Below are 57,671 nucleotides of genomic sequence, written 5' to 3' on the forward strand. Positions count from 1 at the left end.
ATCCGGGTGTATCCGGGGGCCGACGGTAGCTTCACGCTGTATGAGGACGAAAACGACAACTACAACTACGAGAAAGGGGCTTACGCCACCACTGAGCTGCGCTGGAACGACAAAGCCCGTCAGCTAACCTTGACCGACCGCCGCGGTACTTTCTCCGGAATGCCTGCCACGCGCACCTTCCGCGTCATCGTGGTGGATGAGCAGCACGGCACGGGTCTCGGTGACGAGCAAGCGCCGGCCAAGGAAGTGCAGTATACCGGCAAGAAGCTGACGGTGAAGCTGTAACGAGCAGCTGCTGCTTCCTACTGACCTTAGGTCGCGGCCGCACCGCAGATCAGGAATGCAGAATACAGACTCAACCAAGCAATTAATTAACTGAAGTAGTCAAGATGATAGGGATGAAAACAGGCTGGGCACTGCTGTTGAGCTGCCAGCTACTATCCGTCGCCGCGTGGGCCCAGGAAGCTAGGGTACCGGTGGTGCGCCAAAACATACCGCTAGATTCCATCCGCTTGAGTGACCCGTTCATCCTGGCCGACGCCAAGACCAAGCAGTACTACATGACCGGCACGGGCGGCCTGCTCTGGAAAAGCCCCGATATGAAGCGTTGGTCGGGGCCTTACGTGGTGGCTCAGCCTGACCCGGCCTCCTGGATGGGCCCAAAGCCGATGATCTGGGCCGCAGAGATTCACCCTTACCACGGCAAGTACTACTACTTCGCCACGTTCACCAACCGGGCTGTCAAGATTGATACGGTGCAGGGCAACGCCATTGAGCGCCGGGCCTGCCACCTGCTGGTCAGCAATCAACCCGATGGCCCCTTCGTACCCGTTCCGAACGGCGATGCGACCTACCTGCCCGCCAACAAACCAACCCTCGACGGCACGCTGTGGGTGGATAAGGACGGCAAACCCTACCTCGTGTACTGCTACGAGTGGCTACAGAACCTGAACGGGACCATCGAGAAGATTGCACTGAAGCCGGACCTAAGCGGTACGGTGGGAGAAAGCAAATTGATGTTTCGCGCCAGCGACTCGCCCTGGAGCCGGGAAAAAGACAAGAATGGCCAGGACAAGCCCAACAAAGTAACCGATGGCCCCTACCTGTTCCGCACCAAGACCGGCCGGCTCGGCATGATCTGGACTAGCTGGATCTACGACGTGTACACCCAGGGCGTAGCCTACTCCACCAGCGGTACCCTCGATGGGCCGTGGGTGCAAGAGAAAGACCCCATCACCCCGCCCAACTACGGCCACGGCATGCTGTTCCGCGCCCTGAGCGGCAAGCTGCTGATGGCCGCCCACAGCCACCAAGATATACAGGGCCGCTACCACCGCGTGCCGCACCTGTTTGAGGTTGATATGTCAGGCAATAAGCTGGTCATAGGCAAGCCGTATCAGCCCTAGCTTCATGCTCATAAACTGTCCTCGGACGGACGGCCATGCTGAGCCTGTCGAAGCATCTCTACCGCTTCGTTAGATAGTATGCAACGAAGCGGTAGAGATGCTTCGACAGGCTCAGCATGACAGATGATACCCTTAACTCATTCTATGAAAAGCATCCAACCTCTCCTGCATGCCGCTCTGGCTCTCGTCTTCCTGGCTGCGGGCTGCACCACTTCAAAAACCAACCTAGGTTCCGCTCAACCAAAACCCCAGGAGGTACTGGCTATTATTACCAAAGTAAACGACCATTGGCAAGCCACCAACGCGCCCCAGCAGCGGGCATTCTGGGATGTAGCTGCCTACCATACCGGCAACATGGCGGCCTATGCCGTCACCAAAAACGAGAAGTACCGCCAGTATTCCGAAACCTGGGCCGAGCACAACCAGTGGAAAGGCGCCAAATCGGACGACAAGGCCGAGTGGAAATATAAGTACGGCGAGAAGGACGATTACGTGCTGTTCGGCGACTGGCAGATCTGCTTTCAAACCTACGCTGACCTCTACAACCTAAAGCCAGAGCCACAGCGCATTGCGCGGGCCAAAGAGGTGATGGAGTACGAGATGAGCACCAACCAAAACGACTATTGGTGGTGGGCCGACGGCCTCTACATGGTGATGCCCGTAATGACCAAGCTCCATAAGATAACCGGCAACCCGCAGTACCTCACGAAGCTGCACGAGTACTTCAGCTACGCCAACAGCATCATGTACGACCCCGAAACCGGCCTCTACTATCGCGACGCCAAGTACGTGTACCCGCAGCATAAGTCGACGAACGGGCAGAAAGACTTCTGGGCCCGCGGCGATGGATGGGTGTTTGCCGGCCTAGCCAAAGTGCTCCAAGACCTCCCCCAAAGCGACTCGCACCGCGCCGAGTACCTAGCCAAGTACCGCGGCCTGGCCGCCGCCCTCAAAAAAGCCCAACAAACCGAGGGCTATTGGACGCGCAGCCTGCTCGACCCGCAGCACGCCCCCGGCCCCGAAACTAGCGGCACGGCCTTCAACACCTTCGCCTACCTGTGGGGCATCAATAACGGCGTGCTGGATAAGGCCGAGTACCTACCCACGGCTCTGAAAGGCTGGCAGTACCTCACCACTACGGCCCTCCAACCCGACGGTGCTATCGGCTACGTGCAGCCCATCGGCGAGAAAGCCATTCCCGGTCAAGTAGTCGACAAAAGCTCTACCTCCAATTTTGGGGTGGGCGCTTTCCTGCTGGCTTCCAGCGAGATGTACCGGTACGCTGGTAAGCGCTAGGCACTACTAATTGATAAAAAAGCTAGGGCTAGCTGTGGAAAGCAGGGAAGCTAGGCATCTACTGCAATGGCGGTAGTACCCTAGCTTTTTTGTAGCTTGGGGTATAGGTACCGCGTTAGTTTTCACCTTCTAAACAGGAGTAGCTTATGCGCGTTACCTACCAAATCGGGCTCGTTGTGCTGGTGTTGATGGCTTCAGCGCTCAGCAGCCTAGCCCAGCGCCGACAAGCCTTTGTCATCAATCGGAGCGCCCCTACGGAAGAGCCAATCCTGTTCTACTACACGGATATTCTGGCCCACCACAAAGAGAAATCTGTGAGGCCCGGCGACACGCTCCGTCTCGTTTTCGACGAACACTCCTTCAACCAAATAACCGTCCAGATTGCGCATCGTAGCGACCGAGTGACCGAGCCCAAGCCGTCTTTGCTCATTTGGCCCGGCGACGCGGTAGCTATTCAGTACGAAAAAGCCACAAACACCTGCTCCTTTTCCGGCAAGTACGCGGCCGAGTTGAAGTTTTACGAGCAACTCTGGCGCAACCCCATCAGCCTCGATCCGTGGTATGAATCGCACCTAGGAAACCTACCGCCAACCCTGCCCGAGCTGATGTGCTGGTGGCAGGATGAGCGGCAACGCACCGACGGCTTATTGGCCGAATTGCGTGCCACGCCCGGCGTGCGCCCGATGGTGGTGCAGGCGCTTACCCGCGAGCTACGCCTGCAAACCTTGGGTTTCTTGCTGCGGGGCAACAGCTACCAGGAACTGTATTACCCCACCTCACCCGGCGTACCTAGCTCGCTGCGAAAGTACAAGGTGCCGGGCGCGGTCAAGACGTTCCCAGCCGCATACCAAGATTCTGTATTGGCCCAATTCCGGCGGCTGCGCTACGTGCAGTCGTTGCCGCTGGCGGTGTCTCAAAGCAGAGCGGGCATCGCCTTAGCGTTTGTGCACTACCTAGCTTTAACCCAAGGCAAACCCGCCACGTTCGGTGCGCAGTACGCTTTGATCAAACGCCAATATACAGGCAATCAGAAAGAATGGGCGGCTTTCTGGTTATTAACTTACGCCAAGAGCATCAACCGGCCTCAGCCCCACCTGCTCAAAGACTACCGCACCTGGATGATGCCGGAGAGCCGCTTTGTGCGCCGCCTCACCAATCAGGACAAGCAAACCCTGATCATGCCCGACCAGCAATTTGCCCGCACCGACACGCTCATCAGTACCAACGGCCAGAAGATTACCCTGGCTCAGCTGCTAACCGAGCACCGCGGCAAGGTTATCTACCTCGACTTCTGGGCGAGTTGGTGCGCGCCCTGCATCATGGAAATGCCTGCTTCGGCGGCGCTCCGCCAATACTACCACGACAAGGAAGTGGTCTTCCTCTACCTGTCTATTGACGATGACCACCAGGATTGGCAGCGCGCAACGGCGCAGTACCTGCCTAAAACGGCGCCGCACTACCGCTTCACCAGCCAAAAGTCCGCGCAGTTTCTGAAGCGCTTTGCCGTGAGTAGCATTCCGCGCTATATCCTGCTGGATAAGTATGGCATCATGCGCTACGCCGAGGCGCCGCGCCCCGACGACCCCGACCTCAAAACGTACGTGACGACCTACCTAGGTCGGTAGCAGAATACGACCTAGCATACCACGTAAAATAATAGTAAATAGGCGCTTCTATCCTTCATAGTACGTGTCTCTGTTTTACCTCAGCTAGCCAGGGCGGTGCGTTGGTTGGCAAAAAGCCATCTGTATGCTTGCTACTATGTACCGCTGCGTAGCCGTTGGGCTAGGGTTGTTTCTATTCAGTCACTTCAGCCAGGCTCAAACGCCTATCGGCATACCCCTGAAAAAGCAGGTGGATCGAAGCTCAAGAGGATATAATGACACCTTCACTGGCCTAATTGACTCTGTGCTGCCCCGTGACCGTGCGCCGCGCGCTATTAAGCGAGGCATTGTGAAGAGTTTTGCCTACCTAAACTTCGCTGGTAAACGAGAAGAGCTACAATTTGTCGTCGGCCAAAACCGGCGCGGCGACCAAATTGGCATCGTGGCCGATGTGAACCGCAACGCCGACTTTCGCGACGACCCGCTGCTGTGGTTCAAGAATGACAGCAGTAAAGCCGTGAAGCCCCGCCAGTATTGTCGGGTGATGGTGCCGTCGCCTCGGGGCCCCATACCGTTTTTTATTACCCCTAGCCCTTACCCTGGTGCTGGCCGTTATAACATCCGTCTCGAACAAAAGTACTATCTGATGATAGGGCTAGGTGAGTTGATGGCTGGCCGATTGCCCATGGGAGGGCCGACCGACTCCATTCGCGTCATCAATGCTGGGGTTGCGCTAGTTTACACAAACAGAGATAACAGGCTCTCTTTTATGCTGCCCGGCTCGACCGAACCCGACCGGCGCTATAACCTAGGGGACGTCTTTACGCTCCACGATAGTAGCTACGTAGCAACCCGCATCACGCCGCTGGGCGACAGTCTGTACGTGCTGCCCCTGACGGCCAAAACGCGCCAGTACTACGGCGTAGCGGAAGGCTCGCGGCTGCCAATCAACGTACTACGTGACCTGAACGACAAGCCCGTGGAGCTAGCCGCCTCGCCCCGGCGGGTGCTACTCGACTTCTGGGGTACGTGGTGTGCCCCTTGTCGTGAGTTGACGCCCGACTTACAAGCCTTGCACCAAGCCAACCAGAAATCATTGCGCTTGGTGAGCATCGCCTTAGACGATAAAGAGCCGGTGGCAAAATATCTGCAAGAGCATGCAATGCCTTGGGAGCAGGTTGCCATCTCGCGAGCCCAAACCAGCAATACCCTCATTGATCAGCTTCGGGTGGAGGCTTACCCGACGTTTATTCTAGTAGAGAATGGCTTGATCGTGTATCGCGGCACCGGCAAGCCTGGCTTGCAGGCCATTCAGCAATACCTCACGGATCACCCGGCCCGATAACCTGTTATTAGCCAAACCATGATGTTCTTGCTGCCGGTTCATCTGCTCTTCGTCGCTGTATTTCCCTCTCTAACAGCAACTCTGGCCCCAAAACCTAGCTTCGTGCTGGTGCGCGGCCACTTGGACCACGCGCCCGCTGGCGACACTGTGTGGCTAGAGTATCGCCCGCACCTAAGCCGGCAAGCGCCGCACGTTCGCCTTGACCCCGCCGGCAACTTCGAGTTTGTCGCTCGCGACATCGCGGCGCCCACACACGCCTCCGTGTACTACGCCGGCAAGCGTGCTAGCCTCTACCTGACGCCCGGCGACCAGCTTATGTTCACGACGGACTACTCGCGCTTTCGGGAAGCGGCACGCTATGACGGGCAAGGCGCCAACCCCAACAACTACCTGGCGCAGGCCTACGCCAAGTTCGAGTATGTGGCACCGGGCACTTCACGCGAGGATATCAATTCGTTTGACTTCGTCTGCGAATCACCGGCACAGGAACGACAGAAAGCCAATGCGTTGCGGCAGGAACGACAAGCGTTTCTGGCGGCGTACCATCGTCAGCACCCTTTGTCAAACGATTTTCGCGCCATTGCCGCCGCTCACATTGACCTGATGTGGACGCGCCGCATCCTAACCTTCGCCAGCGACCACCCGCGCCTGGCTCGTACGCCTCAGCAAGCAGCAGTTTTAGGACATAGCGACACAAGCATTCAGCTCCCAACTACCTACTTCAACTTTCTGCGCGACTTGCCACTAGGTACCTTGGCAGTACCATCCGAAACCGTTAACCGGGGCTATGATGACTCGAACCTGGTACTTGAATGCCTAGGCTTGTACGCCGATAACCTACTCCCTGGCAGCGCCCGCAGCCCCGAGCAGGCCACACTGGAAAATATGTACGCGCAAGCCTCCAAGGACCTAGGTTTGACACCAGCTCGCGACTACGCCGTTGCTACCATGTTGTTTGACAAGCAAGTGCGAATAGACCCCGCATGGGTGGTGGCGGCTTACCCTGTGTTCCGAGCCCATAATCGAGACTCGGTGGCGAGTCGCTATATGCGGCAGCTCGTCAGAAAGCAGGTGCTGCCGTAATGCAGTCGGTCTGCTATTTACCGCGTGAGCAAGGATTGGTCGGCGGTAAGTTGGCTAGCCTGTTTTCCTTTTCGGCTGCTTACTTGTGCGTTATATGCAACGTAGCTAACAATTTGAGGTCACTACCTAGGTTTTCGCCAGACGAATACCTACCGCCCATTGTCTGAAAATGCCCCCCATCTGGGCACACTGAGTTAAGTAGTATTGCATACTTCACGGCGGGGCCATTTCGCTCCAGCCGCTTTGCTGTTTTCTTACCCACCCCATGGCACATTCCCGTTTTCTGGCTGCGGCGCTTCTGTTCGTCGGCGGCTTGGCTAGCGCCCAAACTGCTCCCAACGAATGGGAGAACCCGCAGGCCGTTGATGAGCACAAGGAGAAGGCCCGCGCCAGCTTCATGCTGTTTGAGCGCCCCACCGACGTAGCAGCCGACGACTACGCCCGCTCGCCCTACTACCAGTCGCTCAACGGCACCTGGAAGTTCAACTACGTGCCGCGCCCCGCCGAGCGACCGATGGATTTCTTCCAACCTAGCTTTTCGGATGCGGCTTGGAAGAGCATCGCCGTGCCGTCGAACTGGGAGATTCAGGGCTTCGGCACGCCGATTTACACCAACGTCACCTACCCATTTCCGAAAAACGCCCCATTCATCGACGGGCGCGACAACCCAGTGGGCACGTATCGGCGCTCGTTTACGGTGCCAGCCGGCTGGAACGGTCGCGAGGTGCTGCTGCACTTCGGCTCTATTTCGGGCTACGCGGTGGTGTATGTGAATGGGCAGCGCGTGGGCATGACCAAAGCGGCCAAGTCGCCGGCCGAATTCGACATCACGCAACACCTCAAATCCGGCGACAACCAACTGGCCGTGCAGGTATTTCGCTGGCACGACGGCAGTTACCTCGAAGATCAGGATTTCTGGCGCCTCTCCGGCATCGACCGCGACGTGTACCTAGCTTCGGTGCCTAAGCACACCATCTGGGACTTCTTCACCCACGCCGACCTCGACCCTAGCTACAAGAACGGCCAGTTCTCGGCTGACGTGACTATGCGCAGCTTTGCCGCAGCTCCTGCTGCGCAGCTGCTGGTAGAAGTGCTGGATCCCAGTGGTAAAACGGTATTGCGCCAGCAGCAAGCCGTGGCCGCGCCTACCACTGCCGGCAATCAGACGGTGAAGGTGAGCGGCAGCATCAAGAGCGTGCGCCCGTGGTCGGCCGAAATTCCGACGCTTTATCAGTGCCGCCTCACACTACAAGATGCTAAAGGGCAGCCGCTGGCCGTGACGGGTACCAAGATTGGTTTCCGCAAAGTAGAAATCAAGAATGCGCAGCTGATGGTGAACGGTCGCCCGGTGGAGGTACACGGCGTGAACCGCCACGAACTGGAGCCCACTACCGGCCGCGTGGTAACCGACGCCGGCATGCGCCGCGACTTGGAGCAGATGAAGCGCTTCAATATCAACGCCGTACGTACCAGCCACTACCCCAACGATGAGCGTTGGTATAAGCTCTGCGACGAGCTAGGTTTCTACCTCGTGGACGAAGCCAACATTGAGACCCACGGCTACGGAGCCGAGTGGCAGGGCGGGTTCGACAAAACCAAGCACCCCGCTTACCGCCCCGAGTGGGCCGCCGCCCACCTCGACCGCATCGAGCGGCTGCTGGAGCGCGACAAGAACCACGCATCAGTTATTATCTGGAGCATGGGCAACGAGTGCGGCAACGGCCCCGTGTTTCACGACGCTTACAAGTGGCTGAAGCAGCGCGACCCAAGCCGCCCCGTGCAGTTTGAGCAAGCTGGCGAAGACGTGGACACCGACATCGTATGCCCCATGTATCCGGGCATGGAATCGATGAAGCGCTACGCCAACGCCACCGACAAAACCCGCCCCTACATTATGTGCGAGTATTCGCACGCCATGGGCAACAGTAACGGCAACTTTCAGGAATACTGGGACTTGATTCGCAGCAAACCGCACATGCAAGGCGGCTTCATCTGGGACTGGGTCGATCAGGGCATTCAAACGCAGACTGCTGATGGCCGCCCCTTCTTCGCCTACGGCGGCGACCTAGGAGGTTACTACCTGCAAAACGACGAGAACTTCTGCGCCAACGGTCTGGTAGCCGCCGACCGCACGCCGCACCCCGGCTTGTACGAGGTGAAGAAGGTGTACCAAGACATTCGCTTCAGCGCTGCTAAGCCTGCTGAGGGCCGCGTAACAGTTGTCAACGGCTTCTCCTTCAAAGACCTGGATGGCTACAACTTCCACTGGGAGCTGCTGCGCAACGGCACCGTGGCCAAAGCAGGCACCTTTGCCGTGGGTAAGCTAGCTGCTGGTCAGCAGAAAGAGGTGAAGCTAGCCTTACCGGCCATGAAGTCGGAGCCCGGCGCGGAGTACGTGCTGAACGTGTTTGCCTTAACTAAAGCCGCGGCGCCACTGCTGCCCGCTGGCCACGAAGTAGCCCGTGAACAGTTTGTGCTCACGCCAGCGGCCTCGTATTTTGCCGCTGCCCCAGCTAGCGCCAACTCCTTACAAGTGAAGCGCGAAGGCGACAAACTCACGTTCACCGCCGGCGATGTGCGCGGCGAGTTCAACACCAAACAAGGCCGCCTCACCGATTACCGTCTGCGCGACCAGTGGGTGGTGGGCAGCTACCCCGAGCCGTACTTCTGGCGCGCCCCCACCGACAACGACTTCGGCAGCGGCATGCCCCAGAGCCTAGGTGCTTGGCGCACGGCCCACGCCGCCCGCAAAGTGCAGCGCGTGACGGTTGGTGAGCAATCGACCGCGGGCCTGCCCATCAAGGTGGAATACACGCTGACCGACATCGACACGCCTTACACCGTGGACTACCTCATTGGCCCCGACGGCGCAGTGCGCGTGACGGCCACCATCGACCTGACAGGCAAGAGCTTGCCCGAATTGCCTCGCTTCGGCATGCGCATGGAGTTGCCGCGCCGCTTCAACCGCATTCAGTACTACGGTCGCGGCCCGTGGGAAAACTACCAGGACCGCAACTCGGCCGCCTTCCTAGGCACCTACCAAGATTCGGTAAACGGACAGTTTACGCGCAACTACATCCGGCCCCAGGAAAACGGCTACCGCACCGACGTGCGCTGGATGACCCTGACCAACGACGCAGGCCTAGGTCTGCGGGTGGAGGGCCAGCAGCCGCTGAGCTTCAGCGCCTTGCCCTTCCACTCCGAAGACCTTGACCCCGGCCTAACCAAGAAGCAGCAGCACCCCACCGATATCAAGATGCGCGGCGGCGTGACCCTGCACGTCGACCTGAAGCAGCGCGGCGTGGGTGGCGACAACAGCTGGGGAGCCCTCCCCCACGAGCAGTATCGCCTGCTCGATAAGAAGTATAGCTACAGCTACACCTTGCGTCTAATCGGCGATAAGCAGGCGCCAACCGTAGGCTCAACAACGGGACAGTAAGGATTAAAGCCTTTCTTTGGGGTACATCCGAAGAAAGGCTTTTCACCATAGCTGACTGATGAACTACTCCCTGATTTCGAAGGCATTATTGGGTCTGGTGGTAGGCTGCTGCGTTAGCCAACTCAGTAGGGCCCAGCGCATGCCCGTTGAGCCGCTTACGCCGGTGCAGCCGCACTTGCAGCTCCCTCAACCTCGCCCTAGCCTGGAGCATTCCGACTGGCAATCGGGTGTGCAGCTTCCTGCTAGTGCTACGATGCAGGCGGCTTTTCCTTCCTCTGGCGTAACGCAGGCAGCTACTTCACGGCCTCAGCCGCTTTATCTCTTAGAGGGTGAGCTAATCATTGCGCCAGATTTCTCAGGCATTCAGCCCAATGACATTGAAAAGCTGATGGTGTACAGGGATAAGAATGCCCCGCGACAGTGGCGTGACTTGGCCACAAATGGCATTATCGATATCACGCTCAAGCAAAAAAGGAAACTAAAGAGTCGCTCACTTGCGGACCTAGGTAAAGGGTTAGGGTTAGCAGGCCCAATCACTTACAATCTGAACGACATGCCGGTAGCAGACCCTAGCTTGCGCATCGCCGTGGATGCTATCGGAGAAATTAAGGTAACGCGAGCCGATGCGGTCGGCGGCACCATCGTGCTGGCTATCAGCGTCAGGCCGCCCAAACCTAACCCACCGCACCCACCCGGTACCATCATGCTGCGGGGAATGGCTCTCAACTAGCCTTTCAACTTCCTACCGGCTCGCGGCTGCGCCGAAGAACCTAGGTCATTCTTGCGTTATCATAAACTCATCCCACCCTTTCTGAGCTAGCGAATGGAGACACAAGTAGTGGCCGAACCCCAAACAACGGCGCTAGGTACCAAACCACATTACGCCATTCTTGATGGCCTCCGGGGCGTTGCGGCCCTCACGGTAGTGATCTTTCACCTCTGCGAGGCGCACGCCACCAGCCACCTCGACCAGATTATCAACCACGGCTACCTAGCCGTCGACTTCTTCTTTCTGCTGTCCGGCTTTGTCATTGGCTATGCCTACGACGACCGCTGGCACAAGCTGACGGTGAAGGACTTCTTCAAAGCGCGGCTCGTCCGGTTGCAGCCGATGGTGGTGCTTGGCATGATCGTCGGGGCGGTGTGCTTCTACTTTCAGGATTCGGCGTTGTGGCCCACCATCCACGAGGTGCCCCTTTGGAAGATGCTGCTGGTCATGGTCATTGGGTTTACCCTGATTCCAGTTCCTATCTCGATGGACATTCGGGGCTGGCAGGAAATGCACCCGCTCGATGGGCCCGGCTGGTCGTTGTTCTTCGAGTACATCGCCAACATCCTGTATGCGCTCGGCGTCCGGAAGTTCTCCAACACGGCGCTTTCGGTGCTGGTCGTGCTAGCTGGCGCGGCCCTCATCCACTACGCCGTAACCAGCGCCACGGGAGACGTTATCGGGGGGTGGTCACTGGATGCTACCCAGCTGCGCATTGGCTTTACCCGCATGATGTTCCCGTTTTTTGCCGGGCTGCTGCTTTCGCGGGTAGTTACCCTAGGCTACGTGAAGAACGCTTTTCTGTGGTGTAGCTTGTTGCTACTCTTGGTGTTGGCTTTCCCCCGCGTAGGTGGCGCTCAGAACTTGTGGCTGAATGGCTTGTACGATTCGCTGAGTATCATCCTAGCTTTCCCCCTGATTGTCTGGATAGGAGCTAGCGGAAAGATAGCCGGTGCGGGCGCCGCCCGACTCTGCAAGTTCTTCGGCGACATTTCGTACCCCATCTACATCACGCACTACCCGCTTATCTACATCTACACGGGCTGGGTGAGCAACCATAAAACGCCGCTTCAGCAGGCATGGCCCGTGGCCTTGCTCACGTTCGTGGCCGCCGTGGTGCTCGCCTACGTCTGCCTGAAGTTCTACGATGAACCCGTGAGGCGCTGGTTGAAACGGAAGGTACTCGCCAGGCCATAATCCTACGTCAGCCTCTGCGCCGCTCTGCGAAATCCTCTGCGTACCTCTGCGGGAACCCGCTATCAAACCACCATGCTAAAGTATTCCTCCTGTCTACTGGGCCTGTTACTCGGCGGCCTTCTTCTCACCGAACCCGCTCACGCCCAAACGCCGGTGGGCCTAGGTTGGGCGAAGAATAACGTCAACGGGGCTGTGTTCCGCAAGAACTCGGTAGTGACGCACCAGAAGGAGCAGTACACGGCGTACTACGACTCTACGGGCTACGTGGTATTGGCTAAGCGCCACTTGCCGGCCGGGGCGTGGCAGGCGCAACGCACGCAGTATCAGGGCCATGTAAAGGACGCCCACAACGTCATCAGCCTGATGGTGGACGGGACTGGCTACCTTCATCTGTCGTTTGACCACCACGGCAACCCACTGCACTACTGCCGCAGCAAAGCCCCTGGCTCTCTGGAGCTAGGTCCGTTGCAGCCGATGGTAGGCGAGCGGGAGCAGAACGTGACGTACCCCGAATTCCATCGTTTCCCGAGCGGCGACCTGCTGTTTCTCTACCGCGATGGCAGCTCGGGCAGCGGCAACCTAGTCTTGAACCGCTACAGCCCCAAAACTCAGAAATGGAGCCGTTTACACGATGTACTCATCGATGGCGAAGGGCAGCGCAATGCCTACTGGCAGGCGTGCATCGACCCAAAGGGCGCCATTCATGTGTCGTGGGTGTGGCGCGAGTCGCCGAACGTAGCTTCCAACCACGACATGGCCTACGCCCGTTCGGTTGACGGTGGTAAGACTTGGCAGAAAAGCACCGGCGAAACCTACCAGCTACCCATCACGGAGAAGACCGCCGAGTACGCCGCCCGCATTCCGCAGAACAGCGAGCTGATCAACCAAACCTCTATCACCACCGACGCGGCGGGCACCCCGTACATTGCCACGTACTGGCGGCCGCAAGGCACGCAAGTGCCGCAATATCAGCTTATTTACCTCGACGGCAAGCAGTGGCGCACAACGCAGGTGTCGCAGCGCACCACACCCTTTAGCCTGAGCGGCGCCGGCACCAAGAAGATTCCGATTTCGCGCCCGCAGCTGCTAGTCGCCACGCAAAAAGGCAAGACCGGTGCCTACCTCCTATTCCGGGACGCCGAGCGCCAAGACCGTGCTTCGGTAGCGCAGTGCTCAGATCTGAAGCAGAACCGGTGGACGATGACAAACCTGACCACCACCAGCGTCGGCAACTGGGAACCTAGCTACGACACCGAGCGCTGGAAGAACGAGGGCGTGCTGAGCCTGTTTGTGCAGCGCACCGGCCAAGGTGACGGTGAAACGCTGGAGAACCTAGCACCGCAGCCCGTGTACATTCTGGAGTGGAAACCAACGGGCAAACCACAGCCGGCTACTGGTTTTGTGGCCCCGCCGGCCCCGGCCACTACCCTCAGTCGCCCGCCAGCCAATGCACTGGCTTCCACGGCTCCTGCGCCAGCCGCAGAGTGGAAGCTGGTGTGGGCCGACGAGTTCAACACTGACGGCCGCCCCGACCCGAAGAACTGGCAATTTGAAAACGGCTTCGTGCGCAACCGCGAGCTGCAATGGTACCAGCCCGACAATGCACGCTGCGAAAACGGGATGCTCGTCATTGAAGCGCGCAAAGAGCAACGGCCTAACCCAAACTACCGGGCGGGAAGCACCGATTGGAAAACCAGCCGCCCCACCATCGACTACACCGCCGCCAGCCTGAACACCCGCGACCGGCACTCGTGGCAGTACGGCCGCTTCGAGATGCGCGGGCGCATTGATACGAGCCCCGGTTTGTGGCCGGCTTTCTGGACCCTAGGCGTAGCGAAGCCGTGGCCTTCGAATGGCGAAATCGACATTATGGAGTTCTACAAAGGCAAGGTGCTAGCCAACGTAGCCTCGGGCACCGCTAAACCTTACACGGCCAAGTGGCACAGCGAAACTAAAGCGCTAACCACCTTCGCGGACCCGGAGTGGAGCAAGAAATTTCACGTGTGGCGCATGGATTGGGACGCCGAAGCCATCCGCCTCTACCTCGACGATCAGTTGCTGAACGAAACTCCGCTGAGCCAGACTGTGAACCAGGACGGCACAGGCTTCAACCCCATGATGCAGCCCCACTACGTTTTGCTGAACCTAGCTTTGGGCGGCGACAACGGCGGGCCTTTGGGCGATACGAGCTTCCCCAACCGCTATGAGGTCGACTATGTGCGGGTGTACCAGCGCTAGCTAGTAGCTAGCTTCTCTCAAAAGGCCAACTCCAAGCAGGTGGTTGCAACGCGCTTGGCAAGTTGTTTAGCGAGCGGTGCGAGTGCCAGTAGTCAGACTGTCAATGGGCACTAAGCGCTTTCCGCGCAGTACTCCCCGTTCATATTGCTCAACTCCAATATACTGACCATTAGGGCTAAATACCTTCCAGGTACCAAACCAGTAGAAGTGTATTTTATCCCCCTCATCGACAATGCGCGCTTGGCCACTACGCCATTTGTGACCATTGGGGTGGTACTCAGTAACCGAGATGAGTCCATACGGTCGACGGGCAAACCGTTCCATTCGCTCAACGACTCCTGTGGGGCCGTAATAGCGCCAGCGACCCGCGTAGAGTCCGTGCTGATAGCGGCCACGGGCTAGGTACCGGCTATTCTTTGCGTCGTAATAGGCGGGCCATGGCCCATGCTGACGCAGCTGTTTATCATAGCGCTGCTCCGACCAAAAGCCAATCGGTCCGTGCCGCTTCACAGCAGCACAAGCCCCAAGCGTCATTAGCAAAGCAAGACAGAATACATAGCGGCTCATCGCAGGTGAATATAGCTTTTTTCGCAGCACCGAAGGCAGCTATGTACGGGTGAGCGCAGGTAGCTTTTCAGCTTACCCTAAAACAGCACAACGCTTCCGCACTACTTATTTGGTTAGGTAGTACAGAGGCGTTGTTGTTGAGAACGCTGCGTAAAAAAGAAGCTACGGCTTCGCGGGCGTGGTAACCATCAAGGCCGTGTTGTCGGCTACATCAGAAGCGGGAGCAACCGGATTGACCAAGTGCGTCGCAATGATACCTAGGCTCACGAACAAGCCTAAAACTAGTAGGCCTAGTAGGCCAAACGTTAGCTTATTGCTAGCGGAGGAAGGATCCTGCGCGACCGAGCGACGCTTCCGACGGGAAACGTAGGGGCGGGTTGAGGTAGGCGTGTGAGCAGACATAGGGTGGGTAGTAGGCAAATAGGACGCCAAATACACAAAATAAATCTCCTATGAGTTCCCGGCATTATCCAATACGGTTTATAATTACCCTATTTGTAACTGCACACAATAATTTGCTATTTTTTGAGTTTTATCCCGAATGATCAGGCTGTAACGTCCAATTATCGAATTTCAAAAGCTGAGCCTTTACCTGTTAAGACCTCGTCCGAAAGTACCACTCAGATAATACGCAGGAGCTCATCTAGCAGCTCACGCGAATTGCTGAGGCGTGGCACCTTGTGCTGACCACCTAGCTTGCCTTTGGCCGCCATCCAGCGTTCGAAGGTGCCGGCGGGCGCTATGGTGAGCAAAGGGGGCGCCAGGGCAATGTCGCGGTGGCGTTTGGCGTCGTAGTCGGAGTTGAGGTGGCGCAGGGTTTGGTCGAGCACGTCGGCGAAGGCGTCGGCATCGTGGGGAGGTTGGGTGAACTCCACCACCCATTGGTGGCCGCCACGCGAATGGTCGGAGGCTTCGAAGTAGATGGGCGCCGCGGTAAAGTCGCGCACTGTGGTTTGGGTGGCCTGACACGCCGCCGCTACGGCCGCTTCCGCATTCTCAATGACGACCTCTTCGCCAAAGGCGTTCAGGAAGTGCTTCGTGCGACCCGCAATCCGGATGCGGTACGGAGCTAGGCTCGTGAAGCGAATGGTGTCGCCAATTTTGTAACGCCACAGTCCGGCATTGGTACTGATAACCAGAGCATACTTCTTATGTAACTCTACCTGCTCCAAGGTCAACGTTTGCGGGTGCTCAGCGTCGAACTGATCGGCGGGGATGAACTCGTAGTACACGCCGTGGTCGACCAGCAACAGCAGGTCCTCCGACTCGGGTTGGTCTTGCAGGGCAAAGTAGCCTTCCGAGGCGTTGTAGATTTCGAGGTAGCGCATCCGCTCATCGGGAATGAGCTGCCGAAATAGCTCTCGGTAAGGGCCGAAGGCCACCGCCCCGTGCAGAAACAAGCGCAGATTAGGCCACACTTCCGTGATATCCTGGGCACCAGCTAGCTCCGTCACGCGGCGCAGCAGCACGATCATCCAGGTGGGTACTCCCGCTAGGATGGTTACGTCCACGTGCTGCACGTGGCGGGCAATGCGCTCAATCTTCTCCTCCCATTCGTCGAGCAAAGCTAGCTCCAGGGGGGGCGTGCGGATGAACTCAGCCCACGTGGGCAGGTTCTGCATGATGATGGCCGACACATCTCCCACATGAGAATCGGCGTCGTGCAGGCGAAACGGGTTCGGGCCGTGTGTGCCCCCCAGCGAAAGAGTTTTACCGCTCAGAATGCGCTCTTCCGGGTACAGGTGCGTGGCCAGGGCCGTCATGTCGCGCCCGGCCCGGTAGTGACACTCTTGCAGCGACTCCCGCGTAACGGGGATGTACTTGCTGCGGGCATTGGTGGTTCCCGACGATTTGGAGAACCACTGCACCTTACCGGGCCAAAGCACGTCGGCTTCGCCCTGCAGCACCCGCTCGATGTGCGGGTAAAGCTGTTCGTAGGTAGCGCAAGGCACACGCTGGGCAAACTCGCGCGCGCTCAGCCCGTCGGCGTAGCCATAGCGGCTTCCCCACTCCGTGGTCTGGGCCGTGTGCAACAACGAACGCAACACAGCTGCCTGCGCCTCGTGCGGATTGTCGCGAAACTGATCGATGTCGCTCAACCGCCGCTGCACAGCCCAGCTCAGTACTTCATGTATCATTGATCATGTATCATTGATCAGCCAGCCGTTATACTTGATCAACTACGAGTTGTAGCAGTCTGCGCTACCAGATCAACTCTGATAACTGATCAAGGACAAGGGTTAACTGATAGCCGGTTTAGCTCGCTTCAGCTCGAAGTTCTTACCTAGGTACACGCGGCGCACTACTTCGTCGGCAGCTAGCTCTTCGGCCGTGCCGGCTTTCAGGAGCTTTCCTTCAAAGAGTAGGTACGCCCGGTCGACGATGCTCAGCGTGGAGTTTACGTCGTGGTCGGTGATGAGGATACCGATGTTTTTGTGCTTGAGCTTAGCTACAATGCCCTGAATCTCTTCCGTAGCAATGGGGTCGACGCCGGCGAAAGGCTCATCCAGAAGCACGAATTTCGGGTCAACGGCTAGGGCGCGCGCAATTTCGGTGCGGCGTCGCTCGCCCCCGCTCAGCACCCGCCCTAGGTTTTTGCGCACGTGCGTGAGGCTGAATTCATTGAGCAGCTCTTCGGTTTTGTCAAGCTGCTCCTTTTTCGAGAGCTTGGTCATTTGCAGCACCGCCAAGATGTTTTCCTCCACCGTCAGGTCGCGAAAGACGGAGGCTTCCTGGGCTAGGTAGCCCACCCCACGCTGTGCCCGTTGGTAGATGGGCAGGCGGGTAATTTCCTCGTTATCAAGGAAAATGCGCCCCTCATTAGGCTTCACCATGCCCACCATCATGTAGAAACAGGTGGTTTTGCCGGCACCGTTCGGTCCTAGCAGCCCTACGATTTCGCCCTGCTCTACCGTCACCGACATGTCGTTGACTACGGTACGCGCTTTGTATTTCTTGATCAGGTGTTCGGCTCTCAGAATCATTGTACCGGTAAAGGTAAGGGGTTAAAAGAGTTGGGCAGTATAGCATGATCCTACGACTCCACCATCAACTAGCAGTATCGTTGCATGAGGCAAGTTCGGGCTCCCAGCCAGGCCGTTGATACCAACGCCCTTAAGGCTAACGACATTCGGTGTTCAAACGGTATTGTTCAACGAGAATGATACTACGACACACGAACTCGCTTGCCATTTCCGGTTTAGTTAGCGCCGTGTCATGTGCTTGCTGTGCTTGTGCTCTTTCTGCACAAACTCGGTGGGACGGCAGTGCACGAGCTGGGCGAAGGTATTGCTGAACGCCGATAGGCTATTATAACCCACGCTGTAGGCTATTTCGCTGATATTCTTGCTGGTTTGCAGCATCTGCTCCATGGCGGAGATGATGCGACACAGCTTCAGGTACTGCACAAACGATAAGCTCATGCGCTGCTGAAAGAGCCGCGACAAGTTGCGCGTGCTGAAGCCAAACTGCCGCGCCACGGCCGATAGCTCCAGCGGCTCTCCTAGGTTTTCGTGCAAGTAAGCCAGCACCGGTTGCAGGCGCTCGTCGTCGGTGGTGGGCAGCACGATGGGGAGCGGGTGCTGGCTGATTTGGGGCAGCAGCATCTTCAGCGTTTGCAGAAACAAGTACTGGTCGTGGTCATCGGGGCAGATGTGACCGTCCCATCTTTCCGTGAACAGCAGCATCTCGTAGAGCAGCGTCGTGACGGGGTAAATGCCCATCACGCTGTAGAATGGGTGGGCTAGGTCGTCATCAACCGCGAAGCACAGGCTATGCAACAGATGCTGAGGGGACTGTACAAACACGCGGTGTTCCATGAGCGGCGGAATCCAGACGTAGTGGCGGGCCGGAATGAAGTACGTCTTGGTGGGCGCGTACAAGTAAGCTAGCCCCTCTTCCACGTACACAAACTGCCCCTTTTGGTGATAATGCATGGGGTAGTTGTGCTCGGTGCGGGCATGCTGTACGAACATGCACGCCGGCAGACTATCGATGTCGATGTTCTGTTGGAGAAACTGTGTGGCAGTGAGCATAGAAAAACGGATGGCCGATTTGAGCAAATCTATGGCGAATTAGAAAAAGCGCCACACAGCAAGCTATTTTATCTTTGCTGCGTATAAAAAAACATGGAAATGATCTATCGAAGTCGAGCCTGGATTTTAATAGTAACTATCTCGACAGTAATAGCTTACCAAGCTCAAGCACAGGCAAATTTACAAGCTCAACTAGTACTTACTTTAGATAAGGCTTGGCAGCAAGCCGAAGCCTACAACAAAGAGGTTCAGCTACAGCAGCAGCAAGTTGTTATCAGTCAAGAGCTTGTAAAAGATCGGCAAACTGAGCGGCTACCACGCGTGATGACCCGTGGGGAGTACACCTACCTAGGTGCCTTGTACGGCTACGAACCCAAGAAGTGGCTGAGCAACCCTGAGTCGGTGCCGGTGCCGCCTAGCCCGCACGTGTACAGCGCGGCCCTTCGCACCGAGTGGGACGTGTACACTGGCGGGCGCATCAAAAACCAGATCGAAACGCAGGCGGTGAATGCCGAGCTAGAAGGACAGCGCCTCAGCCTGACGCGGGAAGATATCCGGCTGCGGGTGGCGCAGGTGTACCTCGACCTGAAGCGCAATCTCGTGTACCGCGGCCTCACCCAGGGCAACATCACCGAGTCGGAGCGGCGGCTGCGCCAAATTCAGTCGCTGTATAAAAACGGCGTAGTGCTGCGCAGCGACGTGCTGCGGGCCGAGCTGCAAACCTCGCGGCAGCAACTGCTGCTCACCGAAATCAACAACAACATTACCCTCGCCAACCAGCGCCTCAACATCCTGATGGGTGCGCCCGAAGAGCAGCCCAACGCGCCAGCCGAAGACATTCTGCCGGCTACAGCCCTGCTTACTGGGTCCTACGAAGACTACGTGCGCCAAGCGCAAGGACAGGCGCCGGAGCTGCGGGTGGCGGGCTTACAGACGCGCCTCAGCCAGCTCCGACTAGAAGGCACCGAGGTGATTCGGCGGCCGCAGGTGGGCATGTTTGCGGGCTATAGCTACAACTTTCCCAACCGCCTGACCTTCCCCTTCGTGCCGCAGATTTACAGCTTCGGGGAGGTGGGTGTGCGGGTGGCGTACAACATCACGGGGCGCTACTACGACCGCCACGCGGAAAGAGCGGCCGAGCTAGGGTTGGAGCGCCAAAAGCTAGCCGAGCAAAACGTGCTCGACCAGAAGCGGCAGGAAGTGAAGACGGCGTACGTGCGCTTTCAGGAAACGCTGGAGCGCATTCGCATTGCGCAGCAGAATATTCAGCAAGCTTCGGAAAACTACCGCATCGTGAACAGCACCTATTTCAATCAGCTAGCCCTGCTCACCGATTTGCTCGACGCTGATAACCAGCTGCTTCAGTCGCGCTTCGACCTCATCACGGCGCAGGTGCAGGCCGCTACGCAATACTATCAACTCCAAAAGGCCCTCGGCACTCTATAAGGTATCCGTATTATGGCAACTACAGCAACGAAGACCGACAACTCGAAGCGGGCCGACCGGGTCATTGCGCGCATTACCACTTGGCTGGCGGGCTTGCTGCTCGTGGCGCTGCTGGTGTGGGGCGGCATCATGGGCTGGCGCCTACTGCAGTACGAAGAAACCAACGACGCGCAGGTGGAGGAATACATCAACCCCATCAATAGCAAGGTCACGGGCTACATCCGCAAGATCAAGTACCAGGAAAACCAGGCCGTGAAGGCAGGCGACACGCTCGTCATTATCGACGACCGTGACTACCAACTCCCGGTCGCCGAAGCCGAAGCCGCGCTAGCCAACACCCAGGCCCAACTAGAGGTGCTCGGCAGCAACGTACAAACGTCGCAGCGCACCTCCCAGGCGAGTCAGGCGCAAATTGGGGCGGCTCGCGCCCGCCTGGAAGAGCAGCAGAAAGAATACAACCGCTACCGGCAGCTGCTGGCCGATGAGGCCGTGACGCGTCAACAGTTTGAGCGCATTGAAACGGCCCTGCAAGTAGCCCGCTCCGACTACCAGGCCCTGCAAGGCAACTACGCCACCACGTTGTCGCGGGTGGGCGAGGTGCGCGCCCAGCGGCCGGTGCTGCTAGCCGAGCTGAAGCGCCGCCAAGTGGCCTTACAGAAAGCCCAGCTCGACCTTTCCTACACCATCATTACGGCGCCCTACAATGGCAAGATGGGCCGCCAGACCATTCAGGAAGGCCAGCTTATTCAGGCCGGCCAACCCCTAGCCTACATCGTGAACGAAGACGCGGGTAAGTGGGTGACGGCCAACTTCAAGGAGACGCAGCTGCGCAACATGCATGTGGGCCAACCCGTGCAAATCAAGACCGATGCGTACCCTGGGGAAGTGTTCAACGGGCGCATCGAATCCTTGTCGCCGGCTACCGGAGCTAGGTTTTCCCTGCTGCCTCCCGACAACGCCACCGGCAACTTCATCAAGGTGACGCAGCGCATTCCGGTACGCATTCAGCTCACCGACAAGCCCGAGAAAACCCAGCAGCTCGCCGCCGGCATGAACGCCCTCGTGACGGTGGAAAAGTAGGGCAGCCGCATGGAAGAATCCCAACCTATTTTCAAGAAGTGGGCGCCCGAATGGTTTGTGCGGGTGGTCCTTTTTATGGCTCTGCTGCCCTCGTTTGCGCCGCTGGGCTTGTACGCTAGCTTCTCCACGTACGCGGCCGGGTACTACGGCATCGAGCCCGCCGATGTGCAGTTTTCCATCCTGGCTTACTACGCGGGGCTGGTGTCCTTTTTTCCCTTTGACCCTAGGTTGTCCAGCTATCTGCTTTCGCGCCAGTATTTTATCCTGAGCGTGTCGCTGCTGGTATTCGTGACGTGGCTCTGCTCGCTGGTACACGAGCTGCCTATTTTCTTGTTTTTGCGCTTTGTGCAAGGCGTGATTGGTGCCACCGTTGGCAGCCCCTGTCTCACCCTCATCTTCTCCCGCCTTGATACCTCCCGGGCGCGGGCCATGGGTTACACAGTATTCTACGGCGCGCTGCTTACTTCAGGACCCGTCAGCACGGCGCTGGCGGGCATGGTGCTGGAAGTTTTTCCTTTCCCCACGCTTTATCAGATCTACATCCTGATTCAGCTGCCCGGCGCCTTGCTGTTGATCTTGGTGCTGAACAACGTGCGGTTGAAGAAACGTATTCCGCTCTACCAGCTGGAGTGGCCTAGCTTTGTGTTCTTCGCCGTCACGCTGCTTTCGCTGGGCTACTTGGTATCGTACGGGCAGAAGCTGTATTGGCTGGAAGACAATACCATCCGGCTTGCCTTGGTGACGGCGCTAGTGTTCGGAGCGTGTTTCGTGCTGCGCCAGCTGCACCTGAAGCGGCCGTACATCAACTTATCGGTGCTGAGCTACCGCAACTTTCGGATTGGCCTAGGGCTGTTCCTGCTTTTCTATCTGTTCCGCGGCACAACGGGCATTGCGACGGCTTACTTCGCGGGCGTACTACGCCTAGACGGCTGGCACCTAGCCGCGTTGCAAGTACCTACACTACTGGGCATTGGCATTGGCATGAGCCTAACGGTGCGCTTCGTGCTGCTCAACTATCCTCTGCGCCCCATCTGGTTGATAGGCTTTACCTTGCTGCTGGTGTATCACGTGTGGATGTATTTCCTGTTCGGGCCTTCGCAGGGACCGGCCGTGTTTGTGATGCCGCTGTTTCTGCAAGGGCTTGGGGTCGGTACGCTGATGGTGCCCATCACGGTGTTTACGCTGTCGTCGTTGCCGCCGGCTATTAGCCTCTCGGGGTCGTACACGGCGGTTACGGCGCGCTACTTAGGGTTTATCAGCTCCATTGCGCTGGTCAACTTCTTTCAACTGTATTGGCGCACCGAGAACATCAACCGCTTGGCGCAGGAAGTGCTGCCGGGTACTAGTCAGTTGGCCACGCGCTTGCAAGGCTACCAGCAAAGCCTCCACAGCAAAGGCATGGACCTAGGTTCGGCGCAGCGCGTGGCGACGCGCTTGCTGGCAAATTCTTTGGAAACGCAAAGCCAGCTGCGCTATTCCATGAGCTACTACGGCATGGTGAGCGTGGCCATTGTGCTGCTGTTGCTGCTGATTGTGGTGCTGCCGCCTGTCCGCCAAAAGGTGCTCACCTTCCGGCAACGGCCCTTGTAAGGACGTATCACGGCGCGTTCCGACGGCAACGAGTGAAAACGTTGGAGTAGGAGCTACGTTAACACAAGCTCACCTAGCTTTCTTCTTATGGCTTCTATCTCTCCTGCTTTCTCTCTTTGGACTTCGCGGATGCTGAGCGTTTTGCGCATTACCGCGGGCTTTTTGTTCATGCAACACGGCATGCAGAAGCTGTTTAACTTCCCAGCCGGTGGTCACAGTGCTGAGCTGTTTTCAATGATGGGTCTGGCGGGCGTCCTGGAGTTTGTGGGCGGCTTGCTGCTGATCTTTGGTTTGTTTACGCGGCCGGTAGCGTTCATCTTGTCGGGCCTGATGGCGGTGGCGTATTTCATGGCACATGCCCCGCAAGGCCCGCTTCCGATCGTGAACCAAGGCGAACTAGCGGTGCTCTATTGCTTTATTTTTCTCTTCTTGGCCGTGGCCGGTGCCGGTGACTGGAGCCTGGATGCGTGGCGCCAGCGCCTAGCTGCCAGGCGGTAGCTAGGTAGCCGTAGCGCAGAACAGATTTCCGTATTTCTACCTTGCTATAGCTCCCTGACCTAGGTTGCCCTTGCATTAAGTAGCTATTAAGTGAATGAGGTATTGACGAGTCTAGAATTACATTTAGGCTATTCTTTCACCTCATCATCTTACTGTTATTTATGTTGTTGAAGCAGCTATTGCTACCGAGTACTCTACTCTTTTTACCCCTAACCCTTTCCGCTCAAACCGTAACCGACCCCGCCCAAGCCACCGCTGCCCGCGACTCGCTGTTCAACCAAGCTACACTCGTCCGCCAGCAGATCGAGCAGAAAAGTACCCAGCCTCCTACCAAAGCCCCTCGGAAAGGCGCTTACCGCATCATTGCCAAGGGTTATTACGTTCCGAGTGCAGGTACAAAAGGCAGTTCTTCGCTAGCTTGGAAGCACAAGCTGATCTACCGCTATGATGGAACCCGAATCGAACTCTACACTGCTTATTTGGTAAGCGGGAAAGAGGTGCTTGAGGAGCGGCGCAATAACGGAGAACTCACATGGCTCAAGTTGCAGAACTATCAAACTCCTGCTCATACGTCTATAGACCTTCCGACCTGGCGCTCCAGTGGTACCTACGCAGCCAAGAACTACGTGTGGTGGAATAGCAAAAGCTACCTGCTGCCCAACCGTTTAGTGAAGCCGTAAGCCCGCAGGCAGCCTGCCCCAAAGACCACACCGGTTCCGGTTAGGTAGTGTTCAACTACCCAGCCGGAACCGGTTTTGGTTAGCAGATTCTACGCTTCAGCTTGCCGCTGGAGCTTGGTTAGCCTTCTTTTGCTGCGACCGTATAACGGCTGCCGCTCCCTAGTCCGGAGCTTGCCCTAACCTCATTACGCCACAGCCAACACATGATTGAAGCAGTCAAATTCTGGAACGAACCAAACAACAAATCACACTGGGCTTTCGAGATTGATCCGGAATGGCGGATATTCGGCGAGATGGTAAGGCTGGCGGCCCAAGCCGTGAAGGCCGAGAAACCCGATATTTTGCGCGTGCTAGGTGGCATCTCTCCCATCGATCCAACCTTTATCAAACGCCTAGAAGGCTATGGGGCGCTCCAAGATTTGGATGCCATTGCCATTCACGGCTTTCCGCTCGACTGGAACCTGTGGCTGATTGACGAGTGGCCCGATAAAATTGCAGAAATCAAAACGGCAACCGATCTACCTATTTGGGTGACGGAAGTTGGCGCCTCAAGCTTTGGCGCTGAGGAAGTACAGGAGTTTGGCTTGCGCCGCACGGCCGAGTTGCTGATGGGCAAAGCCCAGCGCCTTTTCTGGTACAGTCTCTACGATCTGCCGCGCACGTGGGAGGCCACCACGCGCCACCGCGAAGCCGAGGGTTCCTCGTACTACCGCCACTTCCACATGGGACTGTTGCGCGAGGATGGTACGCCGAAGCTAGCCTGCAAGCATTTCTCCGACTTCACGCCTGAGTTTGGCATCTGTCAGTGGTTCCACTACGAAGATCCTCGCCTCGACGACGCGGTAGACTGGCTCCGCAAGCTAGGAGTGAAAAAGCTGCGCACCGGCCTGAGCTGGGCCGACTGGCTGCGCCCCGACGCCCACAAGTGGTTCGACCACGTGATGAAGAAGCTAGACGAGTTCGACGTAACGGCCACCTTCTGTTTCACGCCGGAGTCGAAAGGCGTGCAGCCCCACCACACCAGCCCACCCCAGCATATTGAAGAATTTGCCGATTTCTGTGTGGAAATGATGCGCCGCTACGCATAGGCCTGTAGCGCGAACCGAAGGCAAATATTAGCCAAGCTCCCGCTTTGCACCTCGTTGGACGATTGACACCTAGGTCGTTCAACGTTTGACGTTCAACGAGGCGCGAAGCGGGAGCTTCGCGCTACACCGTTCTATTATCTCTTACTATGAGTCCCGACATTCAGGAAGACGCGCCCGATTTGTGGCTGCGCTACATGCTGAGCGGCGAGTTTGAAAAAGCGTGGCAGAAGACGGATAAGGACCTAGCTGCTCGCGCCGGTAAGCCCTGTTGGCACCTGCCGCGGCACTTCCAATACATCTGGGACGGAGGCTCGCTCGCGGGCAAGCGCGTGCTGGTGCGCTGCTACCACGGTCTCGGCGACACGATACAGTTTATCCGCTACATGCCCCTGCTAAAAGCTGTTGCGGCGGAGGTAATAGTGTGGGCGCAGCAAGAGCTACTACCGCTCCTGCAAACCGTACAGGGCATCGATCAGCTGCTACCGCTGCACGACGGCACACCCGAGGTAGCGTACGATGTAGATGTGGAAATCATGGAGCTTCCGCACATCTTCCGCACGACCCCAGAAACCATTCCGAACACGATTCCTTACCTGCACGCGGCACCTAGGTTCCTTGCATCCGACCCAGAACAACTCGCCGTTGGCCTCGTGTGGAAAGCCGGTGATTGGGATGGTCGCCGCTCCGTTTCGTTTGCCTTGCTGGCGCCGCTGGCGCGGGTGCCGGGCGTTCAGCTTTTTATTCTGCAAGGCGATGCTGAGCAAGCCGGATGGCAGCAAGGCCTAGGCACTAACCCCGGCGCGCTTAGCTTGTCCGAGTACGCCCGCGTCGTCCGGGGCCTCGACCTTCTGATTACCGTCGACTCGATGCCCGCGCACCTAGCGGGTGCCCTCGGCGTACCCGTCTGGACGCTGCTGCACGCCGAGGCTGACTGGCGCTGGATGCAGCACCGCACCGATAGCCCCTGGTACCCAGCCATGCGCCTCTTCCGCCAACCACAAGCGGGCGATTGGCAGAGCGTAGCAAGCCAAGTACAGGCCGCCCTAGCACAACTTAGCCAGCGCGAGAAAACCTAGGTTCGATTACGAGTTGGGTTACACGGCCTAGGTTTAGTTGAGGAAGCTTGCGCGTAAACTCTATATAGCACTCGTAAAACTTACTATGACATTGATAATCTTCGACATAATTATCCTTTAGCTCAACAGTAGGGTAAGCCTCGTACCTTAGTGGCTACGTACGGCTTTACTCCTTCTCGCATGCCTGATGCCCCTGTGCCGGTACTACCGGACGACGACCTAGCTTCTGCGGGGTTGGCGGAAGTACTACTTAATGTATCCTTAACAGGCACCATGCTCCTGCGGCCACTCTACGATGCCCAGAGAAAGGAGATTATTGATTTGGCATGGGTACGGCTCAACCCAACTGCTCAGCGCATATTGCGGCTGCCTGAGTGCCCCGCTGAGTCGTTTCTGACGCTCTTTCCCACCGCGCAGGAGACTGGCGTGTTCCGCTTTTACCGCGATGCGTTCCTCTCCGGGCAACTGGAGCGGCGCCAGAACCTGTACCAGCACGATGGGCTCGACGGCTACTACACGCTGATTGCCCAGCGCTGCCAGGAACTATTGGTCGTCAACTTCTCCGATGCCAACGACCAGCCTCGCACCGCCATCGAGGAGGCGCTGCGGGCAAGCCAGGCCCAGGAGCAAACCGCCCGTGCCGAAGCTGAAGCTCGCGCCGCCGCGGGCCGCGCCGACCTGGTGCGAGTGCTGGAGGATGCGCCGGTGGCCGTGGCTCTGTTTCAAGGGCCTGAATACCTTATTACTTACGCCAACCAGGAAATGGCCCGTATTTGGGGTCGGCCGCTGGAGCAGGTGCTAGACCAGCTAGTCTTTACGGCCCTGCCGGAAATAGCGCACCAAGGGTTTGAGAAAATCTTTGCGGACGTGCTTACCCATGGCAAGTCGTACGTTTTCAATGAGGCCCCAGTCACTATTAACCGGGCTGAAACGGGTCGCCCGAACCTAGGTTATTTCAACCTTGTGTACCGACCCCAATACGACACGCTGGGCCAAATTATCGGCATAGCCACGCTCGCCGTGGAAGTGACCGAGCAGGTACTAGCCCGCCAGCAGCTCGAACAGATCAACCAGGAGTTGGAGGCTCGTGTGCAGCGGCGCACGCAGGCCTTACAAGAAGCACACGCCGCTACGGAGCGCGAGCGGGAGCAGCTTTACCAAGTGTTTGAGCAGACGCCGGTAGCCATTGCCATCATGCGCGGCACCAATCTGCGGGTGGAGCTAGCAAACCCAGCCGTGGCCGCTATCTGGGGGCGGGAGCCCGCGCAGGTGCTAGGTCGGCCCTACTTCGAGGCTGTGCCTGATACCGCCGGGCAAGGCTTCGAGCAAATTCTCTCGGGAGTGCTGACCACGGGCGAAGCGTTTGCCGTGACGGAAGCGCCCGTTACGCTGGATCGTGCGCACACGGGGCAGCCCAGCCAGGCATACGTCAACTTCACGTTTCAGCCCTTGCGCGATGCCGTCGGCGACACGGTGGGCTTGGTCGCCAGTGGCGTCGAAGTAACCGAGCAGGTGTTAGCGCGCCAGCAGCTGGAGCACCTGAACCAAGAACTGGAAGCCCGCGTGCAGCAGCGTACCTACGAGATGCAGCTAGCCCAGGCGCAAGCCGAGCGCGAACGTAATCAATGGCTGGCCTTGATCAACCAAGCGCCAGTGGCCATTGGTTTGTTCGAAGGGCCTGAGTTACGCATCACGGCCGCGAACCACCTGCTGAGTGCCATGTGGGGTCGCCAGCAAGCCGAGGTGCTAAACCGTCCGTTGCTAGAAGCTGTGCCGGAGCTGCAAGGGCAGAATTTCGAGAACCTTATGCATCAAGTGCGCGAAGATCAGGTGCCTTTTGTAGGCAATGAAGTTCCGGCGCAAATGCTACGTGATGGGCGCTTGATGACTAGTTACTACAACTTCGTTTATCAGCCCCTTCTCGATGCACAGGGAAGCATGATTGGCGTAGTGGACCTAGCCATTGAAGTGACCGAGCAGGTGTTAGCGCGCCGGCAGCTAGAGCAACTGAACCAAGAGCTAGAAGCCCGCGTGCAGCAGCGCACTTACGAGGTGCAACAGCAAAGCCACCGCCTACAGCGCCTAATAGCCGAAGCCCCTGCTGCCATTGCGGTGCTAGGTGGGTCGGAACTCGTGTTTGAGCTTCTTAATGAAGAATATCAAGCACTGTTTCCTAACCGCATCTTGCAGGGACAACCCGTGCTAGTAGCCTTGCCGGAACTAGCCGGTAGCGCGCTGGACGACATATTGCGTGGGGTGTACGAAACAGGCGAGACCTTCGAAGGCCAAGAAGTGCTCATTCAGTTTGCCCGCCCCAGCGACGGAAAACTAGAAGACCGCTACTTCGATTTTATCTATCAGGCGCGCTACGATGCCGACGGTACCATTGATGGGCTCGTAATCTTTGGCTTCGAAGTGACAGAGCGCGTACAGAGCCGCCACCGCACGGAAACGCTGCAAGCGGCTATGTTGGCGGCCGTTCAGCGCCGGGCCCAAGAACGCGAGAACCTGTTCAACATCTTCGAAGGAGCTCCCATCGCCATTGCTTTGTTGCGAGATCCTAACCACCGCATCGAGTACCACAACCGTTTCTTTGAACAGCTATACCCTGGGGTAGATATGCGCGGCCGCACGGTAGCCGAAGTGTACCCCGAGCGAGCAACTCCAGAGATTATTAGCCGCCTAGATCGGGTATACCAAACCGGTGAAACGTACATCGGAACAGAGGAACTCCAAGCCGGCAGCTCGCCGGGTAGCATGCGCTACATCAATTTTACCTACCATGCTTACCGCGAAAATGAACAGATTGCTGGCGTCGCCACCTTCATTCAGGATGTGACAGAGCAAGTACTCGCCCGCCAGGATCGGCAGACCCAGCAACGGTTGGTAGAAGCCGTATTTGAGCAGTCGCCGACGGCTATTGTTGTGGTACGAGGGCCAGCCTATGTTATAGAAATCGTTAGTCCGTTGGCAGCGAGCCTGCTAGGCTACCCTCGCGAGCAGATGCTTGGGCGGCCATGTTTTGAGGCCGTGCCGGAGCTGGTTAGCCAAGGCTTCCCCGAATTTCTAGCTCAAGTTCTAGAGAGTGGGCAGACACTGGTGATGAAGGAACAGCCCGTCCGCTTGACCTATCATCAGCCCGACGAGGTGAGCTACTTGAGCTTTGTGTACCAGCCTTTGCGGGATGAACAGGGGTTGATAACCGCTATTGCGTGCGTCGGGAACGATGTGACCGCCCAAGTAGTGGCCCGCCAACAGGTGCAAAATCTAAACGAGGAGCTTGCCACCGTGAACCAAGAGCTGCATGCCAAAAATGAGGAGCTACTCAACAGCAACACGCGCTTGCTACGTACCAACGCCGACCTAGATACCTTCGTGTACTCGGCCTCGCACGATCTGAAGTCGCCCATCACCAACATTGAGGGGCTGCTGTTAGCCCTGCGTGAGCACCTCCCGGCCAATGCGCTGCAACATGAGCTGGTGGCAAAGCTCTTACGGCTCATGGACGGAGCAGTGAGCCGCTTTCAACAGACCCTAGATCACCTCACCGACGTCACGCGCCTGCAACAGGTTATGTTCGACCAGCCTGCCGAAGCTGTGGACCTAGCCACACTAATAGAGGACGTTCGGCTCGATATATTGCCCGAAATAACGGCCGCTAATGCCACGCTTCTCGTAGACCTAGCTGGCTGCCCAACGCTGCACTTCCCGCTCAAAAACCTACGCAGCATCTTATACAATTTGCTCAGCAATGCCATCAAATACCGCGTTCCGGGTCGCCCAGTTGTGGTGCACGTGCGCTGCCGCCAAACCACACCCAGCCACATGGTACTGGAGGTGCAGGACAATGGGCTAGGCCTGACGGAGCCGCAGCAGGGCGAATTATTTCGCCTATTCCGCCGCTTGCACGACCACGTGTCGGGCTCGGGCGTGGGGCTGTACATGGTCAAAAAAATGATAGACAACGCAGGCGGCACCCTCACAGTAGACAGCCAAGTGGGGGTGGGCTCTACCTTCACCGTCACGCTGCCAACCGCTCACTCGCCCGAATTCTAATTACTTGGCATCGCCGCTTATGAAAAAACTCTCCAGTATTCTCTTGGTCGACGACGACTCGACTAATAATTTTTTAAACGAATTATTACTCAACAAGCTAGGGGTAGCTGAACGCATCTTGATTGCTGAAAATGGCACTCAAGCCCTTTCCTTGCTTGAGCATACAAAAGACCCCAGCGAGCCGGCCCTTATCCTGCTAGACGTGAACATGCCGGGCCTGACTGGTATTCAGTTCTTGGAAGCGTACCGGCAGCTCCCCCGTGCCCAGCGCAATGCCACGGTTATTATTATGCTCACCACCACCATGGATGCTCGCGACCTAGTACGACTTGACGAGTTGAACGTGGCCGGCCTGGTGAGCAAACCCCTGACCCAGGAGAAGATAGAAACGCTTCTACAATTGCATTTTCAACGAAGCTTACCAGTTGGCAACTAGCGCTTAACCTAGACTAATAACACGCCTATCCTACACTTTTCGCAGTCCTGCAAGCCGCTTCCGCATTTCGCTGATGTTGCCTTGGTGGTAGGCTAAACCGTGGTAAATAGATAGTACCATCCGGGCCCAACCTAGGTATAGCTGTGGGCTCTTTAGCGCACGTGCTAGGCGAAAAACCTTGTGGCTACCTTGCGTAATGAAGTTGCGCATGCGGTAAATCAGCTTGCGTTCCTTGGTCTGCGTTGTCGCATCCGGAGCGACGCGCTTGCGGGGGCGCACGCCGCGCTTGCGCCAGGTGAGCCGATAGGCTAGGCCTTCGCGCCGCTGCCGGAAACCGGCAGCTTGGGTCTGCTCCACAAATTTGGCATCGACGGTTTCCAGGTGCAAGCGGCCTGCTTGAATGGCGCTTTCGACTAGTTGCTCGACCAGAGGTGAGCGAACGACCACCACGTTGGTGCCACGGCCATCCGAGGAATACGGCTCCACCCAGGCATCACCGAAGGAGATATCGGAGGTTTCGGCCACCACATCGTCGCAGAAGTTACAGGCCGAGTTCATGTAGAAGCCGGCGCCCCAGTCGCCGTCGGCGAGGTTCCACCAGTCACGATTGGCACTGCTGCCGTCGCGCAAGGTGAGTTTGGCGTTGTACCAGTTGGCGGGGCGATCCGGCAGCTTCTGGCGGTACTCCACGCGCTCCACTTCCTTGAATGGCACGTTCAGTTGCCAGGCAAAGCTTTCCACAAAGCGGGCACTTTTCATGTGGCCGCAAAACAGACCTAGGGTGAACTGAATCCGCTCCCGGAAAATTGCGTCTTCCTGTCGCAGCAGCTGCACCGCCTTAATAAAGCACGGAATTCCGACCACCGCGTAGCGCCCCGGCACCTCCCGAATGGTGTTCAGGATTTCAGCCATTTCAATCGGGTAGTACCGCGACTTGGCGCCCTCGTTGATTTCGGCTTCGGTACGGGAGATGCGGTAGCGAAAGTAACGGCCGTCGCTTTGCGGATCTTGGGTCGCTACCACGTGCGCCACGCCGTCGATTAGGCCTTTGCGCAGCAGCTCCATTGCCACCCAGCTCACCATGCCACCCGAGCTGCCCTGCATGCGAAACTCTTCTTCGGCCACGTAGCCTACGTAGGCCGTTTGGAAGCTTCCCAGCGCCGCGTCGCGGTGCGCGGGCGCGGGAAATAGCTCGGCCGCCAGCTGGTCTTCGTTGCGGGCGCCAGGCGAGAAGGGACAGGTACGCGTAAAGGCCTCCGAATCGTGGCGAAACCACGACGATGGACCTTCGGGTTTGAGCTGTCCGTAGGCGTCGAACGCCATATGCGTATCCGCCGACCTAGCTTGCGCCACGCAGCTTCCACACCCAATGCACAACCCGGAACGAACGATGTCTTTCGGACTTAGTAGCTCCTTCATGCGGGTTGTAGCTCTTTAAGCGTCAGCGCCCGATCGAGGTAGGCGTTGGACGTTTGGCGCAGTGCGTCAATCTTTTGCAGAATCTCCGGGCTCACGGGTTCGCTCAGGCGGGCAGCGTACACCTCGGTCGGCGTGCCTTCCGGTAACAGGTGCTTTTCGCCGCCAATTTTTGCCATGAGGCCTTGGAGTTTGAACTGGCGGTACGGCGTGGTTTCGCAGACGAACGGCCGAGCATTGCGCAAGGCGAACACGCAGCCGTGAAAGAAGTTGGTCGCCACGGCTTGGGCCTGCGCCATAAACTGCGCAAAGTCGTGCGGGTCGGCGGTTAGCCACTGCTCGTCGACCCAGTCGTTGCGATAGCCAATGCTGATGAGCGGTAACTGCTGGCGTTCGGCCCACTGCCGAATTTCGCGGGTAAAGGACTCCGTGAAGTTGTGGCCGTATACGGCCACGTAGGGCTGACCTAGCTTCTCGCTGTTGTCGCGCGGGTCGGGTGTAATCGGAAACTGTAGGCACGGGTCGAGCACCATTTCCGGCACGAAGCCCAAGGCATTGTTGATGATAGCCTGCGAGTTGGCGTCGCGCACCGAAATCATATCAAAGTTGCGCAGCTTTTCGGCCCAGGCAGGATCTAGGCCCCAGGTAGCATCGTAGTTGCCGAAGCTAGCGGCGTACGAAATCAGGCGCTGGGTCTTGAGGCCTTCGCCGTAAAACAACGGGCAGTGGCCAAACCATGGGTGTGTGAGATTCCAGACTTCGTCGCTGCCTACTACCACCAAGTCATACTCGTCCATCTCGGCCGGATTATCCAGGGAGAAGCGCGGCGACATGGGGAGTTCGTTGAACAGCGCGAAAAATTTCAAAATCTTTTCGCGGTACAGCGGGTAATCGGATTTTGGTACGGCCGTGGGCAACACCGGCTGAAAAGCGCAGGTCCATTCGGCTTGGTTCACGCGCGCCGAATCGTGGTCGAGGATGACGGCCTGATGGCCGCGGGCCTGTAGCCCTTCGACCAAGCAGCGGGCTTGCCAATAGCTGCCATAGTTAATGCAGCGGTGAAACGTTAAAACACCAATTTTTAAAGCAGTCTTCTTCGAATTAGCCAAGTTGCTTACTGATTAGAAGGCGGTTGTGGGAGGAGGCAGCACCTAGCATTGCGCTGAACAGGAGGCGTGTCAGTGCCCTTCGTACGCGGTGCCAGTTGGTATCGTTGCCAAGAGCAGAATGCCCCTTTTCGAGCAAGATAGGCGCTTCCGGTGGCCTGCGCAACGCTAGGTATTAGCAGGCTCAACAGTAGCGCACCAGCAGGCTCGACAGTAGCGAGACCAGCATTTTAGTTGTAAAATGCCCTCTCAAAAGAGCGTAAGCACAACAGTAAACTCCTATTCTGATGACCCGATTTCTGCTGATCCGCCACGCCACCACCGACGCCGTGGGCAAACGTCTGTCGGGCCGCACGCCGGGCGTGGCGCTGAATAACGAAGGCCAAGCGCAAGCCCAAAGGCTAGCCCAGCAGCTAACAAGCTTGCCCCTCGATGCCCTCTACAGCAGCCCCCTAGAGCGAGCCGTGCAAACGGCCGAGCCAATTGCCAAAGCCAAGGGCTTGGAAACCATCATCTGCGAAGCCGTGCTCGAAATGGACTTCGGCCAGTGGACGAATCGTACGTTCAAAGAGCTGGAAAGTGATTCGCAGTTTCAGCACTTCAACACCTTCCGCAGCAACACGCGCATCCCTGGCGGCGAGCTGATGCTGGAAGCGCAAGCCCGTATGGTCCGTGGCCTCGAAAAGCTAGGTGCCCAGCACCCAAACCAAACCGTAGCCGTGGTCAGCCACGCCGACCTGATCAAAGCGGCCGTGGCCTACTACGCCGGCATTCACCTGGATATGTTTCAGCGCCTGGAAATCAGTGCGGCTTCCGTGAGCATTGTAGAGGTATATGAGGAGACGGCACGGATACTTCTCATCAATCATACAGGCGAGATAAAACTTTGGTAATCAAAGACGTAAAATTTAACTATTCCCCGAATCCAACCTAGGCGGATGCTCTTCCGTTTCCTCTTACCACAGCAAGCTTTGTAGCTGACACACACCATCTACTGTTGAGCTAACAAGCTCAACAATTGTACTTTCCATAATACATCCTTAGCTTCATTGCTAAAGCAGGCCTTTTTCAAGACAAAAAAACCTGGCGTTTGTCCTACCGATAACCTATCCCTTAAGTAATACTTTTCCAGTTGAGCTTACGCCGCCGAGCGAGTCTCGCCGGCTTCTTACCCCGTCACTCCACTACACCTCGATTCATTCACATGCAGAATTCCATAGGTAAAGCAGAAGGCAAACTTGGTATCCTCACGCCTGGGCTGGGCGCGGTGGCTACTACGCTCATCGCGGGCGTGGCTGCCGTAAAGAAAAGCTTAGCCCAGCCAGTCGGTTCCCTGACGCAGATGGGCAACATTCGGCTAGGAAAGCGCACGGACGACCGGTACCCCAAAATCAAAGATTTCGTGCCGCTTGCTGATCTGCATGACATTGTGTTTGGTGGCTGGGACGTGTTCAACGACAATGTATTTGAAGCAGCGCTGAAAGCTAGGGTATTGGAGCCCATGCTGTTGCACGCCGTGCGGGATGAGTTGGAAGCCATTACGCCGATGAAAGCCGTCTTTGATCGGTCGTACATTCAGAACCTGGATGGCGAGCATGTGAAGCAGGCCGACACCAAAGCCGAACTGGCCAAGGCAGTGATGGACGACATCGAAAACTTCAAGGAAGCCAACGACTGCTCGCGCGTGGTTATCGTGTGGTGCGGCTCTACGGAGCGCTACCTGGAGCCGTCGGCGGTGCACGAAACCATCGAAAGCTTCGAGGAAGGCCTGCGCAACAACGACCCGGCCATTGCGCCTTCCATGATCTACGCTTACGCGGCTATCAAGCTAGGCGTGCCCTTCATGAACGGCGCCCCAAACCTGACCTGCGACATCCCGGCCCTGATCGAGCTAGCTCGCCAAACGGGTACGCCCATCGGCGGCAAGGACTTCAAAACGGGCCAGACGCTGATGAAAACCATCTTGGCGCCGGGCTTGCAAATCCGTTCCTTGGGCATCAAGGGCTGGTTCTCGTCGAATATTCTTGGCAACCGTGACGGTTACGTGCTCGACCACCCCGACAACTTCAAGACCAAGGAAGTCTCGAAGCTGAGCGTGCTGGAAGACATTCTGCAGCCTGATGTCAACCCCGAGCTGTACGGCGATATGTACCACAAGGTGCGCATCAACTACTACCCGCCAGCCGGCGACAACAAAGAGAGCTGGGACAACATCGACATCTTCGGCTGGCTCGGCTACTCGATGCAGATCAAAGTTAATTTCCTGTGCCGCGACTCCATCTTGGCCGCGCCGCTGGTGCTTGACCTAGCTTTGTTCAGCGACCTAGCCAAGCGCGCCGGCATGACGGGTGTGCAGGAATGGCTGTCGTTCTACTTCAAGTCGCCGCAGATAGCCGCCGACTCGCGCATCGAGCACGACATCTTCAAACAGCTTATCACGCTGCACAATACCCTGCGTCGCATGATGGGCGAAGACCTTATCACACCGCTGGACTTAGATGACTATGACCAAGATCTGGTAGCTGCGTTGTAAGCTCAACTGCGCATAACCGAAAAGGCCTAGGCTCCGCACGGAGCCTAGGCCTTTTGTTCTTTAGGGAATACACCCGATGTAGAGACACATACTTGTGTCTCGTCGTTGAACGGTTTCGTGCGAACGATTCGCTTTAGAACAACTTAGGTAAGCAACATCAGCAACGATTGAGACACAAGTATGTGTCTCTACAGGCGAATATCCTTTAGCCGCAGTTGCAGGGACTTTACGCCGCGGTACTCGTTCATGTCTACGGTGTAGCACATGCTGAACGGGAAACCTTTTGAAATAGGCTCGTAATAATCGGCTAGGCTGAAGCCGATGGCATCAACGGTGTGGCGACCGTCTTGCGTGACGACCAGCTTCAGGTGCGAATTGCCAACAATACGCACTGAGTCCGGCACCGCGTACACCGATCCGGATTCAAACACCGGGTTGGGGTTGCCAGGGCCGAAGGGCTCCATCTGGCAGAGCACCCGATAGAAGCTGTTCGTCACCTCGCTCAAGTGCAGCACCCCATCAATTTCAACGGGCGGAATCAGCTGCTCCGGCCGGATACGCCCTGCCACAATGCGTTCGAACCGCTCTTGAAAAGCAGGAACATTCTCCACTGGCATAGTCAGGCCAGCGGCGTACATGTGGCCGCCGTACTGATCGAGCAGGTCGGCGCACTCGCCGATAGCCTCGTGCACATCAAACCCGATAACGGAACGAGCCGAACCAGTGGCTTTGCCGTTGCTTTCGGTCAGGATGATGGTGGGCCGGTAATACTTATCGATGCAGCGCGAGGCCACAATGCCTACTACGCCTTTGTGCCAGTCCTGCTTGAAGAGTACCGTAGAGCTAGCATTGCGCAGCGCTAAGCTGTCTTCAATCATTTGCAGCGCCTCCTTGGTGATGCTCGTATCAAAGCCGCGCCGCTCGGTATTTGTCTTGTCGACTACGCCGGCTTTTTGAATGGCATCCTCTTTCGTGGCCGCTAGCAGCATTGCCACCGAGCGCTTCGCGTCGCCCATACGGCCCGCCGCGTTGATGCGGGGCGCAAAGCCGAATACAAGACTGCTGATGTTCAATGTGCCATTGTGCAGGCCAGCTAGCTCCCGCAAAGCATCTAGCCCGGGGCGCATAGGCCGGCTCTGATCGTTTAGCAGGCGTAAACCATGATACGCGAGGATGCGATTCTCACCGTGAATAGGCACAATATCGGCCGCGATACTCACCACCAGCAAGTCGAGCAGGTCATGCAGCGGCTCCTCATCGAAGCCTTGCTGTTGACTAAAAGCCTGCATGAGCTTGAAGCCAACGCCGCAACCGGAGAGGTTCTTATCCGGATAAGGGCAATCGGAGCGCTTGGGGTCCAACACGGCCACGGCAGCGGGTATTTCCTCGCCGGGCAAGTGGTGGTCGCAGATGATGAAGTCGACCCCTCGCTCATTGGCATACACCACTTTCTCCACGGCTTTCACGCCGCAGTCGAGGGCAATAATCAGCTGGAAGCCATGCTCGACGGCATACTCAATGCCCGCCTCCGAAACGCCGTAGCCTTCCTGGTACCGGTCGGGGATGTAGTAATCGATGCGCTCAGGCCCGAAGAAGGGGCACAGATACGCGTAAACGAGTGCCACTGAAGTGGTACCATCCACGTCGTAGTCGCCGAACACCAGCACTTTCTCTCCGCTGTGCAGGGCACGAACGAGTCGATCTACGGCCCGGTCCATGTCACGCATCAGCATGGGGTTGGGCAGCTCGTCTAAGCTAGGTCGAAAATAAGATTTAGCTTCCTCGAAGGAGCACACCGACCGCTGGCACAGCAAGGAAATAATCGCCTCGTTGATACGCAGCGTATCGGCTAGCTGCCGAACCTGCGTCGGGTCGGGCGCGGGCTTGCGTATCCATCGTTTTTCCATGCGGGGCGGGAACTTAATCAGGGCGTTATCTTCAAAAGTAAGAAGAAAACGGCATTAGGCCACTTCTAGTCTGTCGGCTACCTAGCAAAACCGTATTTTTGAACGCCGTTCCTCTCCCCTTTTTTCATGAAAAAGCTTCGCAAGTTTTACCAAGAGTATCAGGAGTACATCCTCTCCGACGGCTTGATGTACCTAGGTTTTTTCGCGTTCCTCGCCCTACTCTTCGTGTTCTTTGGCTAAAAATAAAGGTCATGCAGTTTTCACCACATGACCTTGAAGTAAGTGCCGTGGCACGTTCCTACTGGTTTACGGCGTCGCCGCGCAGCTTGCGGAAGCGCTTACGGGCTTCTGCGGTGTAGATGCTGCCGGGGTACTTCACCAGCACTTGGTTGTACACCTCCTTGGCTTTCTCCCGGTCTTGCAGGTTCTCCTCCAGAATGCTAGCGGAGAGGAAAAGCGCATCATCGCTAAGCACGTCGTATTTCGGATTGGCCGTGATACTCTGCAAGGTGTTGAGCGCCCCCTGATAATCACCCGTGCGGCGCTGCAACTGCGCCTTTAGATACCAGCCGTCATCCATAAGCGCGTGCCCAGGATACTTGCGTAACAGGTTGTCAATGCCCTGAACTGCTTGCGGAATCTTATTCTGGAAAACGAGCTGCTCTACCTTTGCGTAATCGTGCAAGGCAATGCCTGCGGTATCCATGGCCGTATTATCAGTGATGAACAGCGAGAGTTGCATGGCATCATTGGCGATTTCACGGCTCGTAGCGAGCTTCAAAATGTCAAGGTGACTCTGGGCTAACTTGAAGTCGCCGGCGAAGTAGCTGAGGCGTGCATTCCGTAATTTGGCCTCATAGCCCACCGGCGAGTCCTTGTGCGATTTCTCTACCTGCGAGTAAAGCAAGGTGGCCTCCCATGGTTCGTCGCGCAGCAGGTAGATATCGGCTAGGTTGATCTTGGCTTCGTCAACCACATCGGCATTCGCGCGGGGCATGTTGATGACCTCTTGCAGCAGCGTAATAGCCTTGTCTTGTTCGTCGAGCTGAAAGGCGTAGAGCGTTGCCATGTTGCGTAGCACCGGGGCTGTGTCGGGCGTCTTACCGAGTTCCGTCAGTACCTGCTGGTACTCCCCTATCAGGCTGCGGATCTTTGCGGGGTCTACGGGGTACGTATTGCGAACCTGTTCTTCCCGGGCTTGCACCAGCCGCTGCCGGGCAATGCCGTAGAAAGGACCTGTACGGTATTCCCGAATGACATATTCATACCCGGAAATAGCACTTTCGTAATCTTTGTTGCGCTGCGCAATGGAAGCTAGGTCCATCACGCGGCCGCCTTCGGCGCGGCTACGCCGGTCGAGGGCTTTGGCTTGCACCAAGGCACCAGTGAAGTCGTGCCGCTGCATCTGAAGCCATAGCAGCAGCTCACTGTACACCATTTGCTCGGGGTACTTCTGCACGTTGGCTAGCAGCTGCTTTTCCAGCGCATCAAAGTCCTTTTCCTCGTGCAGACTATTCTGGAGCATGTTGCGCACGAAAGGCAGCTGCTGGGCATCATCCTGCACGAGGCGTAGCGTTTCGGCCAGCAGCTTGTCGGTTTGCTGCGTCTGGGTGTAAAGCTGGATAAGCTGGGGGCCGTACTCCCGATCGTTTTTAGCCAGTACACGGCCCCGCAGGTAGGTTTTCTCGGTCCAGTCTAACTGGTTGCGCTTTGCGAACTCAGTAGCTACGGGCACTACCTGTTCGGCCGTAAGCTGACTCAGTACTCGCTCATATTGCTTGCTGGCAGCGCTTTTATCTCCTGACGCGTCGTACACGCCTCCCAGCGCCACGCCATAGCTAGGTTCCTGTGGGCGCTGGCGAATACCCTTTTTCACCAGCTTTTCGGCGTCTTTGTACTGGTGCAGCGCCTGGAGCGCACTCACATAATCGGGCAAGATGTTGGGAGCCGTTTGCTCGTCTGTGCGCAGGCGGCTAAAGAGAAAGGCTGCCTTTTCATTTTCTCCCTTCCGCACGTATTCTTTTGCCAGTGCTATGTTGCCGCCCCGCTCCTCTTCCTGGGCGTGCACGGGTGTTCCAACTAGTATAAAGCCCAGGGCCATGAGTCCACAGCACTGTTTAGCGGAAGAGAGTAATCGGATCATACGCATAGTAGAACTTAGAACGGAGAAGATAGCAAGTAGAACCCAGACACCAACAGCTTTGACTTCTTTAAGAGCATAGAACGTGGTGCTGGCGCACTAGTTAGGAACTCCTACTTACACGGCTACCTAGCTTCCTGTCTCGATAACCAAACGCAAAGGGTACGCCTGCAGTATCGTGAAGCTTACCAAGTAAACGCTAACTGCTAAGCGCTAAGTTCTACGCGTTACCTTCAACTAAAAACAGCCCAACAAAAAAGGGCCGCACCCTAAGGTACGGCCCTTTGCTTGTACAAGATGTGAGCGGCTTAGAAGAACTTCGTACGCTCGTCTTTGATCTCCGATTTGGCTTTCACCGCTTCGTAGATGGCACCGTCGAGACGGGCCGAACGCTGGGAGGCCAGCTGCTGACGAATGGTCTTCACATCGGCGGGAGCTGTAGGCTTGTTGACGCTTACCGTTTCAACGATCAGCACGCCTTGCTCTCCTTGGATTGGCACCGACTTCTGGCCGGGCTTCATTCCAAAGGCTTTTCCTACGGCAACTGGCTCACTGCCTAGGCCCGGAATGGTGCTGGAAGCTAGCACAACGTCGTTGGCTGTTTTTACCTGGGCATTAGAACCGTAGGCGGCAGCAATCTGCTCCAACGAGCCCGACTTGCCACTCAGCTTCGCGATGATCTGCTTGGCCTTCTCTTCGTTGCGAACCTGGGCAGCTAGCTCGGGCTTCAAGCTAGCTACGTCGGCCGTGCCTTTACTCCGCTCACCAGTCAACACAGCAATTACGTACTGGTCACCTAGGTCATCAAACACCGGCGACACGTCTCCGATTTTGGTGCTCTTGCCATCGGGGTTGAAGCCGTATGCCCAACGCACTACCGAGCGGGCGTTTTGCAGGTTGTTCACGTTGCGGGCACCACGGTCGAGGCCTTTGGCTTCCTGCTTCTGCAAGGTTTTGTCTTTCGCAACGGCCTTGCGGAACGACTCTAGGTCTTCGGCTTGGCCTTTCAGCTCTTGCGCTTTTTGGTAAGCGGCTTCGCGCGTAGCATCAGAAGGCACAATAACCTTCTGCAGGGCAGCCACCTGGTACGTCTGGTTGGTTTTAGGCGCCGTGATTTTGATGATGTGGTAGCCGAAAGAAGTTTCTACCGGAGCAGGCAATAGGCCCGTCTTGGTAGCACCAAATACAGCTTTTTCAAACTCAGGTACCATCCGGCCCTGGGTGAACCAACCTAGGTCGCCGCCGGTAGCCGTAGTGCCATCGGTGCCGTACTGACGAGCCATAGCGGCGAAGTCAGCGCCTGCTTTGATCTTATTTAGAATGTCCTGGGCTTTGGCTTTGGCAGCCGCTTTGGCCTCTGGCGTAGTGCCTTCTGGCTTGATCAGGATATGGCTGGCGCGGGCTGAAGGCTGCGTGCCGGCTTTCTCACCCGTCACTTTGAAGATAGAGTACACGCCGTTTTCAGCGTAAGGGCCATACACGGTACCTACTTGCAAGGGCAGCTGCTCACGAAGCTTTTCAGGCATGTCAGCTGGCGTGATGAACGCTCCATTGTAGGGCTGATCAGAATTGAGCTTCACGAACAACGAATCGTTCGGGGCGCTGCGGAACTGCTCTGCGAGCTGATTTACCGTGTTTTTAACAGCAGCACTGTCTTCTTTCGACGCTACTACCGGAATGCTCACGTACTCGATGTTGCGGCCTTCCTCTACTTTATAACGGCTCTTGTGCGCGTCGAGGTAAGCTTGCAACTGCTCGTTGCCCACTTTCACCGACGAGTCGGAGATGGAGAAGTACGGCACAAACAAGTAACGGATGTTGGCTTTGGCATTTTGGTCTTCGTTGAAACGCTTGGCTTCAGCCGTCGTCACGTACGTCGACATTTTGATTAGATTGTTGTACTTGTTGCCAAGACGCGTGGGCGTCAAGCCAGCCTCAAAGTTGTGCCACATGTCCTGAGCTTGGGGCGGCAGCTTGTCGAGGTTTTGTAGGTACTGAATCAGCTTCGCGCGGTCGAACTGACCCGTCTTAGGGTCGGTGAAGGCCTGGCGTACGCTAGGATCCATGTTTTTACCCTGTACCAGATCTACCACCTCCTCGTCCGAAACTTTCAGACCTAGGCGGTCGAACTCCTTCTGGAAGGCAATGCGGTAGATGGTTTGGTTCCAGGCCTGGTCGCGCAGGTAGCCCATCGTTTGCTCGTCGGGCTGGCGGCCTTGCTGGGCGATGAAGTTTTGCTTGGCTTGCTCCAGGGTATTCTCAAAGTCAGCGCGGTCCACTTTTTCACCGGCTATCTCGCCCACCGTCGTTTCGTTACGATTGAAGAGACGGTTGCGTCCGCCGATCAGGTCGCCACCCACCATAAAGAGTAGCAAGCCGATGACGATGGCGCCAACAGCCCAGCCCGATTTTTCGCGAATCGTGTTAATTAAAGCCATGTACTTGAAATAAAGCGCAGTATAGAAAAGTGAAAGAGTCGCAAAATAACCAGAATCCGACGGGGATTCAAAGGTGCTTGCGTGAAATGCTATTGTATGTGGATAAAGTTACTCGTTCCGGCAGATTTAGAAAGAGCTTTACCCCGCCTGAACACCACCAAGCAACGGTGTCGTTCAAAGAAGTAAAGCTCTTTCTATGACGGAGATGACTACATGACTACTATACTTGAACCTCTCCTCAACGCTTTTTACGCGCCGGTTTGGCTTTGCTTACGGGAGCAGCCGGAGTTGGCTTTTTAGGGGGAAGAGCTGCGGCTTCGCGGTCTTTGCGACCTAGGTACCAATAGATAAGATAGAAGCTGAAAGCAAACGTGAACAACCAATAATTGTCGCGCACGGCATTTGGGTCATCTTGCAGCACCGTCTGATACACACCAATCACCATCGCGACAACCGTCAGCGAAAAGAGAATGGTTCGTAGCAAGGCTCGATCGAAGCGCATGGTTGTTACTATTTCTGTTTTTCAGCAGGCACTTGCGCGGTGAATGCGCCAGTAGGCCTACTGAAGCGGTACCTGCTCGTGGCCATGTTGTAAGTGAGGCCGTAACCCGTTAGCGAGTCGGTAGGGGTAATAACTTTGGCGAACGTAGCCGAGTCAGTGTAGATAATGTTCTTGAGCTTGTCGTAGAACATTTCCTCCGTGTACATCTTCTGTTGCTGCTCCTCATTGCTCACCCGCACGTCGCCGCGCACGGTGTAGAGGTTCTTCCCTTTTTCGTACTTGCCGTACTTACCCTGCAGGGTGTTCACGACTTTTTTCCCGTCTTTGCTGTAAAACAAGACGTTCATTCCCTTCGGGTAGATCTGGTCGCCGCTCTCAAAGGTTAGCTCCAGAGGCGCTTTCAATCGAATTTGTAGCTTAGCCGAATCACTAATCAGGGTCAGTACATTGCTCGTTTCGACGGTTGGCCCCGTGTACGTGATTTTCTTCGCAGGGCCCTCCTCCTTCTTCTTACAGCTAGCTACACCTAGCAGGCCTAGCAGCAAAAGACCACACGTAAGCAAATTTCTATTGCGGACCATAGCTAGGTTATGTTATTCGATGCGCCGCTTCAGGAACCAGCGGTTGTTCAGCGACACCCCGAGCTGCGCCCTGATGTAGTTTTCCTTGATGTTGCCGCTTGGGTTCTCAATGCTCTTCGCCGTGTTGCCGCGTTGGCCGTAGGTGAAAGCTAGGTTGATGGTCGTGGCATCAAGCACCGTGGCCGTAGGCAGTGGGAACGAGAAGCCCCAGCTTACAGCCCGATCGTACATCACCTGCCCATCGGGCCGGTACGGCATCTGCGCAATGCTCACCCCCGCCCGATAGCTTACTCGCTTGAAGTAGTTATCAACGGAAGAAGGATCCGGAGCAATTTCGCCGCCGATACCTGCCCGCCATGTGTCGCTCAGAGCTATACCTGTCGTTGCGCCACCTTTCACCCCAAACGAGCGGAACTGCGACCATTGCTGGTGCGACGCATCTAAGTTAATGCTCCAGTTCTTGTTGTTATCGAAGCTAATGCCGGCTTGAGCTAGTGCTGGCACAACGGCTTCCCCCTGCTGATCAACTACCTGAGGGACTGTGCTGGTCACTACTGTTCCATCAATGCGCTCAATGGATGTATTTCGGAAGCCATTCAGGTGCGACTGAAAGGTGTAGACGCCGGCTAGGTTATAGTTAAGATTACTGTTGAGCTTATTCCGGTAGTGTGCACCTGCCCGATACGTGAAGTCGGAATAGTGCACATGTTCGATGGTGTTGATGGTCGTGGCGGCACTACTCAAGCTCACCCCTGATGAGAGGTCAATGCTTCCAAAAACGTAAGAAGCGGTACCACCCACCGTCAATCCCTTGGCCAGACGGAAAGCGTGCGACATGTGTGCTTCGGCTAGACCTCCAGTACCAATGTTCTGCTCCTTTGTTTGCCCGGTTGGGTCACCTGCTACACCTCCCGTTGAAGTGGAGTTGTAATCGACAGCGCTGTATGGCCGCAGCCCCGCTGACGCTGCCCACCACTTCGAAATAGGTACTGCAAAAGCTAGGTAGCCGAGCGTTGCACTTCCATCTCGTTGCGACTGAAGCCGGTTACGGACCGTTTGGAACTGTCCGTTGATGCCAACTTCGTACGTCGTTCGGCTAGTGTAGTAGATCAATGCCGGATTCAGATCGTTTACCTGGACTCCGTTGGGTGCTGCCAATCCTACGCCACCCATGCCGAGCTGACGAGTACCCCCTAGGTTTGGGTTCGAATCGCCTAGCCCCAAGCGCGAATAGGGAGAGTTACCGAGCCCTTGTCCTTGGCTACGTGGGGCGGCCACCAGGCCTAGTACCGTCAAACCGACTAAGCCGGCAATTTTATTCTTCCACATTATGCACCAAAATTCGGTGAAGCCCGATCAGCACGAGTTCGGGGATGACAAAGATACGGCCTTTCAGCCGGGGTTGAAAAAAGTTCGCGTCGCCACCTGTTAAGATGACACCTAGGTTTCCTTGCTGCCGCCGGTAGCTGTCGATCAGGCCGTTAACCTCGGCTACGGCTCCGTTGAGCACTCCGCTCCGAATAGCACTTTGCGTGTCATCACCGGTGAGTGGAACTGGGGCACCTAGGTCTGCTGGCATTTCCACCAACGGCAGACGCCCCGTAAACGTATGTAGGGCCTGGAAACGCAACCGCAAACCGGGTGCTATGCTACCTCCTCGGAACGTGTGCCCTCCTTCTACCCAGTCACACTTGATGGCGGTGCCAACGTCCAGAATAAGGGTATCTGCATTCGGCCGCAGCCAAGCAGCACCAACGGCCGCCGCTAGCCGGTCGGCCCCTAGGGTGTGCGGCGTCGCGTATGCGTTGTGAATAGGAAGAGGCGTTGTTGCCGGACTAAATTCTACTACTTGCCCTAGCACTGCTGGCTGTAGCGCAGCCGCCCACGTAGCAGTTGGCTCCACTACCGACGAGACGATGGCGTGAGCAGCTGCTATCCGCTCTGTCGCTGCTAGCAGCTGCTCACTCGTCTGTACTATCGCTGATTCCTGTAGTACGCCATTTTCAAAGCAGCCATATTTGATGGCGGTATTGCCAATATCAATGGTCAGGCTACGCATGAAGGGCGAGTACGAAAGCTAGGTTCTTCGGATAACAGCGCCAAGTTAGCTAGTCGCCAACGAAGCGCTGTTGTCCGGAGGAAAAGACACACATGGACCATGAAGAGCCGCGAGCGGCCCGCATGGTTGCGTCTCACATAAAATACTTTAACCGAATAACTTCTTTCTCGTTGAGGAAGCGCCACTTGCCCCGGGGCAAATCCTTCTTCGTCAATCCGGCATACTGCACCCGATCGAGCGCTACCACTTCATACCCCAAGTGTTCGAAGATGCGACGCACAATGCGGTTGCGACCAATGTGCAACTCAATGCCAACAAAGTGTGCATTGCCTGCTACAACGGCGACATCATCCACTTCAGCTTTGCCATCTTCCAGCTCTACGCCATCTGCAATCTGACGCAGGTGTTCTTCAGTCAGCGGTTTGCTGAGTTCTACCTGATAGATTTTCTTATTCTTGTGAGAAGGGTGGCTAAGCTTCTGCGCTACTTCGCCGTCGTTGGTGAATAGCAGCAACCCCGTTGTGTTGCGGTCTAGGCGACCGACAGGGAACAAGCGCTCCGTGGAAGCTCCGGCTACTAAGTCCATCACCGTTCTGCGGCCTTCGGGGTCGTCAGTAGTCGTGATGAAATCCTTGGGCTTGTTCAGCAACACGTACACGAGCTTTTCGCGCTTGAGGTTCGTTTTGCCGTACTGCACCGTATCGCTGGGCTGCACTTGGTAACCCATCTCCTTCACCACTTCGCCGTTCACCCGAATTTCGCCGGCGGCAATTAGTGCATCCGCTTCGCGGCGTGAACAGATACCTGCATTCGCGATGTAGCGGTTGAGACGCATGGTTTCGTTGCCGAAATCATCCTCGTTGCGCCGACGCTTGTTGCCACGGTTTTTATCCTCTTCGTAGTGACGTAGATTTTTGTAGTCTGGAGCTTGTCCAGCTACTTCACCACGCTTTGGCTTACCTGCTTGGTTAGAACCTGCATCGCGCCCAAAGCGCTTTTCGCCCGCACGTGCAGCTTCGCGTATTTCGCGGAAGGTACGTGGAGCATCCCCTCTGTCGTCGCGACGGCTATCTTCGCGCCGGTTGGCGACGTCACGACGGTCACTACCGAAGCCGCGGTTGCCTAGGCCCCGCTCACCGGTGCTGCGCTGACCAAAGCCACCCTCAGGACGTGCGCCGCGGTTATTGCTGTTACCAAAGTTTTCGGGTGCACCGCGGTAGTCAAAAGGACGGGCAGGCCGTATCTCCCGGTCTGGACCGGTACTTTCAGGACGCTTGAACTCCTCCGCGCGTGGGGCTGGGGCAGCGGGCTTGTTTTCGTGCGGGTTTGCTTTGTTGAACTTCCGGTTACGCTCCCCGGCAGTGCCACGTGGCACCGTTGGCTTACCTTCTTGTTGGTACGGCTGACCAGGCCACGTTGCCTTTGGCTCATAAGGGCGAGCTGGGCGCTCCTCACGGCGGTCAGAGAAGCGGTTGTTCGGACGCTCTGTACGGTTGTTATCCCGGCTACCGAATGAGTTCCGGCTTCCGTAGCCACCACGCTCCGTTGGGCGGCGTTCGTCGTTGCCTCGGCTGCTGCCACCACGGTCCTCAAACCGGTTTGGGAAGCCGCTGCCTGAGCTAGGCTTTCCCCCAGTGCGCCCGAAAGTAGGCCGTGAAGGATACTCACTGCCCCGGGAGCCTTCTCCGCCCCTCGCCCGGTCTTTTCCAGGCTTTTCGCCGGCTGGCTTATCGAAGAACTTACGGAATCCGTCGCCGCTTCTGCCAGGTGTATTGTTTGCGCGGCCCCGACGGCCGGCGTTCTCATCTGCGTTGTGTTTCTTGCCCATGTTTGCGAGCTTAGTGCCGTATCGCTACGGTACGAATAAAGAGAAATTTGGTAAGCTTTGATAATTCGAGGGCTAGCTAACACCTAGCCCCAGAAAACAGTGCCCGGACCAGCAGCAAACTTCCAGTAGAAGTTAACCGACAGTCCGGGCAGTGTAAAGGGGCGGAACGTCGTTAGTCGCGACGGGCCATTTTGGCTTCAATAGAATGTTGCGTATGCGGCACAGCACGCAAACGCTCTTTTGGAATTAGCTTGCCAGTGCCAATGCACACGCCATACGTACCGTTTTTGATACGGTGTTGGGCATTTTCAAGCTGCTGGATGAACTTCATCTGGCGTGAAGCTAGCTGATTCAAGCTTTCCTTCTCGGCCGTGTCAGCACCATCTTCCAACACCTTAGAGGAAGAAGCTGTGTTGTCAGTACCCGAGTCGTTCCGACGGCTCAGCGTTTCTTTGATGAATGCTAATTCCTTGCGGGCTGCCGTGAGCTTATCTTGGATGATCTCCTCGAATTCAGCCAGTTCTTCCCTGGAATAGCGCAGGTTCTCTTCACTCATGTTGGGTCAGGGAAATAAGTAGCGAACGATAATAAAACAGGTGTGTGTAAGCTTACCAAGCAATGATGAGCTTTAACATTCCTCTCAACAGTACTTAGTATTAATAAGTTTGTACTTACTGTGATAGCAAAAACCTATCCTAGCTTTTTTACCGACCAGTACAATTAGCTTATCGGGTGCAAAGCTACGGTTTTGTCTGCTATTGCACCAATAGGATCTGCTTATTACATAATAAGTTCATGTAAAGTACAGTTCTAGAAACCGAGCATGTGAATAGCTGCCACTGCCGCTTCTACGCCTTTGTTGCCATGCTTACCACCGGCACGGTCCCAAGCTTGCTCTAAGTTGTTCGTCGTGACCAAGCCAAAAATAACGGGCTTGTTGAACTTCAAGCTTACGTTCGTAATACCATTGGCCACGGCGTGACAGATGTAATCGTCGTGCTTGGTTTCGCCTTTGATTACTACCCCTAAGCAAACGACCGCATCTATCTCTTCGTGTTGCGCCAACAGTTGAGCACCGAAGGTTAGCTCGAAGCTGCCAGGCACCGTGTTGCGAAATATATTATCCGCTTGTGCGCCGTGCTTAAGCAACGTCTCGTAGGCGCCAGCACTTAGTACGTCCGTAATCTCACGGTTCCACTCCGCGACTACCAAGCCAAAACGCTTGTCCGTGATATCGATAAAATTGTCGGACGTATAATCGCTCAGGTTCTTAAGTGATGTGGCCATCTTCTAGTGTTGTTTTGTTCAAGGGGCAAAGATGCAGGCTTGCTTTTGATTGTTGAACTCAGCCCAGTTGTAGCAACCTGCTTATAAAAAGAAAGGACGGTACATGACCGTCCTTTCTCTTCTCAAAATTTGTGCGGTCTACTTACCGGCTAGCGCCTCCACACGTGCTTTTGCCTCGCGTGCATCGTTCACCTCAACTGCCGTTTGGTAGTCGTTGATGATCTTGTCGTATGCCTTAATTGCTCCGTCGTAATCTTTTGCTAGCTCCCGAGCAGTTGCTTCTTTCAGCAAATAGCTAGGCGAGAAGAACTCATTAGCGTTGGTGTTAGCGGCCTTCTCATATAAGTCAGCTGCTTCCTTGGTTTTGCCTAGCTCTAAGTTAGCATCACCGAGCAACGCGTAAGCACGGGCTTGTACTAGCAGATCATCCGAGCTGAAGTCTTCCAGGTAGTCGATGGCTGCTTGGAATTTACCTTCCTTCAGTGAAGCGACACCAGCGTAGAAGTTAGCTAGGTTGCCAGCTTTCGTACCGCCGTACTGCGAAGCAACAGACTCTAAGCCATCGTACTGACCATCGCCTTTCATAGCTTTTTGCAATGAATCGGCTTCCCAATAGTGCACCGCTTGGAACATTGCCGCTTGGCCTTTCTCGTCCTGGGAGGAACGCCACGTGTAATATCCAAATGCGCCCGCTACGGCCAATACCACCACGGCTAGCACGCCTAGCAGTATGGTCTTGTTCCGACGCAAGAAATCTTCTGAGTTGGCTAAGCGCTCAGCCAACGCATCTGGATCTTCCAACAAAGGGTGCTCCGGATTTACCTCACCAAACGGTTGGTTCGGATCAGCGGGCACCTGCGTGGTTTGCTGGCGTGCCGTTGGGCTATTGCGCGTATAGGGAATCTTCGACATTACGTAATTTCAAAAGGCGACCTAGCAGTCGTCGGATACATGTTATAAGTGCTAGTCGCGGATGTATGGGTAGTCCTGCTGCACGTACACGTCTTTGTACAGCTCTTCAGGGGCCGGATATGGCGACTTCTCTGCAAACTCTACCGAGGCATTAACTTGTTCCTTAATGCGGTCATCTATTGCAGATAATTCTTCTTCCGTAGCCATGTTGTTCGTCAGGATCGTGTGACGTACAGCTTCGATGGCGTCGCGGTGGCGATACTCTTCCACCTCTTCTTTGGTACGGTACTTTGCCGGGTCACTCATCGAGTGTCCTTTGTAGCGATAAGTCTTGAACTCCAAGAAGGTTGGGCCTTCGCCAGCACGAGCACGCTCAGCGGCTCTTGCTACGGCTTGGTGCACGTCTTCTACGTTCATGGCATTCACTGGCTCCGAAGGCATATCGTAGCTCAACCCTAGCTTGTAGAGTTCCGTCACGTTAGACGTGCGCTGTACCGAAGTACCCATTGCGTAGCCGTTGTTCTCTACCACGAAGATGACGGGCAATTTCCACAGCATAGCCATGTTGAAGGCTTCGTGCAGCGCGCCCTGGCGAACGGCACCGTCACCCATGTAGCAGATGCAGAGTTTGCCAGTTTCGTTGTACTTCTCAGCAAAAGCAATACCTGCACCTAGGGGCACCTGAGCACCTACGATACCGTGGCCACCCATGAAGCCCACTTCTTTATCGAAGATGTGCATAGAGCCACCCTTGCCTTTCGAGCAGCCAGTTGCTTTAGCAAACAACTCAGCCATGATGGCGTTCGGCGAGGTACCAAGGGCAAGAGGATGCGCGTGGTCGCGGTAAGCCGTTATAAACTTGTCTCCTTTTTGCAGTGCCGATACTGCGCCAGCGGCGCAAGCTTCCTGACCAATATAGAGGTGACAGAAACCTTTGATCTTTTGCTGACCGTATAGCTGACCAGCCTTCTCCTCAAACTTCCGCATGAGTTGCATTTGGTCATACCAAGCTAGGTATTGCTCCTTCGAGAACTCTGGGTTCTCAGTCGATTCAGCTTTTGGCGAACCTGTTGCGTCAGCAGCTTCTTCGTTAGAAGGCGGTAGCATAGGATCTGGCTGTTTTATCGTATCGGTAGCAGCTGTAGGGTTGTTAGCTCCTTCCTGGTTCGACGAATTGTCCGCCGAGTTGGAAGCATTTGAAGCAGCCTTTACTTTCGTTTCCGCCATTGTGCTCTTGGTTGTTCGCGTTTGGGATGCGAAAATACGTAAAAGGATTGCAATTCCGAACCTGAATGATTCTCGAAAGTCTACACCTTCTGTTCTTTAAGAATTACGACGAAGCCAACCTAGGCTTCTCGCCGCACATCAACTGCTTTGTTGGCGACAATGGCAGTGGCAAGACTAATTTGCTCGATGCCATCCATTACCTATCGCTTACTAGAAGTGCGTTCACTTCCACGGATACACAAAGCATCAAGCAAGGGGCAGAATTCTTTGTCGTGAAAGGCAAGTTCCACACCCCACCGGATACAAGCGAAACGATCCAGTGCAGCTTGCGTCTCGGACAGAAGAAAGTAGTGACGCACAACAAGCAGCCATATGACCGTATCACTGAGCATATTGGTCGTTACCCGGTAGTGCTTATTTCTCCCTATGATACCGACCTTATCCGGCAGGGCAGCGAAGATCGGCGCAAGTACTTCGACAGTATTATGTCGCAACTCGACTACACGTACTTAGAGTTGCTCATTAAATACTCTCACCTACTGCGCCAACGCAACTCACTTTTGAAGCTTGCCGCCGACCGCCAAGGATACGACCGAGACTATCTCTTAGTATTAGATGAGCAGCTAGCTCCGCTGGGTGAACAACTCGTGCAACAACGCCAGCAGTTTCTCACCGAGTTTGTACCCATTTTTCAACGGCATTACCAGCAGCTCGCCGACGATCAGGAACACGTTTCGCTAAACTATAAGAGCCAATTACCGGACGCTGATTTTGGTCAACTGCTACGTACCAACGAGCGGAAGGACCTAGCCTTGCAGCGCACCACCGTTGGGCCGCACAAAGACGACTATGTGTTTCTAATGGATGACTTGCTCGTGAAGAACTATGGCTCGCAAGGCCAGCAGAAGTCGTATGCCATTGCTTTGAAGCTAGCTCACTTTGAAATTATCGCCACGCGCAAGCAGCACAAACCGCTGCTGCTGCTCGATGACATCTTCGACCGTCTTGATGAGAAACGGATTACTCGTTTGATGCAGCTAGTGGCCAATCATACGTTCGGCCAAGTCTTTTTAACTGATACGCACCTAGAACGCACGGATAGAATTCTGGAAGGTGTCTCTGACCAGATTGCTCGGTTCAGAGTTGAAAATGGTAAGGCACACGTACTATAGCTGCAACCGTTCACTGTATCTTTGTGGCACCTCCCTCCCGCTCTTTGAGTGCCATAGTACTTTATTTTGAAAAAACCTACTTCTTCTGAAAGCTCCCGCCAAGCGGATATTGTTCCGTTGAAGGACGGTATCAAGGCACTACTCAAAGCTTACCGCTTACAAGGGAAACTCAATGAGGTAACAGTTGTGTCGAGCTGGGAACGGATCATGGGCAAGGCAGTAGCCCTGAAGACACAAGAGGTGTACGTGAGCAATCGAAAGCTTTTCGTTCGGCTCAACTCGGCCCCGCTCAAACATGAGCTCGTGATGGCTAAGACGCGGGTGATGGAGATCATTAATGCAGAGATCGGCGAACAAGTCATACAAGAGGTTATCTTCTTGTAGGCTTTAACTTTCTTGGCTGAGGCGGTATCTAGCTCCACAGATGCTGCTCCTTGTGTACATACACCCTACTACTTTCTTTCGAACTCACACGAGAGGGCGGCTACATACGTTGGGTTCGCTTTTGAACATGTTTCCTGCTGCCTGCTAAATAGCACAGCTAGCAACTACAATACTTCCACTGCTGCTAGCCTTACCTACTCAGTCTATTCCTTCTGTTTTAATTAAGAGGCTAGCTAATCTTTTTTGTGCTTGCGTCACAGAATTAACGCAGGACTCCGGTAGCAGCCACCGACCCTGTAGATCATTATCATCAAGCGGTCGACGTCTTCGCTTTAGAACCAAGCCAAGCGCAAGGCTGCTCTCTACTACTTCAAAGAATCAAGTTGATGTACTTTCATTTCGACTGGCCAACTAGCGCGTCTAGCTTGCCTATGCGATTATGTACTTGTTTCAAATCTCAACTTGCTCATGCTTGTTCCTTCACTCCTGCCAGACTTCCGCACTGTCTCCTACTCCCGAGTAACTCTCACTGAATTGATGATTCCGGGGTACGCCAACTTCGGCGGAAAGATCCATGGTGGCATCCTTCTTTCCCTCATGGATAAGGTCGCTTATGCGGCCGCCTCCAAGCACGCCGGTAGCTACTGTGTGACGGTGAGTGTCGATGGGGTAGACTTCCTGCAACCAGTAGAAGTTGGTGAGTTGGTGTCGCTGCTAGCTTCCGTAAATTACGTTGGTCGTACCTCGCTCCTAGTCGGTATAAAGGTCATTGCCGAAGATGTCCGTACGGGATTAGTGAAGCATACGAACACCTCTTATTTCACCATGGTAGCGAAGAATGACGAGGGGCAACCTACCCAGGTTCCAGGCCTCATTCTGGAAAGCCCTGTTGACACCCGCCGCTTCCTAGAGGCAATCAAAAGACGAGAACTCAAGCAGCGTTATCAGCGTGATTTTGCAGCCGCTCGTGAGACCTTAATTGACGATCAGGAGGAAGACTTACTCTCCAATGAGCGCTGCAAAATCGGGTACTAACCTGACTTAGGTTTATCTACTATCCCCTACCAAACCGTCCAATTTGATAATGGCTAAGTGACAAAAATGTTTCACGTGGAACATTTTTGTCACTTAGGTCCATACACCTTCAATAGCAACTCATTGTAGGCCTCTAATAGAGCTATATACTTCGTTTGAAGCGCTAGGAGCTGTTTAACAGGATCTGAATCAGCAGCCTGTAACGCCGCCAATTTCGGTGTTACATTATGAGCTACAGTATTCGTTACAGTTTGTGATACAAGAGGCAATACACCCTGTTGCACTACTGTAAAGTCTTCAGAGAAATCATATCCAATTATGTCACCTACTTTTTTTACAAAGCTGTAATCAAGTGTATCTTCTTTGAACTTACGATAGATGGTGGGACGTGTAATACCTAGCTCATCAACGATCCTTGTAATCGAAATACCGCTGTTTTTTATGGCTTCCTGAAGGATTTCGCCCTGATGTGGCATGAATCAAACTTGTAATATGCTGGTAGGTGTAAAGATGTTAAAGTTGTTGCATTTAACAAAATACTATACGTAAAATACAACTGTAGTGTAACGTCAATTTTTGTATAGGTGTAACGTTTTTGAATGGACATAGTTACACTTTACAAATGATACACTGTAACCATAACAAAGTGTTACAATGGATCAGACTGTTACAAAGGCTCGGCAAAACTCATCATACGCTGTCCAATCAGCGTTTTGGTGAAGAACAATCGCTTACGATATAAGAAGACAGGCAGTACACCCTAGCCCACCTATGTTCTCCTTATTCTTGACCAGATTTGCTGGATAGCGACTACGAGAAGAACCTGAAATGTAACAGGCTGCTGCACGCAAAAAAGACGTTTACGAGCGCTGCAAAATTTGAAGCAAGCGGTTAGGATAGTCGGTCGTGATACCGTCGACTCCTAGGGCAAGTAGCCTATGCATATCGGCAATTTCGTTTACCGTCCAGGGCACAAGGCGCATGCTGTAAGCCCGCACTTCAGCCATCAGTTGCGCGTCGACTAGTGGAAATTCAGGACCATAAAGAGCGGGGATAAAACCTAGCTCCTGTAGGTGTTCATGGAAAGGCTTCGCGTCCTCGACAAGCAACCCTAAGGTTAACGCTGGTGCCTGCTGATGCACTGCTTGCAATGCACGTTTGTCGAAGGAGATAATGGCAGTCCGAGACATCACTCCAGCAGCCTGTACTTCCCCTATTACTAGCTCGACAAACCTCGCTGGGGTTGGATGAAATATGTGGTCTTCTCCCGCAGTACTCTTCACCTCGATGCTATAGTGAACAAGGGAGCGAGTGAGTTCCTGCGTTCGTTTTTCTACAGCTTGGAACACCTCTCGTAGTAAGGGTTTGTAGGCGGGCTGTAGCTGCTGCTCAGGGAAACGAAGCTGCCGTTGGAGCCCACAGTCACACCGCCTGATATAGTCGTAGGGCAGCTGAAAAAGATTGAAGTCCTTCTCCCTTGCAAGCGGGATAGGCTGTCCACTAGCATCCAAGCAAAGGGCTGCTGAAAGCCAAGGCTCGTGCGATACAATTACCTGTTCATCAGCAGAAATTACCACATCGAGTTCGAGAGTATCGACACCTAGCTCCAGGGCACGTAAGAATGCTGGTACTGTATTTTCGGGCAGCAAACCACGGCATCCGCGGTGGCCATGCACTTCAGGGTAGTTGGTGCTATCGACAATTCTTATCATGAATTTAGCTACGTAGTGCTGTAGGCGGCGGCTGTCATTCGCTAGTAGCTTTGCTTATTCTTGTCCTTTGAACGCGATGAACAAGTACTTCAGTGGTATTACTAGACCTAGATAAAGCAGCAACAAGAGCAGCGCCACTACGTTGTGATCAGCACCACAACAAGGCGCCTAGGTGCCTCCATTCACGTTCTCAACTTAAGCCAGCAACCAGCTTTGTATTCTAGGAACTGCTGGCCGCTTCCACATAAAAGTCGCTTATGAAGAAAGTCGTTGTTCTACTCGTTCTACTTGGCCTCTTGGCAGGTGGCTATTACTACTATCGCCGCCTAGCCGCGGGGCCTACGTACGCACTCATGCAAGCAGCACGGGCATTCAAGTCACACGATGTAGCCGCGTTTGAGCAATACGTGGACGTACGCAGTGTGTCATCTAGCCTGATCAACCAAGTAGCTGATCAAGGCGCCGCATTGGGGCTTCCTAGCTCAAATAATCTATTGTTGCAAGGAGCACTCCAGGTGCTTAAGCCACAACTATCCGAAATAGCTAGGCAGGAAGTTCAGCAACTCGTAGCATCAGGAGCAGCACCTAGCCCCGACAAGATGCCTTCAACTCCATTGGGTAAGATTTCGGTACTAGGAGCAGTAGGCAATGTCATAGGATCAAACAGCCAGTTCAAAGGGATCAGCTACGTGCGGCAAGAAGGCGAAGAAGCTTTGGTAGGACTTGAGCTAGACCAGCCTAAGTACGATACCACAGTAGTAGTAGAATTGAAGATGCTTCACGAAGGCGACCATTGGCAGGTGAAAGAAATTGCAAATGCTCGTGAGTTAGTGAAGCGCCTTGCCCAGCTCAAGAAGGGTAATTGATCAGGAGTTAAGGGCCAAAAGTCGTCCACAAAAAAGCCCCGTCGCAGAATTGCGACGGGGCTTTCTTTATCAGTATGGAGAAGGGATGTTGCTTAGCTGGCTTTGCCACGACCGGCAAATAGGTAATACAAAATCAGACCACCGAGCGGGAAGAAGTAGATGATGGCAATCCATAGAATCTTCTTGCCGATCCCCCATGGCTGACGAAATACGTCAATCATGGCAAGGACATCCAGTGCTAGTAGGATGACGCCCCATATGGCAAGACCACCGTTGTCATTGTAACGGCTACAAGCCGTCATAAGCAAGGTGAAGGCCAACATGGGCACGTAAAAGGACAGGCGTGTCGAGAGTGAAGCGAGTTTATTCATGGTATGGAGAGAGAAAGTGAGTACTATTTGGCGTTTTTACGCACTCCTCTCCGAATAGATATAAGATCGAACACTTTTAAAACATAAGTTACTATTAATCAGCAACTTACATTAAATATTGTTTGATTTGGCTTAGGAAAATAGGTCCAGCTTCTGGGAACATCAGCAGCGTGACCAACATACCATAAAGCGCACCATAGAAGTGTGCATCGTGGTTGATATTATCGCCCTGACGCCGCCCCTGGTAGTAGGAATACCCTAGGTATAGCAGCCCGAAGAGAAAAGGCTGGATCGGAAAAGGAATTGGGAAGACGTATATGCCGCTGCCTTTAGGTGCCACCGGGTTGAACAGAATACTAGCGAAGATGACCGATGCCACGCCGCCAGAAGCCCCCAAGCTGCGGTAGTCCACATCCTTGCGGTGGCGGATGTAGGAAGGAATATCGGATACGATAATGCCACCTAGGTACAGCACCAAGTAGCGCAAGAGGCCATCTTGAGGGCCGAAGAACCTTTCAAAAACAGCCTGGATAATTACGCCGAAGGAGTAAAAAGCAAACATGTTAAAGATTAGGTGCATCAAATCGGCGTGCAGGAAACCGGCCGTTAGAAAGCGGTACCACTCGTTGCGCTTGCGCATTAAGAAGGGATTCAGAATCCAGCTTTCTAAAAAGTCACTGTTCGACCAAGCGTAGATGGAAATGGCTGCCGTCAGCAGAATTAAAATGAGTGTGGCATCAACTGCGAACATAAGGGTACTGGGACGTTGGGTGATAAGCTAGAATGAGTTGATATACTTAAATCGATGGCAGACGAGCAACACGATAGGATACACGCAATGGCTATGGATGAGCCGCAGGCAGCCATCATCTGCCCTAGCTTTCGCGTTCCATGAGTTGCATAGCTAGGCGACGTAGCGGCTCTTTGCGCTCGGCTGGAGCAGCCACTTGCTCTAGGTGTTGGAGCGCTTGCACGAAGTAGTCGTTAATCAACTCTTCCGTTTGAGCACGGATACTTAGGGCATCATACACCGCCGTTACGGCGCGCACTTTTGCTTCGGCATCCTGCCCTAGCTGACCAATGTATTGCGCCAGCGTAGCGCGCTGTTCGGCGCTAGCCTGCGCTTGGGCCGTGAGCAGTAAGAACGTTTTCTTGTCGGATACAATGTCGCCGCCTACGCGTTTGCCGAAGGTAGCCGCGTCGCCGTACACGTCGAGCAGGTCGTCGCGGAGCTGAAAAGCTAGGCCGATATCCGTACCAAATTGCC

General features: G+C 55.5%; 49 protein-coding genes and 1 pseudogene (2 of these 50 running past the window's edge). 26 read left to right on the forward strand and 24 right to left on the reverse strand.

Annotated features, from left to right (window positions below; all coding sequences use genetic code 11):
- From SD425_RS26085 to SD425_RS30080, 11 genes and pseudogenes are all read left to right on the forward strand, one after another.
- Positions 1-285, forward strand: the 3' portion of a protein-coding gene (locus SD425_RS26085) for a TIM-barrel domain-containing protein (protein WP_324673870.1). Its footprint begins 2,100 nt before the window's first position; the window shows 285 of its 2,385 coding nt (coding positions 2,101-2,385); its start codon lies beyond the left edge, outside the window; the stop codon is at positions 283-285.
- A gap of 113 nt (positions 286-398) precedes the next feature.
- The gene (locus SD425_RS26090; protein WP_324673872.1) at positions 399-1,406 is read left to right on the forward strand and encodes a glycoside hydrolase family 43 protein; all 1,008 of its coding nucleotides are present in this window, start codon (positions 399-401) and stop codon (positions 1,404-1,406) included.
- A gap of 144 nt (positions 1,407-1,550) precedes the next feature.
- Complete coding sequence (locus SD425_RS26095; protein ID WP_324673874.1) at positions 1,551-2,702, forward strand: glycoside hydrolase family 88 protein; 1,152 nt, start codon at positions 1,551-1,553, stop codon at positions 2,700-2,702.
- 146 nt (positions 2,703-2,848) lie between these two features.
- Entirely contained in the window at positions 2,849-4,327 is a 1,479-nt protein-coding gene (locus SD425_RS26100; RefSeq protein ID WP_324673876.1) for a TlpA disulfide reductase family protein, read from the forward strand.
- 124 nt (positions 4,328-4,451) lie between these two features.
- On the forward strand, positions 4,452-5,651 hold the full coding sequence (locus SD425_RS26105) for a TlpA disulfide reductase family protein (protein ID WP_324673878.1): 1,200 nt from the start codon (positions 4,452-4,454) through the stop codon (positions 5,649-5,651).
- 18 nt (positions 5,652-5,669) lie between these two features.
- Entirely contained in the window at positions 5,670-6,734 is a 1,065-nt protein-coding gene (locus SD425_RS26110; RefSeq protein ID WP_324673880.1) for a hypothetical protein, read from the forward strand.
- A 265-nt stretch (positions 6,735-6,999) separates the two neighbouring features.
- The gene (locus SD425_RS26115; RefSeq protein WP_324673882.1) at positions 7,000-10,173 is read left to right on the forward strand and encodes a glycoside hydrolase family 2 TIM barrel-domain containing protein; all 3,174 of its coding nucleotides are present in this window, start codon (positions 7,000-7,002) and stop codon (positions 10,171-10,173) included.
- A gap of 58 nt (positions 10,174-10,231) precedes the next feature.
- Positions 10,232-10,903, forward strand: a complete 672-nt coding sequence (locus SD425_RS26120) for a hypothetical protein (RefSeq protein WP_324673884.1) — start codon at positions 10,232-10,234, stop codon at positions 10,901-10,903.
- A gap of 93 nt (positions 10,904-10,996) precedes the next feature.
- Positions 10,997-12,139, forward strand: a complete 1,143-nt coding sequence (locus SD425_RS26125) for an acyltransferase (RefSeq protein WP_324673886.1) — start codon at positions 10,997-10,999, stop codon at positions 12,137-12,139.
- A 72-nt stretch (positions 12,140-12,211) separates the two neighbouring features.
- Positions 12,212-13,099 (forward strand): annotated as a pseudogene (locus SD425_RS30075) (BNR repeat-containing protein); the annotation flags it as partial.
- Between the two features lie 492 nt (positions 13,100-13,591).
- On the forward strand, positions 13,592-14,377 hold the full coding sequence (locus tag SD425_RS30080; RefSeq protein ID WP_416381043.1) for a family 16 glycosylhydrolase: 786 nt from the start codon (positions 13,592-13,594) through the stop codon (positions 14,375-14,377).
- A 66-nt stretch (positions 14,378-14,443) separates the two neighbouring features.
- Here the strand turns inward: SD425_RS30080 and SD425_RS26135 are convergent, their stop codons facing one another.
- The 5 genes from SD425_RS26135 to SD425_RS26155 form a co-directional block, all read right to left on the reverse strand.
- Positions 14,444-14,911 carry a hypothetical protein gene (locus tag SD425_RS26135; protein WP_324673891.1) on the reverse strand — a complete coding sequence of 156 codons (468 nt, stop codon included), beginning with the start codon at positions 14,909-14,911 and terminating at the stop codon, positions 14,444-14,446.
- A 195-nt stretch (positions 14,912-15,106) separates the two neighbouring features.
- Positions 15,107-15,346 carry a hypothetical protein gene (locus tag SD425_RS26140; RefSeq protein ID WP_324673893.1) on the reverse strand — a complete coding sequence of 80 codons (240 nt, stop codon included), beginning with the start codon at positions 15,344-15,346 and terminating at the stop codon, positions 15,107-15,109.
- A 218-nt stretch (positions 15,347-15,564) separates the two neighbouring features.
- Complete coding sequence (locus SD425_RS26145) at positions 15,565-17,082, reverse strand: GH3 auxin-responsive promoter family protein (protein ID WP_324673895.1); 1,518 nt, start codon at positions 17,080-17,082, stop codon at positions 15,565-15,567.
- A 102-nt stretch (positions 17,083-17,184) separates the two neighbouring features.
- Positions 17,185-17,928, reverse strand: a complete 744-nt coding sequence (gene lptB / locus SD425_RS26150; protein ID WP_324673897.1) for an LPS export ABC transporter ATP-binding protein — start codon at positions 17,926-17,928, stop codon at positions 17,185-17,187.
- 219 nt (positions 17,929-18,147) lie between these two features.
- On the reverse strand, positions 18,148-18,978 hold the full coding sequence (locus SD425_RS26155; RefSeq protein ID WP_324673900.1) for an AraC family transcriptional regulator: 831 nt from the start codon (positions 18,976-18,978) through the stop codon (positions 18,148-18,150).
- 99 nt (positions 18,979-19,077) lie between these two features.
- Between SD425_RS26155 and SD425_RS26160 the strand changes: the two genes are divergently transcribed.
- The 9 genes from SD425_RS26160 to SD425_RS26200 all read left to right on the forward strand — a co-directional run bounded on the left by SD425_RS26160 (position 19,078) and on the right by SD425_RS26200 (position 30,928).
- Entirely contained in the window at positions 19,078-20,424 is a 1,347-nt protein-coding gene (locus SD425_RS26160; RefSeq protein ID WP_324673902.1) for a TolC family protein, read from the forward strand.
- Between the two features lie 12 nt (positions 20,425-20,436).
- Complete coding sequence (locus tag SD425_RS26165) at positions 20,437-21,504, forward strand: HlyD family secretion protein (protein ID WP_324673904.1); 1,068 nt, start codon at positions 20,437-20,439, stop codon at positions 21,502-21,504.
- Between the two features lie 9 nt (positions 21,505-21,513).
- Positions 21,514-23,094 carry an MFS transporter gene (locus tag SD425_RS26170; protein ID WP_324673906.1) on the forward strand — a complete coding sequence of 527 codons (1,581 nt, stop codon included), beginning with the start codon at positions 21,514-21,516 and terminating at the stop codon, positions 23,092-23,094.
- Between the two features lie 87 nt (positions 23,095-23,181).
- On the forward strand, positions 23,182-23,592 hold the full coding sequence (locus SD425_RS26175; RefSeq protein WP_324673909.1) for a DoxX family protein: 411 nt from the start codon (positions 23,182-23,184) through the stop codon (positions 23,590-23,592).
- A 161-nt stretch (positions 23,593-23,753) separates the two neighbouring features.
- Complete coding sequence (locus SD425_RS26180; RefSeq protein WP_324673911.1) at positions 23,754-24,272, forward strand: hypothetical protein; 519 nt, start codon at positions 23,754-23,756, stop codon at positions 24,270-24,272.
- A 203-nt stretch (positions 24,273-24,475) separates the two neighbouring features.
- Entirely contained in the window at positions 24,476-25,360 is an 885-nt protein-coding gene (locus SD425_RS26185; protein ID WP_324673913.1) for a hypothetical protein, read from the forward strand.
- A gap of 146 nt (positions 25,361-25,506) precedes the next feature.
- Positions 25,507-26,436, forward strand: a complete 930-nt coding sequence (locus tag SD425_RS26190; RefSeq protein ID WP_324673915.1) for a glycosyltransferase family 9 protein — start codon at positions 25,507-25,509, stop codon at positions 26,434-26,436.
- Between the two features lie 180 nt (positions 26,437-26,616).
- A complete protein-coding gene (locus tag SD425_RS26195) occupies positions 26,617-30,492 on the forward strand; it encodes a PAS domain-containing sensor histidine kinase (protein ID WP_324673917.1) in 3,876 nt (1,291 codons plus the stop codon).
- A 19-nt stretch (positions 30,493-30,511) separates the two neighbouring features.
- On the forward strand, positions 30,512-30,928 hold the full coding sequence (locus SD425_RS26200) for a response regulator (RefSeq protein ID WP_324673919.1): 417 nt from the start codon (positions 30,512-30,514) through the stop codon (positions 30,926-30,928).
- 30 nt (positions 30,929-30,958) lie between these two features.
- Here the strand turns inward: SD425_RS26200 and SD425_RS26205 are convergent, their stop codons facing one another.
- A complete protein-coding gene (locus SD425_RS26205; protein ID WP_324673921.1) occupies positions 30,959-32,347 on the reverse strand; it encodes a Coenzyme F420 hydrogenase/dehydrogenase, beta subunit C-terminal domain in 1,389 nt (462 codons plus the stop codon).
- On the reverse strand, positions 32,344-33,363 hold the full coding sequence (locus SD425_RS26210; RefSeq protein ID WP_324673923.1) for a polysaccharide pyruvyl transferase family protein: 1,020 nt from the start codon (positions 33,361-33,363) through the stop codon (positions 32,344-32,346). The genes SD425_RS26205 and SD425_RS26210 overlap by 4 nt, the downstream gene beginning before the upstream one ends.
- 374 nt (positions 33,364-33,737) lie before the next feature.
- Here SD425_RS26210 and SD425_RS26215 point away from each other — a divergent pair, with 374 nt between their 5' ends.
- Entirely contained in the window at positions 33,738-34,343 is a 606-nt protein-coding gene (locus SD425_RS26215; protein ID WP_324673925.1) for a histidine phosphatase family protein, read from the forward strand.
- Positions 34,344-34,654: 311 nt separating this feature from the next.
- Positions 34,655-35,983, forward strand: coding sequence for an inositol-3-phosphate synthase (locus SD425_RS26220; RefSeq protein ID WP_324673927.1), 1,329 nt, complete (start codon positions 34,655-34,657; stop codon positions 35,981-35,983).
- Positions 35,984-36,171: 188 nt separating this feature from the next.
- Here SD425_RS26220 and recJ read toward each other — a convergent pair whose 3' ends face one another.
- The 12 genes from recJ to pdhA all read right to left on the reverse strand — a co-directional run bounded on the left by recJ (position 36,172) and on the right by pdhA (position 50,744).
- Entirely contained in the window at positions 36,172-37,890 is a 1,719-nt protein-coding gene (recJ, locus tag SD425_RS26225; RefSeq protein WP_324673929.1) for a single-stranded-DNA-specific exonuclease RecJ, read from the reverse strand.
- 298 nt (positions 37,891-38,188) lie between these two features.
- A complete protein-coding gene (locus SD425_RS26230) occupies positions 38,189-40,033 on the reverse strand; it encodes a tetratricopeptide repeat protein (RefSeq protein ID WP_324673931.1) in 1,845 nt (614 codons plus the stop codon).
- Positions 40,034-40,338: 305 nt separating this feature from the next.
- Entirely contained in the window at positions 40,339-42,468 is a 2,130-nt protein-coding gene (locus SD425_RS26235) for a peptidylprolyl isomerase (protein WP_324673933.1), read from the reverse strand.
- A 238-nt stretch (positions 42,469-42,706) separates the two neighbouring features.
- The gene (locus SD425_RS26240) at positions 42,707-42,970 is read right to left on the reverse strand and encodes a hypothetical protein (RefSeq protein WP_324673935.1); all 264 of its coding nucleotides are present in this window, start codon (positions 42,968-42,970) and stop codon (positions 42,707-42,709) included.
- Between the two features lie 8 nt (positions 42,971-42,978).
- Positions 42,979-43,551, reverse strand: coding sequence for an LPS export ABC transporter periplasmic protein LptC (lptC, locus tag SD425_RS26245; protein WP_324673937.1), 573 nt, complete (start codon positions 43,549-43,551; stop codon positions 42,979-42,981).
- A gap of 12 nt (positions 43,552-43,563) precedes the next feature.
- Entirely contained in the window at positions 43,564-44,880 is a 1,317-nt protein-coding gene (locus SD425_RS26250; RefSeq protein ID WP_324673939.1) for a hypothetical protein, read from the reverse strand.
- Positions 44,867-45,610 (reverse strand): type III pantothenate kinase, encoded by a 744-nt coding sequence (locus SD425_RS26255; protein ID WP_324673941.1) that lies wholly within the window; start codon positions 45,608-45,610, stop codon positions 44,867-44,869. The genes SD425_RS26250 and SD425_RS26255 overlap by 14 nt, the downstream gene beginning before the upstream one ends.
- 133 nt (positions 45,611-45,743) lie before the next feature.
- Positions 45,744-47,438 (reverse strand): pseudouridine synthase, encoded by a 1,695-nt coding sequence (locus tag SD425_RS26260; protein ID WP_324673943.1) that lies wholly within the window; start codon positions 47,436-47,438, stop codon positions 45,744-45,746.
- Between the two features lie 172 nt (positions 47,439-47,610).
- A complete protein-coding gene (locus SD425_RS26265; RefSeq protein ID WP_086592517.1) occupies positions 47,611-47,994 on the reverse strand; it encodes a TraR/DksA family transcriptional regulator in 384 nt (127 codons plus the stop codon).
- A 254-nt stretch (positions 47,995-48,248) separates the two neighbouring features.
- A complete protein-coding gene (gene ribH, locus SD425_RS26270) occupies positions 48,249-48,725 on the reverse strand; it encodes a 6,7-dimethyl-8-ribityllumazine synthase (protein ID WP_324673947.1) in 477 nt (158 codons plus the stop codon).
- A 138-nt stretch (positions 48,726-48,863) separates the two neighbouring features.
- Entirely contained in the window at positions 48,864-49,637 is a 774-nt protein-coding gene (locus tag SD425_RS26275; RefSeq protein ID WP_324673949.1) for a tetratricopeptide repeat protein, read from the reverse strand.
- Positions 49,638-49,688: 51 nt separating this feature from the next.
- Positions 49,689-50,744, reverse strand: a complete 1,056-nt coding sequence (gene pdhA, locus SD425_RS26280) for a pyruvate dehydrogenase (acetyl-transferring) E1 component subunit alpha (RefSeq protein WP_324673951.1) — start codon at positions 50,742-50,744, stop codon at positions 49,689-49,691.
- A gap of 185 nt (positions 50,745-50,929) precedes the next feature.
- Between pdhA and recF the strand changes: the two genes are divergently transcribed.
- The 3 genes from recF (at position 50,930) to SD425_RS26295 (ending at position 53,455) form a co-directional block, all read left to right on the forward strand.
- On the forward strand, positions 50,930-52,036 hold the full coding sequence (gene recF / locus SD425_RS26285; RefSeq protein ID WP_324673953.1) for a DNA replication/repair protein RecF: 1,107 nt from the start codon (positions 50,930-50,932) through the stop codon (positions 52,034-52,036).
- Positions 52,037-52,102: 66 nt separating this feature from the next.
- Positions 52,103-52,420 (forward strand): DUF721 domain-containing protein, encoded by a 318-nt coding sequence (locus SD425_RS26290; protein WP_324673955.1) that lies wholly within the window; start codon positions 52,103-52,105, stop codon positions 52,418-52,420.
- Between the two features lie 468 nt (positions 52,421-52,888).
- A complete protein-coding gene (locus SD425_RS26295; RefSeq protein WP_324673957.1) occupies positions 52,889-53,455 on the forward strand; it encodes an acyl-CoA thioesterase in 567 nt (188 codons plus the stop codon).
- Positions 53,456-53,544: 89 nt separating this feature from the next.
- On the opposite strand, the gene SD425_RS26300 is transcribed toward SD425_RS26295, so the two are convergent.
- Positions 53,545-53,931 (reverse strand): helix-turn-helix domain-containing protein, encoded by a 387-nt coding sequence (locus SD425_RS26300; RefSeq protein WP_324673959.1) that lies wholly within the window; start codon positions 53,929-53,931, stop codon positions 53,545-53,547.
- A gap of 384 nt (positions 53,932-54,315) precedes the next feature.
- Positions 54,316-55,167 carry a glycerophosphodiester phosphodiesterase family protein gene (locus tag SD425_RS26305; RefSeq protein ID WP_324673961.1) on the reverse strand — a complete coding sequence of 284 codons (852 nt, stop codon included), beginning with the start codon at positions 55,165-55,167 and terminating at the stop codon, positions 54,316-54,318.
- A gap of 257 nt (positions 55,168-55,424) precedes the next feature.
- On the opposite strand from SD425_RS26305, the gene SD425_RS26310 reads away from it, so the two are divergent.
- Positions 55,425-56,033 carry a DUF2939 domain-containing protein gene (locus SD425_RS26310; RefSeq protein WP_324673963.1) on the forward strand — a complete coding sequence of 203 codons (609 nt, stop codon included), beginning with the start codon at positions 55,425-55,427 and terminating at the stop codon, positions 56,031-56,033.
- A 92-nt stretch (positions 56,034-56,125) separates the two neighbouring features.
- On the opposite strand, the gene SD425_RS26315 is transcribed toward SD425_RS26310, so the two are convergent.
- The 3 genes from SD425_RS26315 to SD425_RS26325 all read right to left on the reverse strand — a co-directional run.
- Positions 56,126-56,404, reverse strand: a complete 279-nt coding sequence (locus SD425_RS26315; RefSeq protein WP_324673965.1) for a PLD nuclease N-terminal domain-containing protein — start codon at positions 56,402-56,404, stop codon at positions 56,126-56,128.
- Positions 56,405-56,510: 106 nt separating this feature from the next.
- Positions 56,511-57,155, reverse strand: coding sequence for a rhomboid family intramembrane serine protease (locus SD425_RS26320; RefSeq protein WP_324673967.1), 645 nt, complete (start codon positions 57,153-57,155; stop codon positions 56,511-56,513).
- A gap of 124 nt (positions 57,156-57,279) precedes the next feature.
- A protein-coding gene (locus tag SD425_RS26325) for a polyprenyl synthetase family protein (RefSeq protein WP_324673969.1) crosses the window boundary here: on the reverse strand, positions 57,280-57,671 show its 3' end. It continues 580 nt past the right edge of the window; the window shows 392 of its 972 coding nt (coding positions 581-972); the start codon falls outside the window, past its right edge; its stop codon occupies positions 57,280-57,282.

It is taken from the genome of Hymenobacter sp. GOD-10R, from assembly GCF_035609205.1.
Taxonomy (GTDB): Bacteria; Bacteroidota; Bacteroidia; order Cytophagales; family Hymenobacteraceae; genus Hymenobacter.

Coding starts and splice junctions, on each gene's coding strand:
- SD425_RS26155 (WP_324673900.1), bottom strand. CDS start 18,978: ATGCTCACTGCCACACAGTTTCTCCAACAGAACATCGACATCGATAGT.
- SD425_RS26185 (WP_324673913.1), top strand. CDS start 24,476: ATGATTGAAGCAGTCAAATTCTGGAACGAACCAAACAACAAATCACAC.
- pdhA (WP_324673951.1), bottom strand. CDS start 50,744: ATGCTACCGCCTTCTAACGAAGAAGCTGCTGACGCAACAGGTTCGCCA.
- SD425_RS26170 (WP_324673906.1), top strand. CDS start 21,514: ATGGAAGAATCCCAACCTATTTTCAAGAAGTGGGCGCCCGAATGGTTT.
- SD425_RS26190 (WP_324673915.1), top strand. CDS start 25,507: ATGAGTCCCGACATTCAGGAAGACGCGCCCGATTTGTGGCTGCGCTAC.
- SD425_RS26165 (WP_324673904.1), top strand. CDS start 20,437: ATGGCAACTACAGCAACGAAGACCGACAACTCGAAGCGGGCCGACCGG.
- SD425_RS26160 (WP_324673902.1), top strand. CDS start 19,078: ATGATCTATCGAAGTCGAGCCTGGATTTTAATAGTAACTATCTCGACA.
- SD425_RS26110 (WP_324673880.1), top strand. CDS start 5,670: ATGATGTTCTTGCTGCCGGTTCATCTGCTCTTCGTCGCTGTATTTCCC.
- SD425_RS26255 (WP_324673941.1), bottom strand. CDS start 45,610: ATGCGTAGCCTGACCATTGATATTGGCAATACCGCCATCAAATATGGC.
- SD425_RS26100 (WP_324673876.1), top strand. CDS start 2,849: ATGCGCGTTACCTACCAAATCGGGCTCGTTGTGCTGGTGTTGATGGCT.
- SD425_RS26105 (WP_324673878.1), top strand. CDS start 4,452: ATGCTTGCTACTATGTACCGCTGCGTAGCCGTTGGGCTAGGGTTGTTT.
- SD425_RS26140 (WP_324673893.1), bottom strand. CDS start 15,346: ATGTCTGCTCACACGCCTACCTCAACCCGCCCCTACGTTTCCCGTCGG.
- SD425_RS26300 (WP_324673959.1), bottom strand. CDS start 53,931: ATGCCACATCAGGGCGAAATCCTTCAGGAAGCCATAAAAAACAGCGGT.
- SD425_RS26205 (WP_324673921.1), bottom strand. CDS start 32,347: ATGAAGGAGCTACTAAGTCCGAAAGACATCGTTCGTTCCGGGTTGTGC.
- SD425_RS26115 (WP_324673882.1), top strand. CDS start 7,000: ATGGCACATTCCCGTTTTCTGGCTGCGGCGCTTCTGTTCGTCGGCGGC.
- SD425_RS26315 (WP_324673965.1), bottom strand. CDS start 56,404: ATGAATAAACTCGCTTCACTCTCGACACGCCTGTCCTTTTACGTGCCC.
- SD425_RS26320 (WP_324673967.1), bottom strand. CDS start 57,155: ATGTTCGCAGTTGATGCCACACTCATTTTAATTCTGCTGACGGCAGCC.
- lptC (WP_324673937.1), bottom strand. CDS start 43,551: ATGGTCCGCAATAGAAATTTGCTTACGTGTGGTCTTTTGCTGCTAGGC.
- recJ (WP_324673929.1), bottom strand. CDS start 37,890: ATGGAAAAACGATGGATACGCAAGCCCGCGCCCGACCCGACGCAGGTT.
- lptB (WP_324673897.1), bottom strand. CDS start 17,928: ATGATTCTGAGAGCCGAACACCTGATCAAGAAATACAAAGCGCGTACC.
- SD425_RS26215 (WP_324673925.1), top strand. CDS start 33,738: ATGACCCGATTTCTGCTGATCCGCCACGCCACCACCGACGCCGTGGGC.
- SD425_RS26090 (WP_324673872.1), top strand. CDS start 399: ATGAAAACAGGCTGGGCACTGCTGTTGAGCTGCCAGCTACTATCCGTC.
- SD425_RS26220 (WP_324673927.1), top strand. CDS start 34,655: ATGCAGAATTCCATAGGTAAAGCAGAAGGCAAACTTGGTATCCTCACG.
- SD425_RS26295 (WP_324673957.1), top strand. CDS start 52,889: ATGCTTGTTCCTTCACTCCTGCCAGACTTCCGCACTGTCTCCTACTCC.
- SD425_RS26230 (WP_324673931.1), bottom strand. CDS start 40,033: ATGATCCGATTACTCTCTTCCGCTAAACAGTGCTGTGGACTCATGGCC.
- SD425_RS26235 (WP_324673933.1), bottom strand. CDS start 42,468: ATGGCTTTAATTAACACGATTCGCGAAAAATCGGGCTGGGCTGTTGGC.
- SD425_RS26250 (WP_324673939.1), bottom strand. CDS start 44,880: ATGTGGAAGAATAAAATTGCCGGCTTAGTCGGTTTGACGGTACTAGGC.
- SD425_RS26175 (WP_324673909.1), top strand. CDS start 23,182: ATGGCTTCTATCTCTCCTGCTTTCTCTCTTTGGACTTCGCGGATGCTG.
- SD425_RS26240 (WP_324673935.1), bottom strand. CDS start 42,970: ATGCGCTTCGATCGAGCCTTGCTACGAACCATTCTCTTTTCGCTGACG.
- SD425_RS26265 (WP_086592517.1), bottom strand. CDS start 47,994: ATGAGTGAAGAGAACCTGCGCTATTCCAGGGAAGAACTGGCTGAATTC.
- SD425_RS26180 (WP_324673911.1), top strand. CDS start 23,754: ATGTTGTTGAAGCAGCTATTGCTACCGAGTACTCTACTCTTTTTACCC.
- SD425_RS26120 (WP_324673884.1), top strand. CDS start 10,232: ATGAACTACTCCCTGATTTCGAAGGCATTATTGGGTCTGGTGGTAGGC.
- recF (WP_324673953.1), top strand. CDS start 50,930: ATGATTCTCGAAAGTCTACACCTTCTGTTCTTTAAGAATTACGACGAA.
- SD425_RS26095 (WP_324673874.1), top strand. CDS start 1,551: ATGAAAAGCATCCAACCTCTCCTGCATGCCGCTCTGGCTCTCGTCTTC.
- SD425_RS26275 (WP_324673949.1), bottom strand. CDS start 49,637: ATGTCGAAGATTCCCTATACGCGCAATAGCCCAACGGCACGCCAGCAA.
- SD425_RS26260 (WP_324673943.1), bottom strand. CDS start 47,438: ATGGGCAAGAAACACAACGCAGATGAGAACGCCGGCCGTCGGGGCCGC.
- SD425_RS26200 (WP_324673919.1), top strand. CDS start 30,512: ATGAAAAAACTCTCCAGTATTCTCTTGGTCGACGACGACTCGACTAAT.
- SD425_RS26305 (WP_324673961.1), bottom strand. CDS start 55,167: ATGATAAGAATTGTCGATAGCACCAACTACCCTGAAGTGCATGGCCAC.
- SD425_RS26195 (WP_324673917.1), top strand. CDS start 26,617: ATGCCTGATGCCCCTGTGCCGGTACTACCGGACGACGACCTAGCTTCT.
- SD425_RS26310 (WP_324673963.1), top strand. CDS start 55,425: ATGAAGAAAGTCGTTGTTCTACTCGTTCTACTTGGCCTCTTGGCAGGT.
- SD425_RS26135 (WP_324673891.1), bottom strand. CDS start 14,911: ATGACGCTTGGGGCTTGTGCTGCTGTGAAGCGGCACGGACCGATTGGC.
- SD425_RS26145 (WP_324673895.1), bottom strand. CDS start 17,082: ATGATACATGAAGTACTGAGCTGGGCTGTGCAGCGGCGGTTGAGCGAC.
- SD425_RS26125 (WP_324673886.1), top strand. CDS start 10,997: ATGGAGACACAAGTAGTGGCCGAACCCCAAACAACGGCGCTAGGTACC.
- ribH (WP_324673947.1), bottom strand. CDS start 48,725: ATGGCCACATCACTTAAGAACCTGAGCGATTATACGTCCGACAATTTT.